This window comes from Streptomyces sporangiiformans (genome assembly GCF_005768555.2).
Lineage (GTDB): Bacteria > Actinomycetota > Actinomycetes > Streptomycetales > Streptomycetaceae > Streptomyces > Streptomyces sporangiiformans.
Genome location: NZ_VCHX02000131.1, coordinates 1 through 55,169 on the forward strand (window position 1 = coordinate 1; position 55,169 = coordinate 55,169).

General features: G+C 70.3%; 56 protein-coding genes and 1 pseudogene (1 of these 57 running past the window's edge). 22 read left to right on the plus strand and 35 right to left on the minus strand.

The genetic code is table 11. The features are described 5' to 3' along the window. Positions 1-92: 92 nt before the first annotated feature. The 4 genes from FGD71_RS18855 to FGD71_RS18870 all read right to left on the minus strand — a co-directional run bounded on the left by FGD71_RS18855 (position 93) and on the right by FGD71_RS18870 (position 2,893). On the minus strand, positions 93-407 hold the full coding sequence (locus tag FGD71_RS18855) for an SCO5918 family protein (protein WP_119101631.1): 315 nt from the start codon (positions 405-407) through the stop codon (positions 93-95). Between the two features lie 50 nt (positions 408-457). Beyond that, positions 458-787 (minus strand): CBS domain-containing protein, encoded by a 330-nt coding sequence (locus tag FGD71_RS18860; protein ID WP_240436663.1) that lies wholly within the window; start codon positions 785-787, stop codon positions 458-460. Between the two features lie 46 nt (positions 788-833). Then, positions 834-2,369 (minus strand): DEAD/DEAH box helicase, encoded by a 1,536-nt coding sequence (locus FGD71_RS18865; protein ID WP_119101633.1) that lies wholly within the window; start codon positions 2,367-2,369, stop codon positions 834-836. A gap of 320 nt (positions 2,370-2,689) precedes the next feature. Continuing rightward, entirely contained in the window at positions 2,690-2,893 is a 204-nt protein-coding gene (locus FGD71_RS18870; RefSeq protein ID WP_119101634.1) for a cold-shock protein, read from the minus strand. A gap of 817 nt (positions 2,894-3,710) precedes the next feature. On the opposite strand from FGD71_RS18870, the pseudogene FGD71_RS18875 reads away from it, so the two are divergent. After that, a pseudogene (locus FGD71_RS18875) lies at positions 3,711-4,394 on the plus strand (LuxR C-terminal-related transcriptional regulator); the annotation flags it as partial. Positions 4,395-4,613: 219 nt separating this feature from the next. Here the strand turns inward: FGD71_RS18875 and FGD71_RS18880 are convergent. The 5 genes from FGD71_RS18880 to FGD71_RS18895 form a co-directional block, all read right to left on the minus strand. Continuing rightward, complete coding sequence (locus tag FGD71_RS18880; protein WP_119101635.1) at positions 4,614-5,852, minus strand: sensor histidine kinase; 1,239 nt, start codon at positions 5,850-5,852, stop codon at positions 4,614-4,616. 175 nt (positions 5,853-6,027) lie between these two features. After that, positions 6,028-7,077 carry a zinc-dependent alcohol dehydrogenase gene (locus FGD71_RS18885; RefSeq protein WP_119101636.1) on the minus strand — a complete coding sequence of 350 codons (1,050 nt, stop codon included), beginning with the start codon at positions 7,075-7,077 and terminating at the stop codon, positions 6,028-6,030. Positions 7,078-7,181: 104 nt separating this feature from the next. Beyond that, on the minus strand, positions 7,182-7,658 hold the full coding sequence (locus tag FGD71_RS18890; protein ID WP_420878320.1) for a GtrA family protein: 477 nt from the start codon (positions 7,656-7,658) through the stop codon (positions 7,182-7,184). Between the two features lie 56 nt (positions 7,659-7,714). Beyond that, positions 7,715-7,885 (minus strand): hypothetical protein, encoded by a 171-nt coding sequence (locus FGD71_RS47435; protein ID WP_162931168.1) that lies wholly within the window; start codon positions 7,883-7,885, stop codon positions 7,715-7,717. 37 nt (positions 7,886-7,922) lie between these two features. After that, entirely contained in the window at positions 7,923-8,279 is a 357-nt protein-coding gene (locus FGD71_RS18895) for a PRC-barrel domain-containing protein (RefSeq protein ID WP_119101637.1), read from the minus strand. Between the two features lie 269 nt (positions 8,280-8,548). On the opposite strand from FGD71_RS18895, the gene FGD71_RS18900 reads away from it, so the two are divergent. The 3 genes from FGD71_RS18900 (at position 8,549) to FGD71_RS18910 (ending at position 10,971) form a co-directional block, all read left to right on the plus strand. Beyond that, on the plus strand, positions 8,549-8,815 hold the full coding sequence (locus FGD71_RS18900; RefSeq protein ID WP_119101638.1) for a ribbon-helix-helix domain-containing protein: 267 nt from the start codon (positions 8,549-8,551) through the stop codon (positions 8,813-8,815). Continuing rightward, a complete protein-coding gene (locus FGD71_RS18905) occupies positions 8,812-9,255 on the plus strand; it encodes a PIN domain-containing protein (protein WP_119101639.1) in 444 nt (147 codons plus the stop codon). Before FGD71_RS18900 ends, FGD71_RS18905 begins: the two co-directional genes overlap by 4 nt. Before the next feature lie 222 nt (positions 9,256-9,477). After that, complete coding sequence (locus tag FGD71_RS18910; protein WP_119101640.1) at positions 9,478-10,971, plus strand: FG-GAP and VCBS repeat-containing protein; 1,494 nt, start codon at positions 9,478-9,480, stop codon at positions 10,969-10,971. Between the two features lie 79 nt (positions 10,972-11,050). On the opposite strand, the gene tgmB is transcribed toward FGD71_RS18910, so the two are convergent. Continuing rightward, a complete protein-coding gene (gene tgmB, locus FGD71_RS18915) occupies positions 11,051-12,007 on the minus strand; it encodes an ATP-grasp ribosomal peptide maturase (RefSeq protein ID WP_162931169.1) in 957 nt (318 codons plus the stop codon). A 14-nt stretch (positions 12,008-12,021) separates the two neighbouring features. Beyond that, positions 12,022-12,213, minus strand: a complete 192-nt coding sequence (tgmA, locus tag FGD71_RS18920) for a putative ATP-grasp-modified RiPP (protein WP_119101641.1) — start codon at positions 12,211-12,213, stop codon at positions 12,022-12,024. Between the two features lie 495 nt (positions 12,214-12,708). Here tgmA and FGD71_RS18925 point away from each other — a divergent pair, with 495 nt between their 5' ends. Both FGD71_RS18925 and FGD71_RS18930 read left to right on the plus strand, forming a co-directional pair. Further along, the gene (locus tag FGD71_RS18925) at positions 12,709-14,241 is read left to right on the plus strand and encodes a glycosyl hydrolase family 28 protein (protein ID WP_119101642.1); all 1,533 of its coding nucleotides are present in this window, start codon (positions 12,709-12,711) and stop codon (positions 14,239-14,241) included. A 45-nt stretch (positions 14,242-14,286) separates the two neighbouring features. Next, a complete protein-coding gene (locus FGD71_RS18930) occupies positions 14,287-14,688 on the plus strand; it encodes a DUF952 domain-containing protein (protein ID WP_119101643.1) in 402 nt (133 codons plus the stop codon). A 119-nt stretch (positions 14,689-14,807) separates the two neighbouring features. On the opposite strand, the gene FGD71_RS18935 is transcribed toward FGD71_RS18930, so the two are convergent. From FGD71_RS18935 to FGD71_RS18945, 3 genes are all read right to left on the minus strand, one after another. Further along, a complete protein-coding gene (locus FGD71_RS18935) occupies positions 14,808-15,242 on the minus strand; it encodes a DUF7144 family membrane protein (RefSeq protein ID WP_119101644.1) in 435 nt (144 codons plus the stop codon). Positions 15,243-15,282: 40 nt separating this feature from the next. Next, positions 15,283-15,753 (minus strand): SHOCT domain-containing protein, encoded by a 471-nt coding sequence (locus FGD71_RS18940; RefSeq protein ID WP_119101645.1) that lies wholly within the window; start codon positions 15,751-15,753, stop codon positions 15,283-15,285. Between the two features lie 132 nt (positions 15,754-15,885). Further along, a complete protein-coding gene (locus FGD71_RS18945; RefSeq protein WP_119101646.1) occupies positions 15,886-16,518 on the minus strand; it encodes an HdeD family acid-resistance protein in 633 nt (210 codons plus the stop codon). A gap of 315 nt (positions 16,519-16,833) precedes the next feature. Here FGD71_RS18945 and FGD71_RS18950 point away from each other — a divergent pair, with 315 nt between their 5' ends. Then, complete coding sequence (locus FGD71_RS18950; RefSeq protein WP_119101706.1) at positions 16,834-17,451, plus strand: GAP family protein; 618 nt, start codon at positions 16,834-16,836, stop codon at positions 17,449-17,451. A gap of 108 nt (positions 17,452-17,559) precedes the next feature. Beyond that, positions 17,560-18,954, plus strand: coding sequence for a hypothetical protein (locus tag FGD71_RS18955; protein WP_181359232.1), 1,395 nt, complete (start codon positions 17,560-17,562; stop codon positions 18,952-18,954). 88 nt (positions 18,955-19,042) lie between these two features. On the opposite strand, the gene FGD71_RS18960 is transcribed toward FGD71_RS18955, so the two are convergent. Together FGD71_RS18960 and FGD71_RS18965 are read right to left on the minus strand one after the other, a co-directional pair. Further along, entirely contained in the window at positions 19,043-19,240 is a 198-nt protein-coding gene (locus FGD71_RS18960) for a hypothetical protein (protein ID WP_119101647.1), read from the minus strand. Positions 19,241-19,398: 158 nt separating this feature from the next. Next, on the minus strand, positions 19,399-22,068 hold the full coding sequence (locus tag FGD71_RS18965; protein WP_240436671.1) for a winged helix-turn-helix domain-containing protein: 2,670 nt from the start codon (positions 22,066-22,068) through the stop codon (positions 19,399-19,401). 349 nt (positions 22,069-22,417) lie between these two features. On the opposite strand from FGD71_RS18965, the gene FGD71_RS18970 reads away from it, so the two are divergent. The 3 genes from FGD71_RS18970 to FGD71_RS18980 all read left to right on the plus strand — a co-directional run bounded on the left by FGD71_RS18970 (position 22,418) and on the right by FGD71_RS18980 (position 25,020). After that, entirely contained in the window at positions 22,418-23,260 is an 843-nt protein-coding gene (locus FGD71_RS18970; protein ID WP_119101648.1) for a PP2C family protein-serine/threonine phosphatase, read from the plus strand. 70 nt (positions 23,261-23,330) lie between these two features. Further along, positions 23,331-24,335 (plus strand): MASE1 domain-containing protein, encoded by a 1,005-nt coding sequence (locus FGD71_RS18975; protein ID WP_119101649.1) that lies wholly within the window; start codon positions 23,331-23,333, stop codon positions 24,333-24,335. Between the two features lie 124 nt (positions 24,336-24,459). Beyond that, on the plus strand, positions 24,460-25,020 hold the full coding sequence (locus FGD71_RS18980) for an NAD(P)H-dependent oxidoreductase (RefSeq protein WP_119101650.1): 561 nt from the start codon (positions 24,460-24,462) through the stop codon (positions 25,018-25,020). A 38-nt stretch (positions 25,021-25,058) separates the two neighbouring features. Here FGD71_RS18980 and FGD71_RS18985 read toward each other — a convergent pair whose 3' ends face one another. Then, positions 25,059-25,670, minus strand: coding sequence for a hypothetical protein (locus tag FGD71_RS18985; RefSeq protein ID WP_119101651.1), 612 nt, complete (start codon positions 25,668-25,670; stop codon positions 25,059-25,061). A gap of 508 nt (positions 25,671-26,178) precedes the next feature. On the opposite strand from FGD71_RS18985, the gene FGD71_RS18990 reads away from it, so the two are divergent. From FGD71_RS18990 to FGD71_RS19005, 4 genes are all read left to right on the plus strand, one after another. Further along, positions 26,179-26,559 (plus strand): STAS domain-containing protein, encoded by a 381-nt coding sequence (locus FGD71_RS18990; RefSeq protein ID WP_119101652.1) that lies wholly within the window; start codon positions 26,179-26,181, stop codon positions 26,557-26,559. Positions 26,560-26,615: 56 nt separating this feature from the next. Continuing rightward, positions 26,616-27,215 carry a hypothetical protein gene (locus FGD71_RS18995; RefSeq protein ID WP_240436665.1) on the plus strand — a complete coding sequence of 200 codons (600 nt, stop codon included), beginning with the start codon at positions 26,616-26,618 and terminating at the stop codon, positions 27,213-27,215. Continuing rightward, complete coding sequence (locus FGD71_RS19000) at positions 27,215-28,003, plus strand: ANTAR domain-containing protein (protein ID WP_119101653.1); 789 nt, start codon at positions 27,215-27,217, stop codon at positions 28,001-28,003. Before FGD71_RS18995 ends, FGD71_RS19000 begins: the two co-directional genes overlap by 1 nt. A 103-nt stretch (positions 28,004-28,106) precedes the next feature. Next, positions 28,107-28,823 carry a GAF and ANTAR domain-containing protein gene (locus FGD71_RS19005; RefSeq protein WP_119101654.1) on the plus strand — a complete coding sequence of 239 codons (717 nt, stop codon included), beginning with the start codon at positions 28,107-28,109 and terminating at the stop codon, positions 28,821-28,823. Positions 28,824-29,020: 197 nt separating this feature from the next. Here the strand turns inward: FGD71_RS19005 and FGD71_RS19010 are convergent, their stop codons facing one another. Continuing rightward, positions 29,021-29,599: an AMIN-like domain-containing (lipo)protein gene (locus FGD71_RS19010; protein WP_119101709.1), complete on the minus strand. Its 579-nt coding sequence runs from the start codon at positions 29,597-29,599 to the stop codon at positions 29,021-29,023. Between the two features lie 225 nt (positions 29,600-29,824). On the opposite strand from FGD71_RS19010, the gene FGD71_RS19015 reads away from it, so the two are divergent. Together FGD71_RS19015 and FGD71_RS19020 are read left to right on the plus strand one after the other, a co-directional pair. Then, positions 29,825-31,501, plus strand: a complete 1,677-nt coding sequence (locus FGD71_RS19015) for a serine/threonine-protein kinase (RefSeq protein WP_119101655.1) — start codon at positions 29,825-29,827, stop codon at positions 31,499-31,501. Then, the gene (locus FGD71_RS19020; RefSeq protein ID WP_119101656.1) at positions 31,498-32,199 is read left to right on the plus strand and encodes a hypothetical protein; all 702 of its coding nucleotides are present in this window, start codon (positions 31,498-31,500) and stop codon (positions 32,197-32,199) included. The genes FGD71_RS19015 and FGD71_RS19020 overlap by 4 nt, the downstream gene beginning before the upstream one ends. Before the next feature lie 51 nt (positions 32,200-32,250). Here FGD71_RS19020 and FGD71_RS19025 read toward each other — a convergent pair whose 3' ends face one another. From FGD71_RS19025 to FGD71_RS19040, 5 genes are all read right to left on the minus strand, one after another. Further along, a complete protein-coding gene (locus FGD71_RS19025) occupies positions 32,251-33,828 on the minus strand; it encodes an alpha/beta hydrolase (RefSeq protein ID WP_240436672.1) in 1,578 nt (525 codons plus the stop codon). 302 nt (positions 33,829-34,130) lie between these two features. Continuing rightward, positions 34,131-34,358 carry a hypothetical protein gene (locus FGD71_RS19030; protein WP_140935914.1) on the minus strand — a complete coding sequence of 76 codons (228 nt, stop codon included), beginning with the start codon at positions 34,356-34,358 and terminating at the stop codon, positions 34,131-34,133. Between the two features lie 103 nt (positions 34,359-34,461). Beyond that, positions 34,462-34,587, minus strand: a complete 126-nt coding sequence (locus FGD71_RS49695; protein WP_276147148.1) for a hypothetical protein — start codon at positions 34,585-34,587, stop codon at positions 34,462-34,464. Beyond that, entirely contained in the window at positions 34,584-35,705 is a 1,122-nt protein-coding gene (locus FGD71_RS19035; RefSeq protein ID WP_119101659.1) for a DUF1152 domain-containing protein, read from the minus strand. Before FGD71_RS19035 ends, FGD71_RS49695 begins: the two co-directional genes overlap by 4 nt. 80 nt (positions 35,706-35,785) lie before the next feature. Continuing rightward, the gene (locus tag FGD71_RS19040) at positions 35,786-37,237 is read right to left on the minus strand and encodes a hypothetical protein (RefSeq protein ID WP_420878321.1); all 1,452 of its coding nucleotides are present in this window, start codon (positions 37,235-37,237) and stop codon (positions 35,786-35,788) included. A 113-nt stretch (positions 37,238-37,350) separates the two neighbouring features. On the opposite strand from FGD71_RS19040, the gene FGD71_RS19045 reads away from it, so the two are divergent. Continuing rightward, on the plus strand, positions 37,351-38,679 hold the full coding sequence (locus FGD71_RS19045) for a molybdopterin-dependent oxidoreductase (protein WP_119101711.1): 1,329 nt from the start codon (positions 37,351-37,353) through the stop codon (positions 38,677-38,679). Positions 38,680-39,007: 328 nt separating this feature from the next. Here the strand turns inward: FGD71_RS19045 and FGD71_RS19055 are convergent, their stop codons facing one another. Genes FGD71_RS19055 through FGD71_RS19065 form a run of 3 tightly spaced genes read right to left on the minus strand, consistent with a single transcriptional unit; the run spans position 39,008 to position 41,096 of the window. Beyond that, the gene (locus tag FGD71_RS19055; protein ID WP_119101660.1) at positions 39,008-39,784 is read right to left on the minus strand and encodes a methyltransferase domain-containing protein; all 777 of its coding nucleotides are present in this window, start codon (positions 39,782-39,784) and stop codon (positions 39,008-39,010) included. Then, entirely contained in the window at positions 39,781-40,398 is a 618-nt protein-coding gene (locus tag FGD71_RS48970) for a TIGR04282 family arsenosugar biosynthesis glycosyltransferase (RefSeq protein WP_119101661.1), read from the minus strand. Before FGD71_RS48970 ends, FGD71_RS19055 begins: the two co-directional genes overlap by 4 nt. Further along, the gene (locus FGD71_RS19065; protein ID WP_119101662.1) at positions 40,395-41,096 is read right to left on the minus strand and encodes a glycosyltransferase family 2 protein; all 702 of its coding nucleotides are present in this window, start codon (positions 41,094-41,096) and stop codon (positions 40,395-40,397) included. Before FGD71_RS19065 ends, FGD71_RS48970 begins: the two co-directional genes overlap by 4 nt. Before the next feature lie 124 nt (positions 41,097-41,220). On the opposite strand from FGD71_RS19065, the gene FGD71_RS19070 reads away from it, so the two are divergent. After that, entirely contained in the window at positions 41,221-41,997 is a 777-nt protein-coding gene (locus tag FGD71_RS19070) for a response regulator transcription factor (protein ID WP_240436666.1), read from the plus strand. A 2-nt stretch (positions 41,998-41,999) separates the two neighbouring features. Continuing rightward, a complete protein-coding gene (locus tag FGD71_RS19075; RefSeq protein WP_119101664.1) occupies positions 42,000-43,112 on the plus strand; it encodes a sensor histidine kinase in 1,113 nt (370 codons plus the stop codon). A gap of 49 nt (positions 43,113-43,161) precedes the next feature. Here the strand turns inward: FGD71_RS19075 and FGD71_RS19080 are convergent, their stop codons facing one another. Continuing rightward, the gene (locus tag FGD71_RS19080) at positions 43,162-44,163 is read right to left on the minus strand and encodes an NAD-dependent epimerase/dehydratase family protein (RefSeq protein ID WP_119101665.1); all 1,002 of its coding nucleotides are present in this window, start codon (positions 44,161-44,163) and stop codon (positions 43,162-43,164) included. 176 nt (positions 44,164-44,339) lie between these two features. Between FGD71_RS19080 and FGD71_RS19085 the strand changes: the two genes are divergently transcribed. Beyond that, positions 44,340-45,077, plus strand: coding sequence for a flavodoxin family protein (locus tag FGD71_RS19085; RefSeq protein WP_119101666.1), 738 nt, complete (start codon positions 44,340-44,342; stop codon positions 45,075-45,077). 112 nt (positions 45,078-45,189) lie between these two features. On the opposite strand, the gene FGD71_RS19090 is transcribed toward FGD71_RS19085, so the two are convergent. The 8 genes from FGD71_RS19090 to FGD71_RS19125 all read right to left on the minus strand — a co-directional run bounded on the left by FGD71_RS19090 (position 45,190) and on the right by FGD71_RS19125 (position 55,051). Beyond that, positions 45,190-47,571, minus strand: a complete 2,382-nt coding sequence (locus tag FGD71_RS19090; RefSeq protein WP_140935915.1) for a discoidin domain-containing protein — start codon at positions 47,569-47,571, stop codon at positions 45,190-45,192. Continuing rightward, positions 47,568-48,716 carry a peptidyl-prolyl cis-trans isomerase gene (locus FGD71_RS19095; protein WP_162931171.1) on the minus strand — a complete coding sequence of 383 codons (1,149 nt, stop codon included), beginning with the start codon at positions 48,714-48,716 and terminating at the stop codon, positions 47,568-47,570. The genes FGD71_RS19090 and FGD71_RS19095 overlap by 4 nt, the downstream gene beginning before the upstream one ends. A 62-nt stretch (positions 48,717-48,778) precedes the next feature. Then, positions 48,779-50,206: an alpha-L-fucosidase gene (locus FGD71_RS19100; protein WP_205571135.1), complete on the minus strand. Its 1,428-nt coding sequence runs from the start codon at positions 50,204-50,206 to the stop codon at positions 48,779-48,781. Beyond that, complete coding sequence (locus FGD71_RS19105; RefSeq protein WP_119101669.1) at positions 50,203-50,382, minus strand: DUF6903 family protein; 180 nt, start codon at positions 50,380-50,382, stop codon at positions 50,203-50,205. The genes FGD71_RS19100 and FGD71_RS19105 overlap by 4 nt, the downstream gene beginning before the upstream one ends. A 14-nt stretch (positions 50,383-50,396) precedes the next feature. Then, positions 50,397-51,320, minus strand: coding sequence for a carbohydrate ABC transporter permease (locus FGD71_RS19110; RefSeq protein ID WP_205571136.1), 924 nt, complete (start codon positions 51,318-51,320; stop codon positions 50,397-50,399). Between the two features lie 11 nt (positions 51,321-51,331). Beyond that, the gene (locus FGD71_RS19115) at positions 51,332-52,315 is read right to left on the minus strand and encodes a carbohydrate ABC transporter permease (RefSeq protein ID WP_205571137.1); all 984 of its coding nucleotides are present in this window, start codon (positions 52,313-52,315) and stop codon (positions 51,332-51,334) included. 105 nt (positions 52,316-52,420) lie between these two features. Beyond that, on the minus strand, positions 52,421-53,743 hold the full coding sequence (locus tag FGD71_RS19120) for a carbohydrate ABC transporter substrate-binding protein (protein ID WP_119101670.1): 1,323 nt from the start codon (positions 53,741-53,743) through the stop codon (positions 52,421-52,423). Positions 53,744-54,031: 288 nt separating this feature from the next. Further along, a complete protein-coding gene (locus tag FGD71_RS19125; protein ID WP_119101671.1) occupies positions 54,032-55,051 on the minus strand; it encodes a LacI family DNA-binding transcriptional regulator in 1,020 nt (339 codons plus the stop codon). Between the two features lie 117 nt (positions 55,052-55,168). Here FGD71_RS19125 and FGD71_RS19130 point away from each other — a divergent pair, with 117 nt between their 5' ends. Then, position 55,169 carries a 1-nt sliver of a glycoside hydrolase family 35 protein gene (locus tag FGD71_RS19130; protein WP_119101672.1) on the plus strand. Its footprint extends 1,817 nt past the window's final position, so only 1 of the gene's 1,818 nt is visible here; only part of the start codon is in view: it crosses the right edge, with 1 base visible at position 55,169; its stop codon lies off the right edge, out of view.

Below are 55,169 nucleotides of genomic sequence, written 5' to 3' on the forward strand. Positions count from 1 at the left end.
GGGTGTAAGTATTCTGTGGAGTACATACGAAGGGCCCTGCCGACGCGCGTCGGCAGGGCCCTTCGTATGTACGTGTCGGCTTTCGCCGGACCTCATGTCTCCGAGGAGTCCGGGCTGCCGAGCAGTGCGGACGCGGTCTGCAGCGGGGTAAGGGCGCGCACGGGTGCGGCCTCGTGGCCGCCTCGGCAGGTGAAGCCGAGGCTGGCCATGGCCCGGGTGACTTCCCTGCTGGTGAAGTCGCGGCGGTCCTGTCGGGTGATGACTTCGCCCACTTGCTTGACGGGGTAGTGACGGCGGCCGATGATCACGGACTCACCCGTGATGATCTCGGGCTTGACACCCTTCATCGAGGCCACCACTCCGCTCTTGGAGAGGTCGAACGGAAACCGGGCGATGACGCAGCGCATGATGCCTCGCAGTGAGAAGGAGGAGAACGGGCCGACCAGGGCGATGCGGATCAGCTGGAGAGAGCGAGAACGCCCAGGGCGTGGCCGTACTCTTCGACGGCGACGGGCAGAACCACGCTCAGGACGTCCCGTACACGCATCTGATCCGTGTATGCCGAGCTGTCGCGGGCGACGACGAGTTGGGCCCGGGTGATCGAGCCCGTGCACTGATCGTCCCCGTCGCAGATGAGCAGGTACCCGACACGCGCACTGGCCATGACGGACAAGGCCACCTCGACGGTCATGTCGTCACAGACCCTCGGACCCGAAGCGTCCATGGCGCGGACCGCGGTCGTGGGAGCGGGGTCCGCCCGGCGCTGCCGTGTCTGAACGAGTGTCAAAGGATGCCTCCTGCGGGGATGGGTGAGCATTCCGGTCACGCAGGCTCTAGGCCTGTCGGGCCGCAGGATTGGAGGAGGACTGCCGCCGCGTCGTGCGGCGCGCCGCCTCACCGGTGGGCCGGCCCCGGTCGGTGCGGCCGCGGCTGCCCCTGGACGAAGAAGAGGTGCCACGACGGGGGCGTTCCACGACCGGCACGGTGATGGTCACCGGGACACCCGAGGGGGCCTGGGCGCCGGTGATGCGACTCAACTCCGCCTCGCCCGAACGCACTTGGGTCGTCTGCGCTATGACGCCGGCCGAAGCCATCAGTCGGGTCATGCCCCGCCGCTGGTCGGGTGTCACCAGGGTGACGACGCTTCCGGACTCGCCGGCACGGGCCGTGCGCCCGCCACGGTGCAGGTAGTCCTTGGGGTCACTGGGCGGATCCACATTGACGACCAGGTCGAGGTTGTCGATGTGGATACCGCGCGCCGCGACATTGGTCGCCACCAGCACTGTCACATGCCCGGTCTTGAACTGGGCCAGGGTTCGCGTGCGCTGCGGCTGGGACCTGCCGCCGTGCAGGGCCGCGGCACGCACGCCGCTGTCCAGCAGGTGCTTGGTCAGCCGGTCCACCGCGTGCTTGGTGTCCAGGAACATGAGCACCCGGCCGTCCCGCGCAGCGATTTCGGTGGTCGTCCGGTGCTTGTCCGCCCCGTGCACGTGGAGTACGTGGTGCTCCATCGTGGTGACCGCACCGGCGGACGGGTCGACGGAGTGGACCACCGGGTCGGTCAGGTAGCGGCGGACCAGCAGGTCGACGTTGCGGTCCAGGGTGGCGGAGAAGAGCATCCGCTGCCCCTCGGGCCGCACTTGGTCGAGCAGCGCGGTGACCTGGGGCATGAAGCCCATGTCGGTCATTTGATCGGCCTCGTCGAGGACGGTGATGCCGACCTGGTTCAGCCGGCAGTCGCCACGGTCGATGAGGTCCTTGAGCCGGCCCGGCGTGGCGACGACGACCTCCGCCCCGCCACGCAGCGCGCCGGCCTGCCTGCCGATGGACATCCCACCGACCACGGTGGCCAGCCGCAGCTTCACGGCGCGGGCATACGGAGTGAGCGCGTCGGTGACCTGCTGGGCGAGCTCGCGGGTGGGGACGAGGACGAGAGCAAGCGGCTGCCGCGGCTCGGCGCGCTGACCGGCCGTACGGGCCAGCAGCGCAAGGCCGAAGGCGAGGGTCTTGCCCGAACCGGTGCGGCCACGGCCGAGTACGTCGCGGCCCGCGAGAGAGTTCGGCAGGGTCGCCGCCTGGATCGGGAAAGGTACGGCGACGCCCTCACGGCCGAGAGCGTCCAGCATCGGCGCAGGCATGGCGAGATCGGCGAACGCCTCGACGGCGGGCAATGCCGGAGTGATCGTCTTCGGCAGCGCGAACTCGCCTTGTGAACCGGTCTGTCGACGTCCATAACGCTCCGGACGGCTCGGACCGCCCGAACGATTTGAGCGGCCGGTGGCGGGAGCCCCGAAACGGCTGTCACGCCTTCCGCCGGAACCTCCGGTGCGAGAGCGGGCGAAGCGATCGTTTGTTCGTGTGCGGTTCATGCGGAACCTTCCTTGATAGGGCACGTACCAAGGAATTCCCGCTGTGAATTGGCTGCGCGGAGAATCGCAAGAACGAGCCGATGTGATGAGGGGCCGAATGGGATCGGCGAAAATTCCCACGGGATGCGCCGCCGAGGGGAATGACTCGATCCTGGCAGTAAGGTGAGTATTCCGTTCGCGAGGCTCTGGAGAGTTTCATCCGGAGCGCGGGGCGGGGCATTTCCCGAAGAACCCTGGGGGCGAACCCTCTGAGTCCTGAAATGAAGCGAGCTGGGGCCCGCACCCAAGGTGCGGGCCCCAGCTGCGAAGTAAACGCTGTATCAGGCGGGGACGATGTTCTCGGCCGTCGGGCCCTTCTGGCCCTGGGCGATGTCGAAGTTCACCTTCTGGCCCTCCTGCAGCTCGCGGAATCCCTGGGCGGCGATGTTCGAGTAGTGCGCGAAGACGTCAGCGCCGCCGCCGTCCTGCTCGATGAAGCCGAATCCCTTTTCCGCGTTGAACCACTTCACTGTGCCAGTAGCCATTTTGAATCTCCTTCGGGGCGTGTTCGGAGTTCGCCCTGTGCGGACTCCGCGTCGCCGTGATGATCACCCCGCCGGAAAATAAGATCCGGAGATACAAAAAGAGCTCCACCGTTACATGGAACCGGTGGGGGCACTTGCAAGTTTTCGGGAACCACAACTGCAACTGGGATCAACAGTAGCACGGCACGACCGTGCAGCTGCAATAAATGAATCTGCTCAGCCTGTCAAGCAAGGAACCTTCACTGCGCGCTGCGTCGATATTTCATTTCGCCACCACAGATATTGATTCGCCCGGACCGCAACGTCTCTGCCAGGGCCCTCCTGGCGGCGGGCCCACCACCGCGACGGTGGCGCCCGGTTGGTCGGAGCGTGGAGGTCCGGCGTTCGGTGCTCTCATGTGACCCAGGCCATAAAGAAAACGGTGTCGTTTCGATAGCGGGAGGGCTACGCTGACGCTGTCCAAGGTGAACGAAACCGTTTCGTTCAGAAAGGGGGCCCCGATGACCGGGCACCCGATCCTGTGCACCCCCCAGCTCCATGACGCGATGGTCTTACCCCTGGCAACCGTTGCGGCCGGCCCGGCCCTCTGACTCTGTTGCCGGGTCTTCGCCCCGGGCCTCACCGCAGGTGTCGCAGCTCCGTTGCGCACCCAACACCTCCACCAGAGCCCGGTCGACGCGCGAGCGCGCGCCGCCCGGCACCCGCGGTCGCTCCGCCGTCGGTTCCGTACGGAGCCATGTACGGAGCCCGGCGCGGCGTCCTCGGTGAGGACGCCGGTACCGCGCCCCCCACACCCACCCACAGGAAGAACTCCGGCATGACCACCGTCCTCGTCGTCAACGACCAGCCCCTGCAACGCCGTGGACTCCGCATGCTCCTGGCCGCTCAGCCCGACCTGACCGTTGTCGGGGAAGCGGCCACCGGGGCCGAAGCGGTCCGCATGAGCGCCGAACTCCTCCCCGACGTCGTCCTGATGGACGGCCGCACACCCGACCAGGACGGCATCGAGATCATCCGCCGCGTCACACGGTCCGACGCCCTGCCCCGAGTTCCCGACCCCGCTCGATCAGGAGGACACGCCCCGCGCGTCCTGGTCCTGACCACCACCAGCAACGACGAGTACGCCTGCACCGCCCTGCGCGCCGGAGCCGGTGGCTTCCTCCCCCAGGACGCCACCCCCGACGAACTGACCGCGGCCATCCACACAGTGGCCGTCGGCGACGCCGTCCTCACCCCCGGCCTGACCCGCAGGCTCATCGACGTGGTCCGAGCGCGCCCCACCCGGCCTCCCACGGCGCAACACCGGCTCGACGCCCTCACCGAGCGCGAACGCGACGTGCTCACCGGCGTCGCCTCAGGCTGGTCCAACGCCGAGATCGCCGAGAAGCTGTCCATCGCCCCGACCACCGTCAAGTCCCACATCACCAGGATCCTCACCAAGATCGGTGCGCGGGCCCGCGTCCAGGCCGTTGTCTTCGCCTACGAGTCCGGCCTGGTGCGGCGGCACGACGCCGATCCGCCGCCGTCCCGCGCGGTGACCATCGCGGCTGTGCCGACGCCGACGACGGGGACGACGCGGACGACGCGGACGACGAAGGTGGCCCGCCTGCATGCGCCCGGACCCGGCGGTTACCAGGCGGCCATCGTCAGTTCGCGCCCGCCGACAGCTGCCTGAGCCAGACGTCAGCACAGCCTGAACGAGACGTCAGCACAGGGACGGTCACGCCACGGGGCAGGGCAACGGGATGTGGAGATCCGTGGCGCCGTGGGGCTCCTCGCGTGGAACGGGACGCAGTGGCAGTTCCGCGACGACTTCGAATCCGCCTCGAGGGCGAGGGCCGGCGTGGAGGAGCCCGCCGACCGAGACGGCGCGCTCACGCATGCCGACGAGGCCGTAACCGCCGCTGACGCGACGGGAGTCGGCCGGAGCCGGGGTTCCGCCGTTGGCGACGGTGAGGATCAGCCGGTCGGGGGAGTAGGTGAGCCGCACCTCGGCCGTTCCGGTGGAGGCGTGCTTGGTGACGTTGGTGAGCGCCTCCTGCACGATGCGGTACGCCGTGAGATCCGCGCCGGCGGAGAGCGGGCTCGGTGCACCCACGGTCGTGACGGTGACTCTGAGTCCGGCGCCGTGGAAGGAGGCGGCCAGATCGGGGAGTGAAGCGATGCCCGGAGCGGGGCACGCGGGCTGCTCCGTATTGCCCGCCTGACGCAACAGCCCGACGGTCGCCTTGAGTTCGCGCAGGGCCGATGCGGTGGTCTCGGTGAGGCAGGCGGCGGTCGCCTCCGCCTGCTCGGGCCGGGCGGGCAGGTACCGGGTGACGGCACTGGCCTGGAGGTTGGCCAGGACGAGGTGGTGCGCGACGACATCGTGCAGGTCCCGGGCGATGCGCATGCGCTCCTCGGCGACCCGGCGCCGCGCCTCTTCCTCCCGGGTCCGCTCGGCGTGCTCGGCGCGAGCCCGCACGGCCTCCAGGCAGGCCCGCTGCAGTCGGCTCGCGGTGCCGAGTGAGGTGGCCAGCAACAGCCAGGCGGGACTGAACAGTTGGAGGACGAGTGGTTCGTCGCCGGGGCCGGCGGCCAACTCCGTCGTCACCAGAAGGGCGATGGCGGCGCAGGCGAAGGAGTTCGCCGTTCTGCGACGGGTGCGCGAGGCCAGGGAGTGGAGCGCGACCATGAGTGGTGCCGGCAGCAGAACGGGGACGAAGTACCCGAGCGCGGCCATGCCCGCGCCGCAGACGGCCGTCATCACCACCGTCGTACGGGGCCGGTCGCGGCGCCACACCAACGCGACGCACGAGGCGCCCGCCAGCAGGACACCGGGCCACCACGGGACGTCCGGATCACGGCCCGGGAGGACGAACACGCTGCCCGGGACGGAACACACGAAGACCGCGGCGGCCACGACGGAGTCGACGGCACACGAGTGGTTGCGCAGCAGTTGCTGCGGGCTGCTGGTCATGGCATGGGGATTCCTGTGCGGGGGGGGGGAGGGATGAGGCGGTCGGGGCAAGGGGCGGTCGAGGGGACGGACGGTGACGGTAGGGGGTGTTGAGCCGCCGCGGGTTTTTCTGCCGCCGACGGGGCGTCCGCCTGCGGCAGAAGAACCCGCGTGTTCAGTCCTCGGTGTCGAAGCTTCAGTCCTCGGCGTCGAAGCTGACGACGACCTTCTCCGCCGCGCCCGGGGTGAGCGTCAGCTCGAAGGCCCGGTGGATGTCGGAGAACGGGACACGGTGGCTGATGAGCTTGGCGAAGCGCTCGTGGTGCTCGACGAGTTCGGGCGTGACCTCGAAGATCTCCGTGGGGTAGCCCTGGGAGGCGATGAGGGTCAGCTCGCTGCGGAGCATGCCGCCGAGGTCGATGTCGTCGGACTTCTTCTGCACGGCGACCATGACCAGCTTCGCGCCCCACTTCGCGGAGTTGACGGTGGTGTTGATGACGGCCGGGACGCCGGCGGCGTCGATGTAGATGTCGGTGCCGGGGCGCGGCTGGCCGAGCGCGTTGGCGGCCTGGCCGTGCAACTCGGTCAGCCGGGTGGTGACGTCCTCGGTGGCGGAGTCGATGACGGCGTCCGCACCGACAGCCAGCGCCTTCTCCAGGCGCGAGGGAATGACGTCGGCGACGACGACGTGCTCGACGCCGCGCAGCTTGAGCCAGATCGCGGCGCCGAGACCGATGGGCCCGGCACCGAAGACGACGACCTTGTCGCCCGGCCCCGCCTCGGAGCGGTTGACGCAGTGCCGGGCGACCGCCATCGGCTCGTTGAGCGAGGCGACCTCGAAGGGCACGGTGTCGGGGAAGACGGCGACGCTCTTGCCGGCCTCGGCGTTCTCGATGAGCAGGTACTCGCTCATGCCGCCGTACTTGCCGCCGCAGCCGATGATGCCGGTCGGGGCGTCCTGCGGGTTGATCACCACACGGTCGCCGGCCTTCAGGCCCGTGACCTCGGCGCCGGTCTCGACGATCTCGCCGGCGGGTTCGTGGCCGAGCGGTACGGGGACGATGTCGCCGCCCGCGTGCGCCCGGGCCGGCATGCCGCCCATGTGCAGGAAGGTGACGTCGGTGCCGCAGATGCCGCACGCTCGGATTCTGACCAGGGCGTCCTTCGGACCGGGTACGGGCCGCTCGACGTCGACGACCTCCACCTTGTGCACGGCAGCGGTCTGGACGGACTTCATCGTGGCCATGAGGGCTCGCTCTCTCTGTCGGTACTCGTTGCGTGCTCGTTGCTTGACTTAGGCAAGCAGAATTGTGTTACTTAAGTCAAGCAATCTTTTGGGGAATCGGCCGGCTATGCCGGTACGGGCGCCAGGATGGGCAAGGGGGCCGGCCCACTCGCCTGCGGCCGGAATCGGGCCGGGGTCTTCGTCCGTATCGGCTTCGTCCGTATCGGCACGGTGGTGCGGTTGCCGTCGGTGGCGAAGACGAACAGGCGCAGGACAAGGAAGCGGCCGATGCCCGCGAGGCCGGAGGCGCTGAGGTAGACGATCTGCTCGGTAAGCATCCCGGGCGACGGCTGCACCATGTGCAGGATGAGCATCGCGGCGGTGGTCACGGCATAGGCGGCTGTCGCCGAGCCCGCGGACTGCCAGTGCCGGCGCCATCCGGCGCGCTGCCCAGTTCCGAAGGTGAAGCGGGAGTGCAGTTCCGTGCAGAGGAGGGTGGAGCCGACGGTGATCAGGGCGTTGGCCGCCGTCCAGGGCATCAGCCCGGCGAGCAGCGCTACGGCACCGCTGGAGAGCAGTCCGATACCGCCGCCGCACAGCACGAACCTGGCGAAGGAGGCGAGCGGGCCCGGAGCGGGGGGCGCCGGGTTTGTCGGCGTCAGCGGAGGGGGCGACGCTTGGCGCGCCGGAATCCCCGCGCCCCCGCGAAGGCCACATCGACCGCGAAGACCGCGATGCCGATGGCCAGCAGATAACCCAGACCGTCCGATGCCACGCCGATGATTCCCAGCGCGACGGCCACGAGGACGAGCAGGAGGAAGAGCGTCATCACCCGAATCCTCCCTGTGCCGCGTGCGTGGGGACGGTCAGCGCCGCGCGAGTTGGCGTTCGCCCTTGGCGCCCGGCTGGTATGCCATGTCGTAGTACCGGAAGATCGCTTCTTCCTGCTCGGCGGGCAGTACGTCGTCCGTCCCGATCGACGGGGCGCTCTGTACGTGTCCCTTGGTGTAGGAGACCTTGACGTAGTCCGGACCGAGGACTGCCTCGTCGAGGGGGACGAAGACCAGTCGGTGGCGGGTGGGAAGCCCGGTCCGGACGGTGGCCACGGCCGGTTCGTCGGTGGTCGTGTCCACATAGACGGCTTCGAGCATGCCGATCTTGTGCTGCTTCGGGTCCACCACGTCACGGTTGCGCCACTCGCGAATGTCGGCTGAATGGATCACGTCCTGCTCCTGTCTGCGCGCAGGTGGTGCACCGGCTCGACGCACCCGCGCCGGGCCGCCCCTCCGGGCCATGGCTCGTGAGAGCGCACTCACCCACTTGTCATCGTATGACCGAAATGCGGTACCGGCATCGGGCGTTCTTCCGGCGAGACGGTCCTTGGTCCGGGTGTCCAGAAGCGGCCCGGTGGCGGCGCTCCTCATCGGCCAGGTCGTCCCGGAACGGTGCGGTTCGACATACATCACTCCGGTACATGGGTTAGCCTTGGTACATGTCCATGAAGCGCACCAACGTCTATGCCGACCCCGAAGACCTGGCGATCATCAAGGAGGCGGCCAGGCGCAGAGGGATAAGTGAGGCGGAGATCATCCGGCAGGGGATCCATCTCGCGGCCATGGCGAACCGGGTCTGGGACGAGCCGTTGTTCTCGCGCACCTTCGAAGGGCCGGGGCGTACGGCGTCCCAGGCCGAGGTCCGCGACGCGGTGGCTGACGCGGTCCGCCGCGAGGCCGACGCCGGTTCCGGGACCGCAGCGTGATCATCGTCATCGCCGACACCTCCGGCCTCCTGGCCGCCCTGGACTCCACCCACCCGGAACACGAAGCCGCGAACGAGGCGATTCTGGCCGCGGGACTCCTGGTCATGTCTCCTCTCCTGCTCGCCGAACTCGACCACGTCGCCACCCGTGAACTGGGCCGCGAGGCCGCCGTCAGCGCGGTCGACGACATACGGCACTGGATGCGCCGAGGCCGTATCTCCGTACCGGAAATCACGGAAGACCACCTGGGCGCCGCACAGTCCGTTCGGGCGCGTTACGGTGCGCTGGAACTCGATCTCGCCGACGCGGTGAACGTGGCCCTCGCCTCCGACTACGACACGGATGCGATCCTCACGCTCGACCGCCGCGACTTTCGTGCCGTATGTCCGTTGGGCCGTCACAAGGCGTTTCGGGTGTTGCCCGACGACCTTCCGCTCTGAGCGAGCTTCGTGGTTTTCGTTGCCGAAGTGCCTGTCCATGCAAAGGACTTGGCCGGCTGCCGATCCGCGAGGGGAGGCAGGCACTCGCCGAGTGGCCATGTACCCGACACCTCCTCTTCAGCCCAGCACAACCCTTCGTCCACCACGCGCGTCGTACGTCACCGAAGCCTCGAACCCGGGAGCTGAAACCCGGAGTCGGCTTCTGGAGACGGGAGCCCCGCCTTGCGCGCACGTACCCTGGCCGTCGCCACGACGGCCGCCCTCACTGCCGTCCTTGCCGCCGCCGGCATCGGCGCCCCCGCCGCTGTCGCGGCCCCCTTGGGCCTGCCGGGCGACTTCAACGGCGACGGCTACCCGGACCTGGCGGTGGGCGTGCCCTCCGCACAGGTCGGCGACCAGGCCAAGGCCGGTTATGTGAACGTCGTGTGGGGCGGCCCGGACGGCCCGGGCACGTACGGCTCCGTGCGGATCAGCCAGGCCACGAGCGGGGTGCCGGGCACCCCCGAGGCGGGTGACTTCTTCGGGTCCGCGGTCGCCGCCGCGGACGTCGACGGCGACCGCTACGCCGACCTGGTCGTGGGCGCCTCCAGCGAGTCCCTCTCCTCCGACACGTACGCGGAACAAGGGACGGTCACCGTGCTGCGTGGCTCCGCCTCCGGCCTCGCCGACGGCGGCTACACGGTCGCGCGGGGCGACACCGAGCTCTCCCGGGTCGGCCGGGTGATCGCCGCCGGGGACGTGAACGGCGACGGCCGCACCGACCTGGCACTCACCCGCGACGCTGATGAGCACGGTGGCGCGGTGCTGCGTCCCGGCCCGCTCACCGCCGACTCCCCGGACACCCTGACCGGGGAGATCGCCGGGGCGGACCTCGGCCGCGTGAACGCCCTGGCCACCGGTGACTTCGACGGAGACGGTGACGACGACCTCGCGCTCTCCGCCAGCGCGACGGAGACCAGGTTCACCCGGGTCTACCGCTGGCAGGACGGCGCCCCGGCGCAACTGTGGAGCGCCACGGCCTCCGCCGCCTCCCTCGCCTCCGCCGACTTCGACGCGGACGGCACGGACGACCTGGCCCTCGGCTCCTGCAACCCCAACTACGAGGCCGACACCCCGGACTGCGCGGACTACTCCACGGGCCGCGCCGAAGCATTCAAGGGCGGGCTGGTGAGGGTGGCGTACGGCTCGAAGGCCGATGGTTTCGGCGCCCGTACCCAGGACATCCACCAGGACACCCAGGGCATCGCCGGCACCGCCGAGTCCGAGGACCGCCTCGGCGCCGCGGTCGCCGCGGGCGACATCGACGGCGACGGACACGCCGACCTCGCCATCGGCGACTCGTACGAGGCGGTCGGCTCGCAGCAGAACGCCGGCATGGTGGTCGCCGTACGCGGCACCGCCACCGGCCTGCTGTCCTCCAGCGGTACGGCGATGAGCCTCGGCTTCACGCAGAACACCGCCGGCGTCCCGGGCACCGCGGAGTGGGGCGACCGGTTCGGCGCCTCGGTCCGTCTGCAGGACTACGACGCGGACGGCCACGCGGACCTCGCGGCAGGCGCTCCCGGTGAGAACTCCGCCAAGGGCGGTGTCTGGCTCCTCCCGGGCGCGGCGCAGGGCCCGACGGCGACGGGCTCCCCGGCCCTGACGCCGAGGAGTCTGGGGCTGCCGTCGTCGACGAGCGCGTTGGAGTACGGGCTGGTGATCGGGCGCGGTTAGGTTCCCGGTCCCGAACCCGGTCCCTGTCCCCGTCGCTGTCCCTGCCCCCGTCGCTGTCCGGACAGGTCGGTGACGCGGCTCACCAGTGGCTCCCGGTAACACGGCGGTCCGTCTTGCGTGGTGACAGCCACCGGGCGACCGCCTCCGAGATCGGCTGCCCGGTCTCCAGTTCGACGAAGCCGAACTGGCCGCCCTGGTTGCACTCCAGGAACCACCAGATGCCGTCCTCGTCCTCGGCGAAGTCGAAGGCGGCGTACGCCAGTCCGGCAAGGGCGACGTACTCGTGCACCGACTTGCCGATGCGTTCGGGTGCCGGGACCGCCTCCCAGGTGTGCTCGGTGTCGCCGTAGCGCCCGTCGACCTGGCCGGGCTCGGCCGTCTTCCGCGCGGCGAACAGGCGGTCGCCGACACAGGTCAGACGAATGTCGGCACGCTTGGGTATGTACCGCTGCAGCAGCGCGGGACCGGCCGCTACGGCGGAGAAGTCCGTGTCGGGCCCGATCAGGGTGGTGGGCAGGGCCAGCGCGGGGTCATCGCGCGGCGGCCCCGAGGCGGACTTCACCACCACGCTCCGGTGCTCCTCGGTGAACTGCTGAGCCACGCGTGGGGCGGTGGTGAAGACGGTGGGCGGTACCGCGAAGCCGCTGAGGTGAGCGACCCTCAACTGCCATGGTTTCAGGCGGGCCTGTTCGGCGTTGCGTGGATGGTTCATCCATCGTGTGGAGGCCGAGTGGAGCGTTCCGAACAGAGCCTGCCCCGTCTCGGCGGTCAGCCACGGTGAGGGGTGTGCCGCGTGCGCGGCCGGTTCGCCGGGCCTGCGCACCCAGACGGAGCGCAGGCCTCGCATGCTGAGCACATGCCCGTTCACCGACAGGTGGCCGTCGAAGTCGCCGTGCGCGTATTCGGCGGACAGCACGGCCTTGCCGGGCAGGTCGGCGGGGTCCAGCCGCATCACCGGGATCCCCGTCTCGTGCAGCCTGGACACCACCATGTCGGCGGTCACGTCCTCCTCGGACGTGAGGATCAGTACGGTCATGCGCGTGCCGGTCGTCAGTCGTCGAAGTGCGTCTGGGAGCCGGCGGTGGACGTCGTCGTGCCGGCCGCCAGGAGGAGGTCTCGGTCGCTGACGGCCGGGCGGCCGTTGGGAAGCACGTTCAGTTGACGCGACGTGTCGAAGCGGTACGGCATCACCACGGTCGGAAGCCCTTTGGGAAGTGTGTAGTTGAGGGTGAACGGTCGCACTCGAAACCTCCAGGGTCGCGCGTTGACGGCATACAGCCCCTTACGCGTCCTTCGCGTAAGGAAGTCATCAGTTCTCGCCACATGGGTGCCGAAGTCATCACACTCACAGACGCGTTCTTCGCATCGTTCGCATCATCTGCATCACCGTCCTCACAAAAAACACATCGGATGGGGCGTCAAAGACGTCACAGTGGGTACTGGCGGTGACTGTTGCCTCACTTCCGGGTCGCATGCGCGGCCCCTTTCGCGGCGGCAGTGGCGGCGATCCCAGGCAAGTCCGGCTTGTGGCGCCTTACGCCCGGCGTCGAGCCGCGGGCGGCCGGCGACGAGCGCGCCGCGCCGCGCCCAGCCCCCTGAAGTTTCGAAAACCAGACTTGCCCTTGACGTGGATTTCCGCGGGACCACAAGATCAGGCCGCCTTCATACGCGCCGCAGCGCGGGCTCTTCACCTCCGGCCGCAGATGGCGCCCGCCCACGTCCCGTCAAGGAGTCACCATGAGCTCGTCCCTGTCCCGGCGAAACACCCTCCAGGCCGCGGGAGCCCTCGCTGTCGTCGGCTTGGCCGGCGCCGTCGCGGGCTCCACGCAGGCCGCCGCCGCCACAGCGGAGGACGGCACCACTGAAGACATCGTTGTCAGACACCCGACTCTTCCGCAGGTGCCCCTCAACAACGCCTTCACCGTCAAGGTCCGGCCGCTCGGCGGCACCTGGCAGAGACTCGACGTCTACCTGGCCAAGCTCGCGCTGATCGACCCCACCACCGGCAGCAACAAGGCCCAGAGCTCCTCCTGGGCCGCCTTCGACTTCTCCGGCACCGTCGAGGTCGAGGTCACCTACAACCCGGGCGGCGTCGAGAAGGTCCGCATCCGCCCGGACTCGTACGGCATCACCCCCGAGGTGCTGGGCAGCACCGCGCGCTTCACGCTGGACCGGCCCCGCAACCTCGTCATCCAGGTCAACGACAAGGTCTTCGACTGTCTGCACCTGCTGGCGAACCCGGTCGAGCAGGCCCCGCCCGCCGAGGGCGACAAGAACGTCATGTACTTCGGGCCCGGTCTGCACACCCACGCCGACCGGACGCTGAAGGTGCCCAGCGGCACCACCGTCTACCTGGCCGCCGGCGCCGTCCTGACCTCCAACGTGATCTTCGAGGGGGTGGAGAACTGCCGGCTGATCGGCCGCGGCGTGATCTACGACGCGACCGGCGGCGCCGTCTTCATCCGCAAGTGCGACAACGTCACGATCGACGGCATCACGATCCTCAATCCCCGGTACGAGAACATCAGGGTCGCCGAATCCCAGAACCTCAAGATCAGGAACCTGCGCGCCTTCAGCCACCAGGGCTGGGGCGACGGCATCCAGCTCTACTGCTCCGAGAACGTCACGATCGACGGCTGCTTCCTGCGCACGTCCGACGACTCCATCGCCCTCTACACCCACCGGTGGGACTTCTACGGCGACACCCGCAACATCACCGTCAAGAACTGCACCCTCTGGGCCGACGTCGCCCACCCGATCAACATCGGCGTGCACGGCAACCCGGACCCCGACGCCCCCGAGATGCTGGAGAACCTGCGCTACGAGAACATCGACATCCTCGACCACCGCGAGCCGCAGGTGCTCTACCAGGGCGCCATCGCCTTCATGGTCGGCGACGGCAACCTCGTCCGGGACGTCACGTTCGACAACATCCGCGTGGAGGACTTCCGCTGGGGCCAGCTCATCCACATGCGGCTCACCAACAATCCGAAGTGGAACACCGCGGCCGGCCGCGGCATCGAGTCCGTCTACATCAAGGACCTCAGCTACAACGGCAAGAACGCCGACCTCTCGATGATCGCCGGCCTCGGGGAGGACCGCCTCGTCAAGGACGTCACCTTCGAGAACCTCCGGGTCAACGGCAAGGTGATCGCCGACAGCACGGGCAAGCCGAGGTGGTACCTGGCCTCGGATGGTGTGCCCATGTTCGTCAACGAGTACGTGAAGAACCTGCGTTTCCTCACCGCCGCGGAGGCCGCGGCCCTGTGACCGCACGAGGACCGCGCGGCGGCACGGCTGCTGTATAACCGGCGCATGCTCTATCACGTCGTGCCGCTCGGTGAGTGGAACGCCAGTCCCGAACGGCCGTACGCACCCGCTTCCCTCGCGGAGGACGGCTTCGTCCACTGCTCCCCGGACGAGGCGACCACGCTGGCCGTCGTCAACGCGTTCTACCGCACCGCTCCCAGGCCACTGCTGGCGCTGCTCCTCGACGAGGACCGGCTCACCGCGACGTGCGCCTGGGAGGCGGCGGCGCCCGCTCCGCCTCCCGGGGTCGACGGGAGCATCTTGTTCCCGCACATATTCGGACCCATAAACCGTGACGCGGTCGAGCGCGTCACGGAGGTCCGGTGGGACGACGAAGGCCGGGCGACGGGACTTGTGGACGTCGAGGACGGCGAGGACGCCGAGGACGGCGAGGAGTCTGCCGACTGAGGCGTGGACGCCGAGGGGGTCAAGGCGGGCATGTCTGTGCCGACGGCAGCGAGCGCCGGTCCGACGGTGTCGGCCGGCGTCTCGCGTTCCCGCCGTGTCATCCCACTCGCTGGCTTCTCTCAGCGGCGCTCGAACGAGGCGATGGAGTTGTCGCGCTTGACCACGCACAGGGCCCAGATGATGAACCCCGAGATCGCGATCATCACGACCGACCAGATCGGGTAGTACGGCAGGGAGAGGAAGTTGGCGATGAGGATGAATCCGGCGATGATCACGCCGGCGACGCGCGCCCACAATGAGGTCGACATCAGTCCGAAGCTGACGAGGACGGCGACGATGCCCAGGGCCAGGTGGAGCCAGCCCCAGCCGGTCAGGTCGAACTCGAAGACGTAATTGCGCGTCGCCACGAAGACGTCGTCCTCGGCGATTCCCATGATGCCCCGGAAGATGGCGAGAACGCCGCTGACCATGAGCATCACGGCCGCGAAGGCCGTCAGGCCGCCGGCCCATTCCTGCCTCGCCGCGTGTGCTTGCCGTGGGTGTGTCGCGGTCATCTTGCTGCCTCGTTTCGTGTTGTCCGGAACTTCGACGTGCTCAGTGACCGGAGGTGGAAGAGGGGTCGGCACCCGAGCGCCCCGCCGGACCGTGGCCGGTCAGGACGAGTTCCTTTGCCCTGCGGAACTCCTCGTCCGTGATGTCGCCACGGGCGCGGATCTCGGACAGCCTGGTGAGTTCGTCGACGCTGCTGGGCCGGCTCTCACCGGCCGCGGCCTCCCTGACGTAGGCGTTGAACGCCTCCTGCTGTGCGCGCGCCTGTGCCGCTTCCCGGCGGCCCATGTTCTTGCCACGGGCGATCACGTAGATGAAGGCGCCCAGGAAGGGCAGGACGAGGACGAACACCAGCCAGCCGGCTTTCGCCCAACCGCTCAGATCATCGTCACGGAAGATGTCGAGGATGATGCGGAAGAGCAGGATGAACCACATGATCCCCAGGAAGAACCAGAGCAGGGTCCAGAAGGCGCTCAGCAGCGGATAGTCGTACGCGAGGTACATCTGCTCGCTCATATCGTCCTCCGTCCCGGGCTCTGGCCCGGCAGCCGTTTCGTGCCGCCTTCAGCGTGCCCACGGCAAGGACCGGGCGGCCTCACCCGACGAGGGTGAGTGTGCGGGCCGCCGGATCCCCCCGGTCGACGCAGGTCAGCTGTGTGTCCTTCGGAGCGCGGCCCGCCATGCGAGGGCGACCGCCGCCTCGGCCAGGCCGAGCAGTACGAGCCACAGGCCCAGCAGCCGGGTCAGTGCGCGGGCCGACTCGGCCGGCAGGGCGAGCACCACGATCCCCGCGACGATGCCGAGCACCGCGACGCTCAGCACGACGCCACGGTGCGGTAGGTCCTTGGCGGCGAGTGCCGTGTAGAGGGTGAGGACGCCGGACACGAGCCAGACGACCCCGACGATCAGCGAGAGCGCGGCGATGGTCTGCAGCGGGTTCCGCAGGCACAGCACCCCGGCCAGGATGTGGAGCACGGCCAGGAGCAGGCCCGGGAGCCGTTCGCCGTGGCCCTCCCTGGCGAAGACGGCCACGAACCGGAACGCCCCGGTCACCAGCAGATACAGGCCGACGAGGACCGCCAGGACGTGCAGGGTCCCGTCCGGCCAGACCAGTACGAGGACGCCCGGCACCAACGTCACGACCGCCGAGCCCAGGATCCAGGTCCATGAACGGCCGAGTCGTGCCAGCACTTCCGCGGGGTCGGCCACCGGACCGGGGGCAGCCCCGTCCGGCACGTGTTCCGGTCCGCCACCCGATGCCGGACCACGCGACATGGTCATGGCTCCTCCTCGCGTGATCGAGCAAACCGAGTCTCTGCCGGGCCGCCGACCGCCGAACGCCGAACGCTCGACCGCCGACAGGCGTGTTTGCGGGAGTCGGGCGGGAGTACGGGACCCGACCGCTCCAGAGTCCTGCGCGTCGCCGGCCGCCGGGTCACCCGCGACGGGTGATCCCTGCGCACCACCGTGACCGTGGGACGGGGCGGACCGCGTCCGGTGCGGGGCGGACGTACACCGGCGGGGCCGACGAGCCGGCCACCTGTTCACCCGTTGCGGAGGATGCCTGCCCTCATCGGCCGCCGGATGGTGGAGCCCATGGATGGTCTGCAGATTCTTCCGCTCGCCGTCACCATGATGCTGGGGCCCCAGATCATGTCGGCCATCATCTTCGTGACCACGCCGCGGGCGGTGCGCGTCTCCCTGGGATTCCTGGCCGGGGTGGCACTCGCCACCACAGCGGGTACGGCGATCATGCTGGGGCTCGCCGCACTGCTCGACCTGGGCGACTCCTCCGACAACGGCTCGAGCGGAAAGATCATCCAGTACGTGCTGGTCGGCCTGCTGGCGGCCGCCGCCCTCAAGAACTGGCTGGGCCGAGCGACGGCCGAGCCGCCGAAGTGGCTGACCACGCTGATGGCGGCGGACCCGGGAAAGGCGTTCAAGGTCGGTCTGCTCGTCATCCTGGTGATGCCGTCGGACATCATGATCATGATGACCGTCGGTGTGAACCTGGCACAGAACGACGCGTCCTTCGCCGAGGCTCTGCCTTTCATCGCGCTCACCGTTCTCGTGGCCGCGCTGCCGCTGCTGATCACCCTCCTGTTCCACAAGCGGGCCGAAGCCGCGATGCCCCGGATCCGGGACTGGATGAACTCCCACAGCTGGCTGGTCAACATCATCGTCTGCGTGATCTTCATCGTGCTCATCCTCTGAACGGCAGAGCCCGCCCCTGTGCGACGAGCCGGGACCGACGACATGACCGAAGAGTCGCCGTCCGCCGCCCCCGCCCTCCGGTGACGGTGAGAGTGAAGGGAGCTATTCATGGAGCCATCCGGCACGACCGGCCCCGAAGGCCCCCGGCGCTCCGAGGACGACCGCCCCTTGAACGCGGAGGAGCGGGCGGAGTACGAGCGTCTGCGCCGCCATGCGCACACCCGCCATCGCCGTCTGCGCTATGCCGCCGCATCCGTCCTTCTCCTGCTCGCCTTCATCCTCGCGCCCCTCGCCGTAGTCGCCGCCTGGATCGACTCCGAGATCACCGACACCGACCGATACGTCGAAACCGTCGCGCCCCTCGCCAAGAAGCCGGCGGTACAGAACCTGGTGACCGACCGGGTGACGGACCGTGTGGTCGACAACATCGACACCAGGAAAGTCACCGACGCTCTCGCCGACGCCCTGGCTCGCAACGGCGCTCCCTCCGCCATCGTGGACCAGGCGGAAGCGCTGGACGGCGTCCTGAAGACCGGGGTGACCACCGTCGTGCACGACGTGGTGAACAGGGTCGTCACCAGCGACGAGTTCGCCCAGGCATGGGAGATCGCCAACCGCCGCGCACACGCAGCCGTGCTGAACGTCCTCACCGGCGAGGGAGGCAGCGCCGTCGAGGCCAAGGGCGACGCCATCACCCTGAACATCGGGACCGTGATCGATGAGGTGGGGCATCGGCTGGTCGACGCCGGTTTCGACAAAGCCGCGGACATCCCCGACGTCGACAAGTCCGTCGTACTGGTGCACGTCGACAAGCTGAACGAGGCCCAGGACGCGGCGCGACTGCTGGACATTCTCGGAGTCTGGCTGCCCGTGCTGGTGGTGGTCCTCGCCGCCCTGGCCGTGGGGGCGGCACCGTCGCACCGGAGAGCGCTGATGACCGCTGGTGTCGGAGTCGGCGTGATGATGGTGGTGCTGCTCGTCGGCCTGGCTGTCATGCGCCGCGTCTATCTGGACTCCGTGCCCTCCTCCGTCCAGCCGCACGGCGCGGCCGCCGTCGTCTACGACGAGTTGGTGCGGTTCTTGAAGGACAGCACCGTCACGATGCTCGTCATCGCGGTGTTCGTGGTGATCGCCGCCTATCTGTACGGTCCGGGACGCGTCGCCCGCGCCCTGCGCTCCGTCACCGTGCGCGGCACCGAGGCCTCCGGACACCTCCTGGCCCGGGCGGGTCTGCGGACGGGAGGCATGGGCCGGTGGCTGGACCGCCACCGCGGCTGGACGACGGGCATCGTCATGGGGCTGGCGGTTCTGACCCTGTTCCTGTGGAACTACCCCACCGCGGGCTCGGTGGCCCTGGTCGTCGGGCTTGCCGTCGTCGTCCTGCTCATCCTGGGTGTCCTCGCCGCCGCAAGGACGGCGCCCGAACCGGCCACGGCCGACGCCGCGCCCCCTCCTGACGCCGGGCCCTCTCCTGACGCCGGGCCCTCTCCTGACAAGGGCTGACCGACTCGGCTCCCGCACCCTCGGCACGACAGAGGCGCTCCGCCGGATGACGGCGGAGCGCCTCTGAGCGGTCCTTTCACGTTCACGGTCACTCCGGCAGCTGTCGCATCTCCACGACGCGCAGTCCCAGCGACTGGCAGCGCTCCAGCAGCCCGTACAGATGCGCCTCGTCCACGACAGGGCCGAACAGGATCGTCTGGCCGGATATCACCACGTGGCCCAGCTCGGGGAAGGCCTTGGCCAGCGTGTCCGACAGATGTCCGTCGACGCGGATCTCGTAGCGCATGAGCTGCTCTCCCACGGGCGGCCTCGGGGCAGGCGGACGGCGCCCTACCCTGCGATCGTCCGCCCTCGGTGCCTCTGCGGGCCTCACCCGGTACAGGTGACCCGTCTCCCGGCACCGGTTCCGTGCCCCGGACCACCTGGGGCGATGCCGCCGCGCGTTCACAGCAGCCGGAGGTCGCGCGCGCGGCGCACCGCGTCGCTGCGCCGGTTCACCGCCAGCTTCCGGTAGACGCTCTTGAGGTGGGTCTTCACCGTGTTCACCGACACGTAGAGGTCCGCGGCGATCTCCTCCGTGGACATCATCCGGGCCAGCCGCTCCAGAACGTCGCGCTCGCGCCCGCTCAGCTCCGCCGCGACGAGCGGCGAGGGCTGCGCTTCGGGCCGGGATGACTCACCGCCTCGCGACTCACCGCCTCGCGACTCACCGCGTCGCGACTCACCGGGCGTGAGCCAGCCCGCGGCCAGCTCGTGGAGCGGTGCCGTGGCCAGGAGAGGCCGGAGCCACGTCCGGGCATCGAGGAACGGACGCCGCAACCGCTCGCGCCGGGCGTCGAGGAGCGCCTGCGCGACGAGCTTGCGTGCGGTGTCGGTGTCTCCCGCCCCGTCCGCGGCCTGAGCCCTCACCAGCGCCGCCCGGACCGTCACGGCCGGACCGGTCCGGCCGTCGGTGGGGATGCTGTCGAGCAGGTCGTTCGCCGCCGCGGGACGGCCTGCGGCGAGCTGGATCCGCGCGGCCTCCACGGCGCAGCCCGGCTGGTGGTCGCACACACCCTGGAGCACCTCGGCGGCCCTCTCCGGCCGTCCTTCGGCCAGGTGGGCGGCGGAGGCGACCAGCGCTTCATGGCTCGCCGCCCAGGGTGAGGTCACGGCGGCGGAGACGGCGGGGTCCACGGCCTCGACGGCAGCTCGTGTGCGGCCCCTGACCAACAGGAGGCGGGCCGTGGTGATGGCCCGTCCGGCCGCCGTCACCGGATCGTGCGTACCCGAGGGGAGGCCGGCCGTCTCGTCGAGGAGGGCTTGGGCCCGGCCCAGTTCGTCGCGGTCCACGGCCACGGCGGCCAGGACCAGCCGCCCGATGGCGGAGCCGGACGGCTGGGGCAGGCCGAGCCGCTCCGCCTCGGACACCGCCGCCAAGGCCTTGCGCTCCGCCCTGCCGAGCCAGCCGTTCAGGTAGTCGATCAGCGCCAGGTGCCCCATCGACTCCTCCCGTGGGAGCACGCTGGAGGCTCCACCGGGAGTGCCGGCCGCTGCGGACAGGGCAGCGCGCGCGTCGTCGAAACGCCCGGCCCACAGGCGCGTGGAGCCCAGATGGGTCAGCAGGAGTGCGGTGAGTTCGGGGTGCTTCTCCAGGAGGTGCGCGGGGACCTCCTGCCGCAGTTCATCGGCTGCCTCGGCGGCCTTTTCGGCCCGTACGGGAGAACCGGTCAGCCGGGCGGCCAGTGCCTCCAGCAGCGCACAGCTCAGCCGGGCGGCCGCCGGGCCGGGCGCCTGGTCGTGCGCCGGGCCGGGGGCGTAGTCGGCCAGCTGCTCCTCGGCGTGGTGCAGGTGGGCCAGGCCGCGGTCGAGGTCGCCCTGGGACAGGTCGCGGGCCGCTCGTACGAGGTCCGTCGCCAGGCCCGTGGCCTCGGGCCCCATGCGGGAGAACAACTGGGCCAGGTCGTCGGAGCGCAGTCCGGTGAAGAGCTGTCCGATCGCCAGGTCGTCGACGAGGGCACCGGCGGTGAAAGCCCAGTCGCCCGCGGCGGCGCCGTGGTCGAGTGTCTCCGGCAGGGATCCGTGACGCCGAAGCCACCGCGCGGCCCGCAGGTGGAGTTCCGGCTCCAGCCCGGGCAGGCGCACCCGCAGATGGGCCCGGAGTATCTCGCCGAACAGCGGATGGAGCCGGTACCACTGGTGCCCGAGGTGCTCGACGAACGCGTTCTCGCGGTGCAGCCCGACGAGAAGGGCCTCGGCATCGGTCCGGTGGGTGAGCTGGTTCGCCAGATCGGGACAGAAGCGCTCCAGGACGCTGACGCGCAGCAGGAGGTCCTGGGTCTCGTCCGTCTGCCGCTTGAGCACCTCGGCCAGCAGGAAGTCCGCGACCGTACTCCGGTCCGCCTCGAACTCCTTCAGGTAGAGCTCCGGGTCTGCGCTCTCCTGCGCGGCCAGGGCGCACAGACGCAGGCCGGCGGCCCAGCCCCGGGTACGGTCCACCAGGGCGCCCGCGGCATGGACCGGAAGGCTCAGACCGTGCAGCCCCAGCAGCGCGACGGCCTCCTCGGGGGTGAAGGCCAGTTCCGCGGCGCGGATCTCCGTCAGCTCACCGGCCGCCCGGTAACGGTGCAACGGCAGCAGCGGTTCGGTACGGGTGACGAGGACCAGGCGCAGGCCCCGACCGGCGTGGTGCAGGACGAACTCCAGCTGCTCCGCGATCTCCGGGGCACTCACGCGGTCGTACTCGTCGAGCACGACGACCACGGGCTCGTCACGGTCGTTCAGCGCTGCGGCGAGCGCCGACAGCAGCTTGCGGTCCACCCGGGTCGCGTCCGCCGGAAACCCGACCGCGCCGGGTGCCTGCGCACCGCAGGCGCGCAAGGACTGCAGGACGTATGCCCAGAACACACTGGGACGCCGGTCCCCCACCTCGACGGTGAGCCAGGCGACCGACTGCCTCAGGCCGGCGGCCCAGTCCGCGGCCAGCAGGGTCTTGCCCGCGCCGGCCGCTCCGTTGACCAGTGTCAACGGCGTCCGCAGAGCCTGGTCGAGGTGGTCCACCAGCCGCTGCCGCCGCAGGAAGGTGGCGGGCCTCGTCGGCAGGACGATCCGTGTACGCAGAAACGGGTCCCCCAGGGGATCGGCGCACGGATCGGCTGGATCAGCTGGATCAGCTGGATCAGCTGGATCAGCTGGATCGGCCGGATGGGCTGGATCGGCCGGAATGATCGGCCCTTGAGCGTTCTCGTCGGTCTCGTCGGTCTCGGCCACGGCGCTCACCGCCACAGTCCGTAAGGGTCAGGTCATGGGCAGCGCTTCCTCACTCAGCATCCCAGCCTTCCCGCTCATGCGCGCGGCGCCCGGGTGCCACCCCAGGAGACCCGCTCCCAGGCGGCCCTGGCGATCAGGAGGAGCTTCCCGTAACTGGCGTACCGTGAATTCATGACATATGGCGCATCTCCGAAAATTCCCGGAGTGTAATGCCATGACTCGCCGCCGCACCGTGTCGTCCGCGGACCCCGGAGATCTCCTGCACACCCTGGGGGATCTGACCGGCCGGATACTGGACCGGATCGAGTTCCAGCAGGCCCGCGTGGAACTCGCCGCTGCGTTGCAGCGCCAGGTCCTCGCCGCCGAGCTGCCGGTCCTGCCGCGCCTGCAGGTGGCGGGACGGTACGCGCCCGCGCGGGCCGGGCTGGACATCGGGGGCGACTGGTACGACGGCTTCCTCATGCCGGACGGCTCGGTGGGATTCACGATCGGAGATGTGCAGGGCCACGATGTCGAGGCCGCGGCCCTCATGGGACAGGTACGCACCTGTCTGCGCGCCGTCGCGATCGCCACCACGGACCCGGGGGAGGTGCTCCGGCGCACCAACGACCTGCTCGTCGCCATGGACTCCGGGCTGTTCGTGACCTGTTCCTTCCTGCGCTTCGACCCGGTCACGAGCGAGCTTGCCGACGCCCGCGCCGGGCACGTCCCCGCCGTCTGGGCCACGGCCGACGGTCGCTGCGACATCATCCTGAACGACGGCGGTCTGCCGCTGGGCATCAACGCCGGCGAGAGCTACCCGTCGACCCGCCGACTGCTGACCGACGTGTGCGCGTTCGTGCTGCTCACCGATGGCGTGGTGGAAGGACCCAGCTACCCGATCGAGGAAGGACTCGGGCGGGTGGTCGCACTGGTCGGCGGCGCCTGTCGCACCGAGCCGGACGAGCTGGCCGCGCGGATAATCAAGGTGGCGGATTTCACCGGCCACAGCGATGACGCCGCGGTCCTCGTCCTACGTTACGGAGGGCTCCCGGAGCAGCGGCAGGGCGGAGGGTGAGCGGCATGCGCGGCCTGTACGACACCGATGCGGCACGCCTCGCCCGGCATGACCGCCGGGGCAGGCGGGGATGACCGATGCCCCGCGCGGTGAGCGGCTCCAGCTGTACGCCGTCGAGGGCCTGCGCATGGCGGCCGTGGCGGCCGTCTACTACGTCACCGCCAAGATCGGGCTGGAACAGCAACTGGTGCGAGGGCAGGTCACGCCGTTCTGGCCGCCCACCGGCATCGCTCTCGTCGTCCTGATGCTGTGGGGCCTTCGTACGTGGCCGGGCATCGCTCTCGGGGCGTTCCTGGTGAACGTGACGCTCGGGCCGTCGATCCTCCCCGTGCTCGCCATCACGGTCGGCAACACGCTCGCCCCGGTCTTCGCCTGCCTGCTCCTGCGGCGTGTGGGATTCCGTATCACGCTCGACCGGCTGCAGGACGCTCTGGCGCTGGTCTTCCTCGGGGCCCTGGGCGGGATGGTGATCAGCGCGACGGTCGGCACGGGAGTCCTGGTGGCCTCGGGCGCGCTGACGGTCCAGGACTTCTGGCCGACCTGGTCGGTGTGGTGGACGGGCGACGCGATGGGGGTCCTGGTCATCGCCCCGTTCCTGCTCGCCGTGCGCACAGCCCGATGGCCGCGCGGCGCGCCTGTCCTGCGCTGGGCCGAGGCGGTGGCCCTGCTGGGCGGCACGGTGGCGGTCTCCGCGGTGGCCACCCGCAGCTCGCTCGACCTTCTCTTTCTCGTCGTCCCCTTCGTGATCTGGGCGGCCTTCCGCTTCCAGCTGGCCGGCGCGGCCCCGTGTGTGCTGATCGCCTCCGTGATCGCCATCGACGCGGGTGCTGACGGGACGGGTCCGTTCTCCGGTCACGATCTCCTCGCCAAGATGGTCATCCTGCAGGCCTTCAACGGCACGGTGTCCCTGACGGCCCTGCTGCTCTCGGCGATCATCACCGAGCGGAACCGCACCGTCCGGGAGATCGAAGAGGTCGTCGAGCGCCTGACGGAAGCGCTGTCCCGGCTCGCACCGGACGAGGCGCTGAAGCAGTGGCCCTCCTTCCCGCCGGAAGGACGAGGGCACCGGGAATAGCAGGCAGGGCGACAGTCGCACGCTCATGCTAACGATGGCGCATTGATTGCAAAGCATGCGCACTTGTGCCTTGATGGTGAGTGCTATCGTTAGCACAGCCAGCTTCCACCCTCAGGAGTTCCTCATGTCTGTGCGCATCCTGGCGCTCGTCGGCAGCCTTCGTACCGGATCGACCAACCGTCAGCTCGCCGAGGCGGCGGTCAAGCACGCTCCCGACGGGGTGGACATCGAGCTGTACGAAGGGCTGGCCGACGTGCCCTTCTACAACGAGGACATCGACACCGAGGCGAGTCTTCCGGCCGGGGCCGTGAGTCTGCGCGCGGCGGCCGACCGGGCTGGTGCCTTTCTGCTCTTCTCGCCCGAGTACAACGGCACCATTCCGGCCACGCTGAAGAACGCGATCGACTGGCTGTCCCGCCCGTACGGCGGCGGCGCCCTCTCCGGCAAGCCGGTCGCCGTCGTCGGCACCGCGTTCGGCCGGTACGGCGGCGTGTGGGCGCAGGACGACGCGCGCAAGGCAGCCGGTATAGCCGGCGGCGCCGTCCTCGAGGACGTCAAACTGTCCATCCCCGGCTCCCTGACCCGCTTCGCCGACACCCACCCCGCCGACGACGCCGAGGTCGTCACCGAACTCACCGAGGTCATCCGGCGGTTGACCGCCCACGCCGTCGCTCCCACGGCCTGACCGCTTCGCGTGCCGTCGCCTTCCGGGGCGCCGCGGGATCATCGCAGCGGCCTGCGGATCCACACCTCCCGGGCAGCCGTGTCCTGGTCGTCACCGTCACCGGCACCGGAATTCCAACCGGAACCGACGTCTGAAGCGACTCGAGGGCCGAGTCCGCCGAGTTTCGACCATCCCCAGGCGGTCAAGGTCTCCTCCGCCGCGGTCTTCCGGCCGCCTTCGCCGGGCCGGTCCACGGCCGCGACGACCAGATCGGCGTCGAGGCGGGCCAGCAACCGCTCGCCGAGGCGGGTCGCGATGCCGCGGCGCTGTTGGGACGGCAGCACCATCAGTTCAGCCAGCAGGAAGGTCCGGCCCGAGGCCGTGAGTTCCTCGATCTCCGCCGGCAGCTCGTCCCGGAAGCCCGACCACCACGCGCCGGTACGAGCCACGCGGAACCCGTAGGCGCAGCCGACCAACCCCGCCGCGTCGGCGACCACCATGTCGAAGTCGGTGCGCTGCACATGCTGCTCGAACCGGTTCAGAAAGCTTTGGCGGTCACGGTATTCGGCACCTGCGGCACCGCGGTACGCCGTGACATGGACGTCCGCGACGACGCCCCGCTGCTGCTCGGCCTGCCAACGGGACAGTCTGCGCAAGTACACGTCTGTCATACGAGCCTCCCCCGGCCGTGGGACGAACCCCCCGGATTCGGCATGGTGACAGCACGGGCCGACGAGGTAAACCGGGCGTCCGGACAGAGGGCCGACCGAGACAGTCCCGCGGGGCATCAATGTGCGGGTGCGGCTGAGGGCATTGCGGCGGGTGCTGCTGTCGGCGTCTCGTCGTCGTGCGCGCGTCGCGCCCGGTGTTCAAACGCAGGACAGGAAAGGCCCGTCTCCCGCCACTCTGCGGACCGATTCGGCGACTATGCTGCTGGTGTGGGCGTCCCAGACCTCGGCGGCACACCAGCAGTCGAACACGATGCCTGCGGAGAGCGGACCTGCCGTCCGGTCGCCGGACGCATTCCCCGGGAAGAACGGCTCGGACGCCACTGACGGGAACTCAGTCGGTCGGGTCGTCCCCCATCACCTTGTGTATCCGCTTCGGTCATGCGTCACGTCAGGTCGGCAGTCCGCCGACGCGTGAAGCTGTCCGGCGGGTTTCGTGAACCGAGGCGTCATGGCCCTTCCACAGCTGAGCATCTACCGGCACGACCGGAACACCCGTGCTCTGATCGCCCTGGCGGGAGAGATCGACGTGGACACCGCGCCGCTGGTGCGCGCATCGCTGGCGGAGTGCCTGCGCGACGGCATCCGCGCCATCGATGTCGACCTCACCGCGGTCACCTTCTGCGACGCGAGCGGACTCAACGCCTTCCTTACGGCATCCCGGCTCGCCGGCGAGTCCGGAACGACCCTGCAACTGCGCTATCCGTCACAGATGATGGCTCGCATCATCGAGATGACCGGATCCGGCTTCCTGCTCTTCCCGTTCCACGAGCCGCAGGCCGATGGGGGACCATCGCATCCGATTCCCGCCGTCACGGATGGTGCGCTGTGACGGCATCGCCCCGGCGGGGGCAGCCGCCGCAGGGTGAGGGAGACGCGCCTTCCGGCATGGAGACGGTGCGCCTGCGCCGACTGAACCGCTGGCAGGCCGAGGGACTGCGGGAGGACCTGGCCGATCTGTACGTGGAGTCCTCCCAAGCGGAGTCCGGTGAGGAGTACCGGGGCAGGGAGGCATTTCTGCGGCGGCTCACCGGCGACATTCGGCGGCCCGGGTTCGCCCTGCTGATCGCGGAGGACACGGCGTTCGCGGGATGTGCCTTCGGATTCCCCGTTCGGCGCGAGGGGACGTGGTGGCGGGGGTTCGACGGAACCCTGCCACAGAGCATCGAACAGCTCACAGTGTCGGGACATGTCTTCGCGATCACCGAGATCGTGGTGCACCCGCATGCGCAGAACCAGGACCTCGCCCGGCGGCTGCAGCAACGGCTGCTCGCCGACCAGCACGCCTCGCTCGGCGCCACGCTGGTGGATCAGGCCGACTCCGCAAGTCTCGCCGCCTTCCTGTTCTGGGGGTGGCAGGACATCGGTGAGGTCCGCAGGCCGTCGGGCCCCGCGGTGCTGCGGGCCCTGGTCCTTCCCCTCGGACCGCGCACGGCGGCCCGTCCGGACGGGCTCGGCCACGACAACCGCACCCAACGGCACGACTGATGAACGCCGGGCGGTCGGCCCGGATCACGCTGCTGGTGGCCGAGCAGGCGGCCAGGCGGGGCGCGCGGGTCGGCGTGGTGGACGTGTGCACCGCGGCGGTGGCCGCGCTGCCGGTCGGCGGGGCCGGCGTGTCGGCGATGTCGGACACCACGGCCTGTCATCCCTTGTGCAGCACCGACGTCGTCAGCGAACAGATGGAAGAGCTGCAGCTCACGCTCGGCGAGGGGCCGTGCATCGATGCCTTCGCGTTCCGCCTCGCGGTGCTGACGCCCGATCTGCGCACCGATGAAGTGCGAGCCCGCTGGCCCGTGTTCGCGATATCCGCCATCGAGGCCGGAGCCGCCGCGGTCTTCGCCCTGCCCCTGCAGATCGGGGCGATCAGCCCCGGAGTCCTCGCCCTGTACGCGGATGCCCCCGTCGAACTGGACGCCGAAGAGCTGGCGGACGCACTGGCCTTCGCGGATGCCGCCACTCTGGTACTGCTCGACAGCCGGCTCGAGGAACCGGACGCCTTCCCCGCCGAAGGGCCGCCGCGGGACGGGCATGTCGAGGACCTGGGCGGCTACCGCGCCGAGATCGACCAGGCCACCGGCATGCTCACCGTCCAACTCGGCGTCGGTATCGAGGAAGCCCTGGTACGGCTGCGTGCCTACGCCTACGCGTACGGACGCCGTCTCGCCGATGTCGCGGCCGACGTGGTGGCCCACCGGCTCCGCCTTCCCCCGGACCCGGACCCGGACCCGGACCCGGACCCGGGGCCGGGGGAAGGTGGAGCCGAAGAGGGCTGACGAGTGGCCTTCCGCGGCGAGCAGTTGCCAACCCTCAACCCTCAACCGCCCTGTACTTAGCGCTCCTTCCCGGCGAGACTGGTCCCGACAGAGGGTGTGCACCATGGATGAGCAGCTCCTCGCCAGAACATTCGTCGAGTTGGCCGACAACCTGGTCGCTGACTTCGACCTGATCGACTTCCTGCGCCTGCTGACCGACCGCTGCGTGAGCATGCTCGACGCGAGCGCGGCCGGGGTACTCCTTGCCGACCGGAACGGCGAGCTCCGTGTCATGGCCGCCTCCGACGAACAGGTGCGTCTCCTGGAGCTCTTCCAGTTGCAGAGCGACGAAGGCCCCTGTCTGGAGTGCTTCCGCACGGGCGCACCGGTGACGGTGCCCGATCTGCGCACGCAGGCCGACCGGTGGCCGCACTTCGCCGAGGCAGCCCGCCTCTGTGGCTTCGGAGCGGTCCAGGCGCTGCCGATGCGTCTGCGGAACGAGGTCGTCGGCGCACTGAACCTCTTCCGCGCCGCCCCGGGCCCCTTCGACCCGGCCGCCACGCCCCTCGCCCAGGCCCTGGCCGACGTCGCCACCATCAGCCTGCTGCAACAGCGCTCAGCGCACCGCAGCACCGTCCTCAACGAACAGCTCCAGACGGCCCTGAACAGCCGCGTACTGATCGAACAGGCCAAGGGAAAGCTCGCCGAACGCCAGGGGGTCGACATGGAACAGGCCTTCACCGCCCTGCGCGATTACGCACGCGCCCACAACCGCCGCCTCGCCGACCTGGCCCACGCCTTCATCGAGGGCGCCGAACCGCTCCCGGGCCTGAATACCTGACACAGAACCGCTGGTACAACGGCCCCGGCGCAGACACACCGGGGCCGCCCTTCCGGGCCATTGCACATGAGAGTGCACTGACCCACTTGTCATAATATGACCGAAATGCTCCTCCGTCACGAGGGATTCTCAGGGCCGAAGGTGTCCGGCGGACCACCACCGGCACGGCAGGGAAGCCGGGGTGCGAGGCGGTCCGGTCAGCGGGCGCTCGTCCAGCTGTGGGCCACGTCCACCACCAGGCGGTCGGGCAGCTGGATCACCCGGAACGGCAGGCGGGCGCGGACACCGAGACCGACCTGTGTCTCGCCCTCGAAGCTGCCGGCGAACCGGGTGTCCCTGAAGGTGCGGTATCCGCCGATGTCCACACCGGGCAGGGGGCGGGCCACCCGTCCCGGGTACGCGGGTGCGCCGCTGTCCGGCTCGTAACTCGGCGCGGCGACACGGATCTCGAGTACGGCCCCGCCGGCGACCGGGATGTAGCGACCCGAACCGTCCTGGTAAAGCCGGTCGACGTACCTGACGTAGTAGCCGATGTCACCGCCGCCGCCGGGGACGTCGAACACCATCCGGTCGAAGCAGTCGTGCCGGCCGGTCCTGATGTCCTTCAGCGGAACGGCGCCGGCGGCGACACCGCCCTTGGCGCCGCTGCCCCAGCCCGTCGGGCAGGTCGTGGCGCGTGAGGTGGTCGCCGGGGCCGCGCCCGCTGTGGTCGCCCCCGCTCCCAGTACGGTGCCCGCCAGGACGAGTGCCGCCGCTGCCGCTCCGATTCGTCGCATCATGTCCCCCTTGGTTGCGTAACGCTTCTGTTGGGTGAGATGGGCGGGTATGGCGGAAGGTTGTACCCGTTCCGGTTACGAGTTGGCTTCGGGGCATGCGGAAAAACACGGTTCGCCCCACCAGTGGCGCACCGCAACCGATGTGGCCGAAAATGTGTCCCCCAAAGCGTGGTCCGAAGCTCCGGAGCCGGTGAGGTTCCGGCGGCTCGGCGGCCTGGGGGGCAAATGAGCACATGGACAGTGCCCGGATACACCGAGTCGCTGGAGCTCGGATCAGGGGCAAGCGGGCGGGTCGTACTCGCCGTGCACGAGGAGACCGGCGTCGCGGTCGCGGTGAAGTACCTCAGCGAGTCACTGCGCACTCGACCGGGCTTCGTGCACGACTTCAGGGCGGAGGCGCGGCTGCTCGGCGGACTGGAGAGTCCGTACGTCGCCCTGCTGTACGAGTACGTCGAGAGCCCGGACGGCGCCGCCATCGTGATGGAGCTGGTGGACGGTGTCTCGTTGCGGGCCCTGCTGGCCAGACAGGGCCCGCTCGATCCCGAGGCCGCGCTCGTGGTCCTCAAGGGATCGTTGCTCGGTCTGGCCGACGCGCACCGCATCGGCGTCGTCCACCGCGACTACAAGCCGGAGAACGTCCTGGTCGTGCCGGACGGATCGTCCAAGCTCGTCGACTTCGGGATCGCGGTGGACGCCGGCACCAGCGTCGGCATCGCGGGAACCCCCTCGTACATGGCCCCGGAGCAGTGGACCGGCGCGCCCGCCTCCCCCGCCGCCGACGTGTACGCGGCCACGGCCACGTTCTTCGAGTGCCTGACGGGCCACAAGCCGTACTCGGGTGACCATCTCGCCGAACTCGCGCTGCGGCACGTCGATGCGCCCATCCCCGTCGAAGAGATCCCCGAGGAGGTTCCCGAGGCGGTGCGGGAGCTGGTGCGGCGCGGTCTGGCCAAGAATCCGGACGAACGGCCCACCCACGCCGAGGCGTTCGTCACGGAGCTGGAGGCGGCCGCGGGCGTCTCGTACGGGCCCGACTGGGAGGAACGCGGCCGCGGGCGGCTCGCCGCCCTGGTGGCACTGCTGCCGCTGCTGTTGCCCTCGGCCCGCGGCGCCCCGCGGACCACGACGGACACCGCACGCACGGTCCTGAGCCGGCAACCGGAACCCGAACCGGACCCCGGCTGGGCGTCGTGGCGGCCCGGCCGCCTGGGGATGCTCGTGTCCGGTGCGGCCGTGCTCCTGGGCGTCCTGCTGTCCTACGGCATCCAGCACACCCCGGGAGCGGCTCCGCAGCAGGCGGGGCAGGCCCTGGCCACCACGAGCGCCCAGCCCGGCGTGGAGCCGGACGGGCTCACCGCTCCGGCCGATCCGTCCGATCCGTCCGCGTCGGCCGGCTCGTCCCCGCCCCCGACGTCCACCGTGTCAGCCGGCCCGTCGGACTCGGGCTCGGCGACCGCCGGTACGGGCGAGCCCTCGGCGTCCGCCACCACGGCTCCGGCCGAGGAGACGACGACGCCCGGCGGGGCGACCGCAGAGCCGACGCCGACGACCGCTTCCCCCACCTCGCCGGCCGCTCCCGCGGTCAAGGACATCGCGGTGTCGGGCTTCCGGCAGACGGGTCCCACGACCGCCACGGCAACCCTTGCCATCACCACGGACGGCACCGGGCCGTTCTCCCTCACCGTCTCGTGGTTCACGGGCGACACCAAGGGACAGCTCGGCACCCCGGACGGTGCGTCCCAGACCTTCGAGCGCAGCGGCGCCACCCAGTACACGCTCACCGTCGACCACACCTTCCAGGGCAACGGCTGCTACTGGGCGGTGCGGGCCACGACCACTCCGGCATCCGCCGACGGCGGCGCCTCGCAGCAGCTTCTGACCAGGCAGTGTGAGCTCAGATGACCGATCGGAACGACCGCCGCGCCCCGGATGACGAACCCGGCTCCGCCGACGCCGAGTACAGCGCCACCGTGCTGGCCAGCCACTGGATCCAGAGGCCCGAGCCGAACGACACCACCACCGTCGTAGGGACGCCTCTCCTGGGGGCGCCTTTCGTAGGGCCGACGACGCCGACGACGCCGACGACGCCGACGCGGCCGGATCGCGTCGAAGGCACCGTGCTGCGCTTCGGCCCGGGCGTGACCGCCGCCGTCGTGCACCGTACCCACGGGACGCTGCCCGCCGTGCCACCGCCCGTCGCGCCCCCGCGCCGGCGTCTGCGCAGACACGCTCTGCCGGCGCTGGTGCTGATCTGTGTCATCGCGTTCCTCGCCTGGCAGCGCCTGGGGCCGTCCGTCGCGCTGCGCACGGTGGAGGTCACGGCTCGGCCGGCGGTTCTGGGGTGCGACGACACCGCGGACATCGTCGGCGTCGTCGCCACGAACGGCCGGCCGGGCACGTTCTCCTACCGCTGGATCCGAAGCGACGGAACCGCCTCGGGAGTCCTGCGCGAAGTGGTGGTCCGGGACCAGGGACAGGCACGTCTGCACCTTCGGTGGACCTTCCAGGGCAAAGGCCACTACACGGCGCGGGCCGAGCTGCGCCTCCTTTCCCCCACCCACCGCACGGTCACCACACAGCTCACGTACCACTGCCCCTGACCGCCGCGGTCAGGCCGAACCGGCGGTCACGGGCAGTCGGCCCGCACAGGGTCAGCGCAGGGCGCCGATGCGGTCGAGGCGCTCGTTGACGCCGTTACGGAGTTCACCGAGCGTCGTGCCGGGCGGCGCCACCGTGGGCGTGGAGGAGGGCGGCTGGCTCTCGTCCGCGCAGGTCGTGCCCGACGCCGGGACCTTCAGGTCCACCAGATAGCCCGTGACCGCGTCCGTCGCGCAGACACTCCTGCCGAAGGCGGTGTGCCCCTCGGCCCTGAACGTGAGCAGCGAGGCGTTGTCGAGCCGCCGGGACAGGGCCACCGCGTCCCGATACGGAGTGTCCGGGTCGCCGGTGGTGCCGACGACGAGGATCGGCGCGGAGCCCTTCGCGCGGTAGGAGCCGTCGTAGCGGCTGACGCGTTCGCCGGGCCACTGGGTGCAGGCCGTGGCGTGCTGGTGGTCGTAGGTCGGCGGGCCGTACGCCATCGCCGGGCCGAGCAGCGGCGCCGCCATGGCATTGGCGGTGACGTTCCGCTCCAGACGGCCCGGGTCACGCGGGTAGTCCCGGTCGACGCATTCGACCACCACGTTCGGGCCCAGGAAGTCGAAGCTGGCCGGGGACGGCGGCCGGAGCAGGAAGGAGGTGTTGTCGCGCTGCTGGGCCTTGCGCAGGGCCTCGCCGAGCGAGGGCCAGATGACCTTGCCCTCGTTGATGTTGAACATCAGTCGGTAGACGAGGGTGTACCCGTTTGCTCGCCCGCCGTTCGCGGTCGGCACCGGATTGGCGTCCAGCTCGGCCTTGAGCTTTTCGAACGCCGCCCGGGGGGCGCCGTCGCCGAACCCGCAGGTGGCCCGGTCGGCGGCGCACCAGTCGAGGAAGCGGCTCATCGCGCCGTCCAGAGCCAGGTATTGGGGCCGGTCATAGGCGTACGGCTGGTTCGCGTAGTGCACCGGGTCGTACGCTCCGTCGAGGGCCAGGGCGCGCACCCGCTCCGGGAAGAGGGCGGCGTAGACGGTGCCGATGTAGGTGCCGAACGACCGCCCGTAGTAAGTGAGTTTGTCTTCCCCCAGCGCCTGGCGCAGCAGGTCGATGTCGCGGGCGACGTACTCGGTGCCGACGTACGGCAGGAGATCGCCCGAGTTGTCCACGCAGGCCTGGTTGAACTCGGCGGCCTCGCGCAGGGCCGGACCGAAGGCGTCCGGGCCGGGGACGCCCTTGGCCTGGGTGACGGCCTGGGTGTACCGCTGGTCGTCCCAGCACTGGAGCGCCGAACTGCGCCCGACGCCGCGTACGTCGTATCCGAAGACGTCGAACGAATCGCGGAGGGCGGCCGGCAGGTCCGCGTAGTTGTTGCGGACGAAGTCCACACCGGAGTTGCCCGGCCCTCCGGGCTGCAGGAAGAGGGTGCCCTTCCGCTTCGCCTGGTCCACGGCCTTCTTGCGGATCACCGCCAGGGAGATCGTGCGGCCCTGCGGTGCACGGTAGTCCAGCGGGACCTCGGCGCTCGCGCACTCGAAGCCGCCCTGACAGTCGGACCAGACGAGGGACGGAACCGACGGCGCCTCCTGCGAGGCCGTCCGGCTCGTCTGGGCCGCCTGGGCCGTCTGCGTCGTGCCGGTCGTCTGAGCGGCCATCGCCTGGGCCCCCGTCCCGGCGACGACGAGGGCGATTGCTGCGGCTCCGGCGATCCTCAGACGCGGGAAGGCTCTCCGCGCCCGGGAACCGGAGACGTGATCTGGCGTAGTCACTGCGCGTTTCCCCCTGGGGCTGATGTGTCGTCAATAACCCACTGGTGAAGGTGAGATGAGGGAATGTCTAGCTCACCCGAGAGGGAAAAGCCACAGAGGTCTCCGTGAACTCGCCGCAAGCTTCGCCTACGTACTGGCCCGCAAGCCGGAAGAGTTCGTCAGTGTCCTGTGCATGAACGGCGGGTACGTCAACGCCGGCTGTGGCTACTGGTCGCGTCGCGCTCGGCGAACCACTCGGCCAGGGCGTCGGTGCAGCCGTGATACCACTCCTCGGGAGCCGAGTAGAAACCCGTGGGAGCCTTACCGCCCGCCATGATGCGGTGGACGACGACCTTGCAGTTCTTGAGCAGCGTGTCCTGCACGGTCCCCGGCCCGGCGCCTGGGATCTCCAGCCAGATCTGGTTGCGGGCCAGCACGGTCTTGGTGGTCGAATAGCGGCCAACCAACCCTGCTGCCCGAGCACATGGCCCCCTGTGGAAGGCGGCCGCTCAGTTGAGCCTGAGTTGCGCATGCCGCGCTCTAATGTCGTGTGTCCGCTGCGATCCTGCGCCCCTGTTGCGCGGCCCGTTGAAGAGCTTGGGCCACCTGCTCGGCGTCATCGGGAGACAGCACGCTCAGACCGAGGTCGCTGCTGAACGCGCTCATGGTGTCGGTTCCTCACAAGCCGTCGTACCACTGGCAGGGATGCTCCACAGTGGTGCGGCGTACCGCTCCGGGCGGCTGCGGAGGAGCAGTTGGTGCAGGTCCTCGCGCAGGGAGCCGTCGAGGTTCAGCGCCTCGATGATGCGGCGGAACGTCGCGTGGGTGACTCCCCGGCTGCGGGCTTTGGCCTCGAACCGGTCGAGTTGGAGCAGCACGGTCTCGGGGTCGAGCCTGACCGGTGGCTGTTCCTTGAGCGAGGCGGCCTTGTCGCGTTCGTAGTCGATCTCCGAGGAGCCGCAGATCTCGCGGCTGTGTGCCTCCACCTCGGCCAGCGTTTCCGTTGCCATGACGGCGCGGGCCAACTGATTGCGGCTGACCGCCTCGTCCAAGTCGACTTCGTGGACCGTGGGGCCTTCGTCGGTGAGGGGTACGGGGCGCTCGGCGTCTCGCATCTCGCAGGTGCCGCGTACGCCTCGGGCCGTCGCCGCGAGCATCCCGGCGGCCTCCGACGGGTGCCACTCCAGGACCGAGCTGACCGGCTCCACGTCCTGCGCGGTGAAGGTGTGGACGAGCGGGCCGAGCATGCCGCGCAGGGCGTCCGACGGGATGTCGCCGTCCAGGCCGGGGCCTGCGACCAGGAGGCGGACGGGTGCGTTCACCTGGCAGCACGCGGCGAGCGTGACGGCGTCGGCGAGTGGGCTCTTGAGGGTTGGTTCGTCGCCCCGCGCGAGGATGTCGCCGCCCACGTCCAGAAGATCGATCGACTCCGGTGCCAAGTGGCCCACCAGCTCTTCGAGTTGGCGGGTGATGCCCTCGGCGCCGTGGTGCGGATCGATCAGGGCGAAGGTGTGGGGGAGTTCCGCTGCGAGGCGGGGGAGGGTGGACCTTGCCGGGGCGATAGGGCGGGCCTCGGCCGACACTGCCCGGACGGCTGGGGTGAGCTGTTCGAGGCCGGTGAAGTCGGCCGGTCCGCGCGGGCCCGGTACCGGGTCGATGAGGAGGCGGTCCCACGCGTAGGTGAGGATCATCGCCTGGTCGTCGTCGCCGTAGAGGGCGGCGTGAAGCATTGCGGCGGCGACCGCGTCGCCCCCTCCTCCTGCCGCGACGATCAACCTCGTCATGCGATCAGCCTACGGTCCCATGCCGGTGGCTGCCGCGACCGACTTCCTCCACGCACTGTCCGCCCACATTTCGCTCGAACTCACCAGCCGGTCAGCAGCAGGTGGTTGACGAGGAGGGCGAGAAGGGCCTGTGCGGCCAGCCAGGCTCGGGGCCGGGGCAGGAACGCGCAGGCCGGCAGCAGCCAGGCCGCGAACGGCAGCCAGATGCGCTCCGTCTCCGCCTTGCTCATACCGGAGAGATCCGCCACGAGCAGAGCCAACAGGGCGGACAGGACGAGCAGGGCGAGACCTGTGCGGACACCAGTGCGTCGGCGGACCAGTGTGACCCCCGCTCGTCGCAGTCCCGCCACCGTGGCGGGGCCGACGACGAGCACCGTGCACGCGAGGTTCGCCCACACCCAGTAGCCGTACGGACGGAAGCCGCCGGCGCCCTGGTGGTAGCGCCGGACCAGCAGGTGGTACGCCTCCCACCAGTCGAATCCGGCGAGGGTGAACAGCAGCGGGACGACGGCGAGTCCGGCGAGCAGGGCGAGAAGGACGGGGAGTCCCTGGGCGAGGTTCCGGATCCGGTCCCGGCCCAGCAGCAGCACGCCCGCCCCGATCAGTGCGCACAGCGTGAGCCCGTACGAGAGGTAGCAGGTCAGGCCGAACAGCAGCCCCGAGCCGAACGCCGCCGTCCGCCGCCGGAGTTCCGTTCGCCCTGTCAGCGCGAGGGCGAGCAGTGCCACGGACCAGGCGGCGACCGCCGTGAAGTACGCGTCGGCGGAGGTGCCCATCCACACCGCGGCCGGAGCGAGGACCAGGAACGGCGCTGCCCGGCGCGCGAGGCCCTCCCCGGCCAGGGCCCGCACCGTGACGAGCACGGCCGCGCACCCCGCGGCGCCGACGGCGATGCACCAGACACCGGCCCACGCCCCGCCACCCAGGCCGATCCGGTCGAGGAGGACGAAGGTGAGGGTGGCCGCCGGGGGATGCCCCGCGACATGGGGAGGCCAGTGGTCCGGGGAGCCCAGCAGAATGTGGTCGGTGAAGGTCCGCAGGGTGCCGGGGATGTTCTCGAAGCGATCGATGACCTGCAGGTACTCGTACTTGGTCGTCAGCCGCCGGGCGATCCCGCGGTGCCAGCCGTCGATGAGGGCGAGGGACCACGTCCAGGTCATGGCGGTGACCCAGGAGGTCCACAGCAGCGGACGCCAGGGCAGGCGGGCGGCCACGCCGGGGCCGTACGCCACGACGGCGATCGCGACGACGAGCGCGGCCGGGGTGCCGGGGCCCGTGTGCGGCGCCCAGTTGGCGTACAGGGGCGGCCAGCCGACGTGGAGGACGTCGTCGGCGCGCTTGATGGCGATGCCGGCCAACGCGGCGGCCGCGACGAGCAGTGCGGCGGCCGCGACCGCACACAGGTCGCGGCGGGGATGGCCGTTGGCCGGGTCGCGGTTGTCCTCGCCGGGGTTGTCCTCGTCGCGGTTGTCCTCGTCGGGGTTGTCCCGGCCAGGTCTGTCCAGGTCGGGGTTGTGGAGATCGCGGGTCACGCGGGAACGCTAGGCCGGTCGGCGCCGATCACGGCCCCGACAGGCGTGGATGTCAGCGTTTCGTCATGGGTCGCGAGCCCGCTCGCCCGGTGCGCCGGGCCTACGGTCTGGGCATGGCACGGTCTCCGCGGCGCTGGCCGCCCCCTTCGTCCCCGGCGTTCTGGCGCAGCCCGCTGCGCGGCCCCTGGTTCACCTCGGTGCTCGGGGTGGTGCTGCTCGCCGGGATCACGGTGCTGTTCGTGACGGGGCTGCTGTCGTACGCGGCGTACAACCCGGACCTGTCGCCGGTGAACGACAAGACCCCCGACAAGGGGATCCTCGGCTTCTACCTCTTCTCCTGGCCGACCGACCCGTACTGGCTGTACCGGCTCAACCAGGGCGTCCACGTCACGCTCGGGATCACGCTCGTCCCCGTCCTGCTGGCCAAGCTGTGGTCGGTCGTGCCCCGGCTGTTCCAGATGCCGCCGGCACGGTCGCTCGCTCACGCGCTGGAGCGGCTCTCGCTGCTTCTGCTGGTCGGCGGCGCTCTGTTCGAGTTCGTCACCGGTGTGCTCAACATCCAGCTCGACTACGTCTTCCCCGGCTCCTTCTACCCCCTGCACTTCTACGGCGCCTGGGTGTTCTTCGCCGCGTTCGTCGCGCACGTCGTACTGAGGGCGCCGACGGCCGTGCGCAACCTGCGCCGACTCCGGGGGAGCGAAGGGGCATCGGCTCCTCCGCCGGGTGCGACGGGTTCGCCGCCGAGCCCGCCGCCCGTTTCCCCGCCGGTGTCCGCGGCGGAACCCTCGCTGGTGTCCCCGAACCCCGCGGAGCCCACCGTCTCGCGGCGCGGTGCGCTGGGTCTGGTCGGGGGCGGCTCGCTGCTCCTGTTCGCCACGACGGTGGGGCAGAACTTCGACGGGCCGCTGCGGGCCACCGCGCTCCTCGCCCCGCACGGCGGTGCCGAGCCGGGCAGCGGCCCCGCCGGGTTCCAGATCAACAAGACGGCCGCGTCCAGGGGGATCAGCGCGGCGGAGACGAGCGAGGAGGCGTGGCGGCTGGCAGTGACCGGCCCCGGCGGAACCGTACGTCTCAGTCGGGCCGACCTGCTCCGACTCCCCTTGAACAGCTCGGCGTTGCCCATCGCCTGCGTGGAGGGGTGGTCGACCTCCGACCAGTGGTGGCGGGGCGTACGGCTGCGGGATCTCGCCGCCCTCGTCGGATACGAGGCGGACGCGGCGCCCGACGTGCTCGTGGAGTCCCTCCAGCGCCGCGGCGCCTTCCGCCGGGCCGCCCTGCGGGCCAACCAGGTGCGTGACCCACGCTCCCTGCTGGCCCTGGACGTGAACGGAGAGCCGCTGACCCCCGACCATGGCTACCCCGCGCGGGTCATCGCGCCCGCCGTGCCCGGTGTGCTCAACACGAAGTGGGTGGCCCGGATGACGTTCGGAGAGCTGCGATGAGGCCGACGGGGCCGGCGAGGCTGCGGGCGGCAGTGGGCAGCCCGTTCCAACTACTGCTCCTCGCCTGCACGTTCGCGCTCGCCGGGTACGCCGGGGTGCGGTTGCTGGCGGAGGACTGGTTCGGGGTGGCGCTGTGGTTCGTGGGCGCGGCGGTGCTGCACGACCTCGTCCTGCTGCCGCTGTACGCGGTGCTGGACCGTACGGTCGTGCGGGCGGCCGGTGCGGTCGGCCGCCAGGAGCTGACCCTGTACGTGCGCGTGCCGGCGGCCTTCTCCGGGCTGCTCCTGCTCGTGTGGTTCCCGCTGATCAGTGGCCGGGTGGCGGACCGCTACCGGTCGTTCACCGGGCTCTCGCCCGACGGCTTCCTCGCGCGCTGGCTGCTGATCACGGCCCTGCTGTTCGGCGGCTCGGCGCTGCTGATGGTGCTGCGGCTGCGGCTGCAGCGGCGGCGGCTGCGCAGGGCGACGAAGGACCGGCCGCCGGCCGTCCACTGATCGGCCGCGCGCCAGGCCGGTGTGTCGGCGTACCGCAGCAGCGCCCGGGTGCCGAGCCGGGCCCAGGGGAACGTGGCGTCGGCGGGACCTTGGTTGTCGGCGGCCCGGACGAGGCGCACGTCCACGCGCTCGTCCACGTCCGCCGGGACCGTCTCGGCGATCAACAGGCCGCCGGGCAGCAGCAGTTCGGCCAGTCGGCGGAGCAGGGCGCGCGGGTCGCCGCCAATGCCGAGGTTTCCGTCGAGGAGCAGGGCGGTGTCCCAACGGCCCTCACCGGGCAGCGGTTCGAAGACCGAGCGTCGCAGGGCCTGCCCCCCGAGCCGTACGGTGTGGGCGACGGCGGCCTCGCTGACGTCGATGCCGAGCGCGAGCCGGCTCCGGGCGGCGAGCTCCGTGACCAGCCGGCCCGGCCCGCACCCCACGTCGAGGACGGCTCCCTCGCAGCGCCCCAGGACTTCCAGGTCCACGGCGTCGGCCCGGGCGCACCACCGCTCCACCTCCAGGGGCAGCAGCCAGCCGTCGCCGCGGCGCAGGAAGAGCGGTCCGCGACCGGTGCGCAGGGCGTCGGCGTAGGGGTCGGTGGACCAGGGACGTTCCGACACCGTGCTCATCGGCCCGCCACCGCCCGCAGCCGGGCCAGCTCCTCGGCGAAGCGTCCGCGGGGCGAGGACGCCGCGACCGCCTCCGCGTCGGCGGCGGTGTCGACGTCCCGCAGGACCGCCGCATCGCGCACGCGCAGTCCGGCCGCGACGAGCCGGTCGCGCTGCGCGGCGCCGGTGGCGGGGGTCGACATGGGGATCCCGCGCACCAGTTCCGGGTCCGGCTCGGCCAGCCCCAGGGCCCAGAAGCCGCCGTCCTCGGCCGGACCGAAGTACGCGTCGCACCCGGCGAAGTCCACGGTCAGGAGGTCCGGCGTCACCTGCGGTGTGTCCATGCCGATGAGCAGGGCCGGGCCGTCGCATCCGGCGAAGGCGGCGGCAAGCCGCTCGTCCAGTCCGCCCGCGCATTGCGGTACGACGTCGAAGCCGGGCGGCAGCCAAGGCCCGGCCCGCCCGTCGAGCACGAGGACGCGCCGGGAGGCGGGGGCCGCCGCCACGGCGCGCAGGGTGTCCGCGAGGGCCGCCTCGGCGAGCGCCGCCGCCTCCCGCGGGGTGAACGGCGGTGTCAGCCTGGTCTTCACCCGCCCCGGGCGCGGCTCTTTGGCGATGACGAGCAGGGTGGTCAATGCGGGACTCCTTCTCGACCGGGGGCTTCGGCCAGGACGCGGCTCATGTCCCGCACCGCCTGCCAGGTGCCGCGCCAGGTGCCGGTCACCTTGGAGGTGCCGTTGCGCGGCAGGTAGGGCACGTCGTGCTCGGTGATGCGCCAGCCCGCGTCGGCGGCCCGCACGACCATCTGCAGGGGATAGCCGCTGCGCCGGTCGGTGAGGCCGAGTCCGAGCAGCGGCTCGCGCCGGGCGGCACGCAGCGGGCCGAGGTCGTGCAGGCGCAGTCCGGTGCGGCGGCGCAGCATCCGGGCGAGCGCGAGATTGCCCGCCCTGGCATGTGCCGGCCAGGCGCCCCTGCCCCGCGGCCGGCGCCGTCCGAGCACCAGGTCGGCCTCGCCGGCGCGCACCGCGCGCACGAACGGCATCAGCAGCGACGGGTCGAGCGAGGCGTCGCAGTCGCAGAAGCACACGACGTCGGAGGTGGCGGCGACCAGGCCCGCGTGGCAGGCGGCGCCGAAACCGCGGCGCGGCTCGTGGACGACGGTCGCGCCGAGTGCGCGGGCGAGGTCCGCCGAGCCGTCGGTCGAGCCGTTGTCCACGACCAGCGCGCGCCAGCCGGGCGGGATGCGGGCGAGCACCCAGGGAAGGGCGCCGGCCTCGTTCAGGCAGGGGAGGACCACGTCGACCTGCGGTCGTTCGGATGATGGGGGCGTCACGGGTCTCACCCTACGAGCGCGAAAGGTGCATTTCGGACGTCAGATCCTTACGAAACACGGACGTTGGGCCAGACCGAGGCGCTGGACGGGGGCCGGGACGCGGGCGCGGTGCCAGGCTGGGGGCATGCAGCAGCCGTACGAATGCCCAGGTGCCGGACCGGGTCCACAGGTGACGCGCGAGCCCGGTCGCGACGGCGGCGACGGGGCCCGCGTTCTCGTCGTGGACGACGACCCCACCGTCGCCGAGGTCGTCTCCGGCTATCTCGACCGGGCCGGATACGTCGTGGACCGCGCGGAGGACGGGCCGGCCGCACTCGCCCGCGCCGCCGCGCACTGGCCGGATCTGGTGGTGCTGGACCTGATGCTGCCGGGCATGGACGGGCTCGAGGTGTGCCGCCGGATGCGGGGCCGCGGGCAGGTGCCGGTCATCATGCTCACCGCGCGCGGCGACGAGGACGACCGGATCCTCGGGCTCGAGGTGGGCGCGGACGACTACGTCACCAAGCCGTTCAGCCCCCGGGAACTGGTCCTGCGCGTCGAGTCGGTCCTGCGCCGCACCAGGCCCGCCGCCACCGCACGGCCCCTGCACGAGGCGGGACTCTCCGTCGACCCGGCCGCCCGTCGCGCCACCAAGAACGGCACCGGACTCGCCCTCACCGTCCGGGAGTTCGACCTGCTCGCGTTCTTCCTGCGCAACCCCGGCCGGGCGTACGGCCGGGAGGAGCTGATGCGCGAGGTCTGGGGCTGGGACTTCGGCGACCTCTCCACGGTCACCGTCCACGTCCGGCGGCTGCGCGGCAAGGTCGAGGACGACCCGGCCAGGCCCCGCCTGATCCAGACGGTGTGGGGGGTCGGCTACCGCTTCGACCCCGCCGGCACGCCCGGCAACGAGGAGGGTTGACCGTGAACGACACCCTGCTCATCGTCCTGTACGCCTTCCTCGGCGCCGCCGCGGCCGGGCTGCTCGGCGCAGGTGCGTTGTGGCTGCTGCGCCGTCGCTCGCTCACCGCCTCCCTCGCGGTGGTGGCCGCCGTGGCGGTGACCGCGATGCTCGCCGGCACCCTTGTCGTCGCCTGGGCGATGTTCCTGTCCGCCCATGACCTCACCGTCGTGACCACCGTGGTCGCCATGGCCGCCGTGGTTTCGCTGGCCACCGCGCTGCTGCTGGGCCGCTGGGTGGTGGCCCGCAGCCGCGCACTCCAGCTGGCCGCCCGCTCCTTCGGCGACGGCGGCGACTTCGCGGCTCCCGACGGCCCGGCGACGGCCGAACTGGCCGCGCTCAGCCGGGAGCTGGCGGCGACCAGCGCCCGGCTCTCCGAATCGCGCGAGCGCGAGCGGGCCCTGGAGACGTCCCGGCGCGAACTCGTCGCCTGGATCTCGCACGACCTGCGCACCCCGCTCGCGGGCCTGCGCGCGATGTCCGAGGCGCTGGAGGACGGGGTCGCCGCCGACCCGGGCCGCTACCTCAAGCAGATCCGCACCGAGGTCGAGCGTCTCAACGACATGGTGGGCGACCTGTTCGAGCTCTCCCGCATCCATGCGGGGGCGCTGGCGCTGAGCCCTAGCCGGATCTCCCTGTACGACCTCGTCGGCGACGCCCTGGCGGGCGCGGACCCGCTCGCCCGCGAGCTCGGCGTACGACTGGTCGGCGACCGCGTCGAGCCCGTGCCGGTGGAGGTGGACGGCAAGGAAATGAGCCGGGTGCTGGGCAATCTGCTGGTGAACGCGATCCGGCGCACGCCGGCCGACGGTACGGTCGCGATCGCCGCCGAGCGCTGCATGGACGGCATCGTCCTGTCCGTCACGGACGGCTGCGGCGGCATCCCCGAGGAGGATCTGCCCCGGGTCTTCGACACCGGCTGGCGCGGCACCCACGCGCGTACGCCTCCGGCGGGCGCGGGTCTGGGCCTGGCCATCGTCCGCGGCATAGTCGAGGCCCATCAGGGGCGGGCCGCCGTACGCAACGTCATCGGCGGCTGCCGCTTCGAGGTGACGCTTCCGGCGGCCGAGGTGTGAGAAGGGAGATGTGAGGAGGGGGGGCGGCCGGGGCGGAAACAACCGGGGGTCACCCCTCGCGCAGCTCCGCCCCCGCGAACTCCCGCATCCCGTCCGCGAACCCGACCTCCGGTTTCCACCCCAGGTCGGTCCGCAGCCGCGACGAGTCCGCCGTGATGTGCCGTACGTCCCCCAGACGGTACTCCCCGGTGATCAAGGGCTCAGGGCCGCCGTACGCCGCGGCCAGCGCCCGCGCCATCTCGCCGACCGTGTGCGGCTCGCCGCTGCCGGTGTTGAACGCGGCGAGCGCGCCCCCGGCCGTATCCGCCTCCAGTGCCACGACGTTGGCTGCCGCGACGTCCCGTACGTGCACGAAGTCCCGCCGCTGCCGCCCGTCCTCGAAGACGCGCGGGGCCTCGCCGCGCGCGAGCGCGGACCTGAAGAAGGAGGCGACCCCGGCGTACGGGGTGTCGCGCGGCATGCCCGGCCCGTACACGTTGTGGTAGCGCAACGACACGGCCGACCCACTGGTGGACCGTGCCCACGCGGCCGCCAGGTGTTCCTGGGCGAGCTTGGTCGTCGCGTACACGTTCCGCGGATCGACCGGGGCGTCCTCGCCCACCAGCCCGGGGAACAACTCCTCCCCGCACACCGGGCACCCGGGCTCGAACCGCCCCGCGGCCAGGTCGTCGGCGGCCCGCGGCCCGGGCCGCACCACCCTGTGGCGCGGACACTCGTACCGCCCCTCTCCGTACACGACCATCGACCCGGCGAGCACGAGCCGCCGCACCCCCGCGTCGGCCATGGCAGTGAGCAGCACGGCGGTGCCGAGGTCGTTGCACGACACGTAGTCGGCGGCGTCCGCGAAGCCCGTCCCCAGCCCGACCATCGCCGCCTGGTGGGACACGGCGTCCACTCCGGTGAGGGCGCGCGCGACCGCCTCCCGGTCCCGGACGTCCGCGCCCGTGTCCTCGCGCACGTCGAATACGACGGGCTCGTGACCGCGCGCCCTCAGCGCCTCGACCACATGGGACCCGATGAACCCGGCACCGCCGGTGACCAGTACACGCATGCGCCGACCCTAGGTCCGCGGCCGCGCCGCATCGCAGGACCGCGCCCGTCACGTCATGGGTTCGTAAGACGGCGTGCCGGTGCGTCGAACGAGGGCAAACGGCCGGCGGCGCGAGACCCTGCCGTTGACTCCGGCCGGCCGCGCACCCCGCGGCCTGACGTGTGAAGGAGCCTGCCATGGCGACCCCGCCCACCACGCCCACCGACGACACGTACCGCTTCGACGACCTGCGCGCCCTCTTCATCAACTGCACGCTCAAGCCGTCACCGCAGCTCAGCCATACCCAGGGGCTGTTGGACAAGAGCCGCGCCATCATGGACGCGCGCGGCGTCGCCACGGACGTGGTGCGGGCCGTGGACCATGACATCGCGCCGGGCGTCTACCCGGACATGACCGAGCACGGTTTCGCCACCGACGCCTGGCCGGCGCTGTACGAGCAGGTGATGGCCGCGGACATCCTCGTACTCGTCGGGCCGATCTGGCTGGGTGACAACAGTTCGGTCATGAAGCAGGTCGTCGAACGGCTCTACGGCTGCTCGGGCATTCTCAACTCCCAAGGGCAGTACGCCTATTACGGAAAGGCCGGCGGCTGTCTCATCACCGGCAACGAGGACGGCGTGAAGCACTGCGCCATGAACATCCTCTACAGCCTCCAGCACCTGGGCTACACGATCCCGCCGCAGGCGGACGCGGGCTGGATCGGCCCGGCGGGACCCGGTCCCTCGTATCTCGACCCGGGCTCGGGCGGCCCCGAGAACGACTTCACCAACCGCAACACCAGCTTCATGACCTGGAACCTGATGCACCTGGCGGCCATGCTCAAGCGCGCGGGCGGCATCCCTGCCCACGGCAACCAACGCTCCGAATGGGAAGCCGGCTGCAGCCCCGACGCGGCGAACCCGGACCACCGCTGAGAGACCGCCGAGAGGTGGCCGTCCGACGGATCCTGATGCGTGCTGTCGGGCAGATCGTGCGTAGGCACTGTCCACCATGGACGGGTGGACAGTGCCTACGCACGCGGTGTCCCTATGCGGTGGTGTGGTAAACGGCGATCTCCGTCATCGTCGGCGTGTACTGCTCCGTCGCGATCTGTCCGGTCAGCGCCACCCGGAGCCGGGAGGTCGTGACGTTTCCGAAGCCGGTCACGGTGAGGTCGTGCCCGATGCCGGTGTCGCGGCTCGCGAAGGTCACCCATCGGCCGGTTCCGGTGTCCCATCGCTGCAGTTCGAACGACTGCACCCGCGGGCTGGTGCCCGAGTCGGTGTACTCGTCCAGGTAGACCTCGTCGAAGGTGGTGTCCGCGCCGAAGTCGATGTCGAGCGTGATCGGGTAGGTCGCGTCATCGGCCGCGGCCCAGCGGGTCGTGAGGTCGCCGTCGGTCAACTTGTCCGCGGTGAGCGTTCCGTTCGCCCCCGGGTGGGTCGAGCTCGCGGTGACCGGTTTGCCGAGCGCGAGGTCGACCCGGTTGTCCGCCTCCTCCTCGATGGGGTCGTCGTCGACCGGGTTGGTGACCTGCGTACCGACCCGCTTCTCGGCGATGCCCATTTCCGGTGCGTCGCCGTAGTAGATGTGTGTGCCGAGGAAGTCCTTGGTGCCCAGGTGCGGGTTGTACCGGCCGGCGTCGATGAGCGGTGAGTCGTCTCGCAGCGCGAAGTGCGCCGCGGCCTTCCGGATCCGGTCCACGCCCGCCCCGGTGACGTACTTCGCCGGGTCACCGACGAACCGCGGGTCGGCCCGCAGCCCCTTCGGGTCGGCCGGTTCCTGGCTGGAGTGGGTGCCGCCGGCCTCGTAGTAGTCGTTGTTCGAGAACACGGCCTGCCGCAGGGCGCCGGTCCGGCGGTACCACGGCGTCTCAGTCGTCTTCGAGGTGTTGTAGAAGATGTTGTTCAGGAAGTAGACGCGGCTCAGGAACGTCTCGTCGTGGACGTAGTCGAGATCCGCGCCGTCGTAGACGAACGTGTTGTTCGTGAAATACGTCGGCGAGTAGTTCGTCGACAGCATGTTCTTCACGAGCACACCGTTGTCGTTGACGCTCAGGTTGTAGCGGGCCACCGAGTTGGCGCTGTTGCCCATATAGGCCATCCAGCCCGCCGCGTTGTCGTGCGAGTAGTTGAACTGGTACGTGACATTGAAGTTCGTGTACTCGAGGTCCCACGGGGTGCCGTCGTACTCGTTGTTCGGGCCGCCGTAGACCTCGTTGAACTGCATGACCGAGTCGGCGCCGGCCCACAGATAGAGCCCGCAGGACACCGCGTCGTAGCGCTTCAGATACCCGTTGACCTCGTTGTACTCGACCTTCATGTTCTTGGTGTTGGCGAGCTGGATCGCACCCTGGCCGATGTTCTCGGCGTAGTTGTGGCCGATGTAGACGTCGCGGCTGTACAGGTCGCGGGTGCGCACCCACAACTGTTCCCAGCCCTCGTGCCACTTCCCGTTCTCGTCGTACTGGCCGGAGGCCGCGTCGCGGTCGTAGAACCAGTTGAACGCGAACTGGATGGCGTGCAGTTCAACGTTCTCGAAGGTGTTGTTCTCGATCCGGACGTCCTTGAAGTAGTAGCCGCCGGTGCCGTAGTCCTTGTAGCCCTTGCTGCCGAAGACCTGGAAGTCGACGGCGCCGTAGTGGATCTTCTGCCAGTAGCTCGGGCCGTCGATGTTGTGGACGAACACGTCGGAGATGCGGAAGTGGTCCATGATGCTGTCCTCGCCGGCCTTCAGGAGGTCGGCGTTGATCGACACCATGATTCCGTCGCGGACATAGGTCCCCGCGGTGATGTTGGTCGCGAAGTCGTCGTCGTTGGACAGCTCGACGTTGTTGATGTCCCAGTACTGCTGATTGCGCAGCACGATGGCGCCGGTCATGCCGACGGTTTCGGGATTCTTCGTGCCGTCGGCGTTGAACGGGTTCGGCACTTTGCCGTTCGTCGCGATGTACGGCCGGCCGGCGCTCGGGTCGCCGTACACCGAGATGGTGATCGGCTTGCCCGCGCTGCCCGAGCCCTTCGGCCACAGCTGCTCGTCCTGCCACTCCTCACCGGCCTTGAGCAGGATGCGGTCGCCGGGCGCGAACGTCGTCGAGTTGGCCTTGGCGAGGGTGCGCCAGGCGGTCTTCGGTGAGGTCCCGGCCGCGTTGTCGCGACCCCTCGTGGCGTCGATGAAGTAGTCCGTGCCGCCGGTCATGTTCGGCGCGTTGCCCGGCCAGGACGGCGTGGTGGCGGCGGCGGTGGCGGGAGCGGGGTCCGGGGCCGCGGCGGCGTGCGCGGCGGGAACGAACGATCCGACGAGCACCGCGGCGAGCAGGGCGGTGAGGACCGCGCGGAGCGCCCGCGCAGGGGGCCACCGGAGCGTCGGCGCCGCCTCGTTGACGGGGGATGGTTCGGTATCGGCAGGTCTTGGGGGGACAGGTCTCACTGCTGCACATCCTCTGCGTTGATGGCGTCCACCGCCGAGGCGTTGATATCGATGTCGCTCGTGTCGACCCGGCGCTGGAGGTACTGGTTGAACTTCTCCTCGACGAGCGACTGCCGGATCCGCTGGGAGTAGTCGGCGAACGCCTTGTCCTCGTCGACGTTCTTGCCGTCGAGCTCGTAGTAGGTGATCTGGCCGGTGCCTGTGACGGGGGCGGAGATCCGGCCCGGTTTGAGCTTGCCGAGCACCGCCATGAGGTCCTGGTCGTGGGCGTTCAGCCCGGTGGAGCCACTGCCGTCGTACGTGCCGGTCGTGAGCTTGGCACCGGGTTCCCCCGCGGCGACGGCCTCGAGGTGCCCGGCGGCGGTCACCCGCCGCTGCAGGCGGGCGGCGTAGTCCGCGGAAGCGCCGGCGGGCACCGGCACGACGAGCTGCGAGTACCTGTACGTGGTCGCGTTGGCGCTCCAGTCGTCACGGTCGGCGTCGAACGCGCGCCGGACATCGGCGTCGGTGACCCGGAGCGGGTCGCCGGCGTCCGCGCTGAGCCGCTTCTTCAGGCTCGTGGTGAGCTCGGTGAGCCGGTGCGTGTAGTACTCCTCGGGGGAGAACCGCGCGACGCCGTAGACGGTCCGGCCCGCGGCGATGGCCTTGGCACGGGACTCGTTCTCCTCGGCCAGCTCGGCGAGGAAGTCCGCGTGGTCCACGGAGTCGATGAGCCCGTGCTCCTTCGCGAGGACGAGCGTGGTCTTGTCCCGCCAGATCTCGTCGAGCGCACGGGTCTTGAGCCGCTGCAGCGCGGTCTTGTCGCCGGCCTTCGCGTTCCAGTCGGTCGCGCCCCGCAGGTGGTACTTGTTGCGCAGCTCGTTCTGCACGGTCGGCGCGAGCCGCCGCATGTGGAAGAGCAGTTCGTCGCGGGTCACGGGGTGTCCGTCGAGGGAGGCCACCTCGGCCTCGCTGGTGCGATGGCTGACCATCGTCACTCCGGTGACCACCAGCGCGGCGAGGGCGACGCACACACCGGTGAACCAGACGACTGCCCGGCGCGACGGCCTGCGGGAGGTGCCCGGCCCGCCAGAGGTGTTCGGCCCGCGCGAGCTGCTTGCCTTGCGCGGAGTTCCCGGCTTGCGTGAGGTCCCCGGCTTACGCATGGTGCCCGGCTTACGCGTGGTGCCTTGCTTGCGTGAGGTGCCCGGCCTGGGCAGGGTGCCCTTCATGAGGCCGCCCCTATCGCGGCCACCTGGGCGACGACGGGCGTGTCCCGGGCCTGCGTCACCTCGGCCAGTACGGTGTCGACCTCGGCCGGCGGGAACGTCAGGATGCGCTGGTAGCCCACCGCGTTCGCCTCGGCGAGCGTCGTCCAGCGGCCGTCCCGACGGCCCCGGACGATGACGTGCTCGATGCGCTGACCCTGCGTGATGTCCTCGCCCAGGACGACCGCCTCGACCGGGCGGGGCCCGGCGAAGGCGAGGGTCACGGCGGGCAGCGGGTCCGTGTCGTCCGGCCGCCACGGCGTGCGCCCTCTGCCGGGCCACGCGGTCGCGACGTCGCCCGGTGTACCGGACGAGACCGTCGCGGTCGCCTCGATCCGCCGCGCCCGGAAGTCCTCGATGCGCCGCCCGAGTTGATCGAGGACCGCCACATCGGTGTCCCGTATACGCCCGTCCCGGGCCGGCGGGACGTTGAGCAGGAAGCAGGAGTTGCCGCCGACGGCACGCAGGTAGATGGTGAACAGCTCGTCCACGGAGCGGACTTCGGCGTCCTCGGCCGCGTGGTGGAACCAGCCAGGGCGGATCGAGGTGTTGACCTCGGCCGGGTACCAGACCAGGTCGTCCTCGTGTCCGGCCAGCGCGGCGCGGCTGCCGAGGTCGCGGTCGTCGCTGCGTACGAGCCGGGCGAAGTCGCCGTCGTCCGCCTTCTGCGAGCGGTCCGCGGTCCGCTCGGCGTCCTGCAGGGCGCGCGGGACCACGCTCCACTCGTCGGGGCGGGTGTCGCCGGCCTCGTTGCCGCACCAGCGGACGTCGGGCCCGCACACACTGATCACCGCGTCCGGCTGCAACTCGCGGACCACCGCGTAGTACCGCTCCCAGTCGTACACCTGGACCTTGCCGTTCGGACCCTCGCCGTTGGCGCCGTCCAGCCACACGGAGAACACCGGTCCGTACCGGGTGAGCAGCTCGGTGAGCTGGGCGACGTAGAAGTCGTCGTACGCGGTCCCCGATCCGTACGACGCCTCGGTGCGGTCCCAGGGGGACAGGTAGATCCCGAACCGCAGGCCGTGCCGCCGGGCCGCGTCGGCGACCTCCGCGACCACGTCGCCCCGGCCGCCTCGCCACGGCGACGAGGCGACCGAGTAGGCCGTGACGTCGCTCGGCCACAGACAGAACCCGTCGTGGTGCTTGCAGGTGAGGATCACACCGGTCATCCCGGCGCTCTTGAGTGCCGCGACCCACTGGTCGGCGTCGAGCCCGGCCGGGTCGAAGGCGGCCGGGTCGTCGTGTCCCTCGCCCCACTCCCGGTCCGTCATCGTGTTCATGCCGAAGTGGATGAACCCGTAGAACTCCATTGCCTGCCAGGCGAGTTGGCGCTCGCTGGGCCGGACCGCGGCCAGCGCCCGCGCGGACCCCGCGGCCGCGGTCACCGGAACCGCCGGTTGTACGAGGCGAGCAGGGCCAGCAGCCCGGCCAGCGCGGCGAGCATGACCAGCAGGTTTCCCCACCCGACCGTCGTTCGCGCGGTGACGACGAGCGTGAGGCAGGCCGCCGCGACGAGCGTACGGGCGGTGACGAGCAGCGCCGTACGCGTCGATTCCTTCATGGGATTTCCTTCCGTCAGCCCTTCACTCCGCCGGATGCGATGCCCTCGATGAGCCGGCGCTGGATGAACGCGTAGAGGAGGAGGACGGGAACGATGACGATGACCATGCCGGCGTAGAGACGCCCGTAGTCGGCCGCCGCCTTCTGTGCGGTGAACAGGTTGAGCAGCCCGACCTGCAGCGTCTTGCCCTCGCCGGGGAGCAGGGTGAGCGCGATGATGAAGTCGTTCCAGTAGGCCAGGAAGTCGAACAGGATCACGGTGGTGACCGCCGGCCGCGCCATCGGCAGCATGACCTGGACCATGATCCGGAAGCGGGACGCCCCGTCGAGCGCGGCGGCCTCCTCGTACTCCACCGGTATCGACCGGAAGTACGCGGTGAGCAGGTAGATGGTGAACGGGATCGACGTGGCCGCGTAGACGAGTGACAGGACCGCGGGGTTGTCGATGAAGAACCCGCCGGGGAAGACGTCGATGAGCGCGCGGTCCCAGTCGACGAGCATGAGGAAGATCGGTACGACGATGTAGTTGACGTTGACGAAGAGCCCGGCCAGGAGCGCGATCTCCACGAGGCGGCGGCCGCGGAACTCGTACCGGGCGATGACGTAGGCCGCCGGCACGGAGACGGCCAGCACGAGCACCAGCCCGAGCACCGTGACGAACACCGAGGTCAGGAAGTACTGACCCATGTGCGCGGTGACGAACGCGTCGGCGTAGTTCTGGAGGTGCAGGCCCTTCGGCAGTGTCCAGGGGCTGCCGAAGAACTCGCTCTTCCCTTTGAGGGAGGCGAGCAGCACCCAGGCGACCGGCACCGCGATGGCGAGCGCGAGGGCGATGACAAGGGCGTAGGTGAGCGCACGGCCGGTCCGCGGCCGGTCGGCGCCGGGGCGGTCGGTGCCCGGGCGATCGGCGCGCGGGCGGGATGAGCTGATCATGGTCATGGTGTCCGTCCTCAGAACTGGAGGGGCTCGCGCCGCGTCGCCCGGCTCACCAGGAGCGACACGAGGAACGAGAACGCGAAGATGACGACACCGATGGCCATGCCGTAGCCGTACGACGAGTTCGTGTACGCCTGCTTGTACATGTAGTTCAGCAGGACGTCGGAGGAGCCGTCGGGCCCGCCGCCGGTCATCGCGCGGACAAGGACGAAGCTGAGGTTCACGGCGCTCATGACGAAGAACGTCAGCGTGGTGCGCAGGCTCTGCCAGATGAGCGGCAGCGTGATGGCGAAGAACTGCCGGGTGGCACAGGCCCCGTCGAGCGCGCTCGCCTCGTAGAGCTCCTCCGGGATGCTCGACATGCCCGCCATGTAGAGGACCATGTAGTAGCCCAGCGACTGCCAGACCATCGCGATGGCGACGGAGTAGAGCACGAGCTTCTGGTTGCCGAGCCAGACCTGTTGCAGGCCGTCGAGGGAGAGCAGCCGGAGCGTGCCGTTGAGCAGACCGTTCTTCTGGTCGTACACGGCGGAGAAGATGGCCGCGATCACGACCACCGAGAGCACGTTGGGGATGTAGAGGACGAACCGGTAGAGGTTCCGCCCGCGCAGCCGTTGCCGGGTCATGATCGCGGCGAGGAACAGGCCCAGGCCCATCGTCACCACGGTCACCACGACCAGGAGCGCGACCGTGTTCTGGAACGCGCGCACGAACTGCTCGTCGTCGAGGAGATGGCGGAAGTTGTCGAGCCCCACGAAGCGCTTGTCGGGGGAGAACCCGCCCCAGGTGTAGAGGGACGTCCGGAACACGTTCACGGTCGGGATCACCATGAACACCGCGAAGAGGACCAGCGCGGGCAGCAGGCAGGCGAGCACGAAGCCGGTGTTGCCGCGCCGGTGGGCCGGGGACCGGGCGCCGCGCCGGGAACTCCCGTCGGGCGGCGCCTGTTCGGAGGTGCGGTTCGTCGAGCCTGGGGGTGGGGTGGAGAGCGTCGTCACCGTGCCGGTCCTTGGGTCGCTCGAGGAAGTCGAGGGTGCGCGTGAGGGGTTCCGGGGTGCAGGCGCCGGCGGCGGTCCGGGCACGCCGGGCCGCCGCCGGGCACGTCAGTCGCCCGCCTGGCGCAGCTTCTCGCTGGCACCGTTCAGCGCGGCCTGCCACTTGTCCTCAGTGGTGTCGCCGCTGATGATGCTGTTGGCGGTGTCGAAGAGGGTGGCCTTGATGTCGACGCCCTGGACGGGCGCGGTGCTCGCGAACCCGCCGACGACCGGGGCGACCGACGGGTCCTCGTACACCTTGTAGAACTCGGCGTTCTCCCCGGACAGGCTGCTCGCGATGCCCTCGATCGGCTGGATCGCGTTCGACTTGGCGAAGATCTTCGCCGCCTTGTCGGAGTACAGGTAGGCGATGAAGTCCTTTGCCGCGTCCTTGTGTTCGGCGGCGCTGGGTATCCAGACCGACTCGACCGACGTCGTGATGTAGCGCTTGCTGCCCGCGGTGACCGCCGGCAGCGGTGTCAGACCCCACTTGAAGCCCTTTGCGCGGGGAGCGTCCGCCATCTCTCCGACGATCCAGGTGCCGTTCGGCATGAACAGCGCCTTGTTGTCGAGGATCAGCTGCTGGTTCTTGGTGAAGTCCTGCTCGTTGGCGTATCCGACGGTGGCCGGCGCGGCGTAGCCCAGCAGCTTGGTGGTGATGTCGAGCGCCTTGCGGGCGTCCGCCGTCTTCCAGACGTCCTTCTTGTACGTCATGACGTCTTTGTAGAACTGCTCCCCGCCGACGTCGGCGAGGAGCGCGAAGAAGAACGAGTCGAGGTACCCGGCGGTCGGGTAGGTGAACAGCGGTATGCCCTGCTTCTTGGCCGTGTCGCCGAGCGCGAACATCTCGTCCCAGGTGCCCGGGACCTTCCAGCCCTTCTGCTCCAACAGGCCCTGGTTGTAGAAGAGTCCGGTCGGCGCGTAGTACATCGGCATGAGGTACGTCTTGTCCGTGCGGTACGGGTTCGTGTTGAGGTTGCCGACGATGCCCTCGGTGAGCTTGTCCCCCACGGTCTTGTCCTCGCCGGGGACCTTCTCCTTCAGCACCGGAGTGAGGTCCTCCAGGGCCTTGTCCTTGATGAGGGTCTCGGTGAGGGCGGCCTTACGGCCCTGGCCGAGCACCACGACGTCCGGGTACTTTCCCGCCTTCATGTTCGGGGTGATCTCGTCTTCGATGCTCTTCGAGATCTGCAACTGCACGTCGATGTCGGGGTGCGAGGCCTCGTACTGCTTGACGACCTGCGTGTACATGTCCCGGCCGTAGCCGCCTTCGAGGGCGGCGACCTTGAGGGTCGTCTTGCCGGAGTCCGAGCCACCCCCGCCGGCCGAGCAGCCGGCGAGCAGTCCGAGCACCGTGACCGCGGCGCCCGTGAGGACGAGCGATCTCCTCATTTGGGGTCCTTCCCGTGGACAGTTGCCCACCTGACTGCGAGCGGAGGAACAAGTCCCGGGGGGCGGCCCCATCGTCAGGCCACGCCGCCGTGACGCCGCGCCAACGCACCGAGATCTGGATCACGCGGTGATCCGGACTTGTTACGATGGCACCGATAACATGAAGGCTTACGGTGGCACTGATCACATGAAGGCGCAAGAGGCCCACGAGCGCATTTCAGCGTGATCTTGCGAGGAACCCTTCGGCGGAGCGGGGCGCACCCCGCCACCGAAGGGCTGACACGAGGTTCAGCGAGAGCGCGGCGGCGCAGTGGAGGCGCGTACCGACAGTGACGCGGTGGCGACGGATTCGTCGACGTCCGCCTCGTCGCCCTGCAGCAGCAGGGCGACGGCCGCCTGGCCGTAGCGGTAGAAGTCCTGCCGGACGGTCGTCAGCGGCGGAGAGCAGTAGGCCGCCAGGGCGATGTCGTCGACGCTCACGATGGACACGTCGTCGGGCACCGACCGGCCGCGCTCGTGCAGGGCGCGGATCACTCCGAAGGCCATCTCGTCGCTGGCGGCGAAGACCGCGGTCACCTCCGGGATCATCGCGATGATCTGCCCTTGCCGCTTTCCCGAGTCGGGCGACCAGTCGCCCTCGAGGGGCGGCGGCGCCTCGATGCCGGCCGCGGCCAGGCACTCCTGCCAGCCCTGCCGCCGCTGGCGCGCCTCGATCCACTCGTCAGGGCCGGAGATGTGCCAGACCTGCCTGTGGCCCAGGTCAAGCAGGTGCTGCGTGGCGACACGGCCCGCCTCCTGCTGGTCGATCCCGAGCACCCGGGCGCCCGCCGTCCGTGAGCCGTCGAGGGTGACGGTCGGGATGTCGCGGGTGATGTCCTCCATCTTCCGCGTCACCGAGATGAGCGGCACGGCGATGACGAAGCCGTCGACGCCCTGGTCGGCGAGCTTGGACAGGGACCGCTCCATCAGGCCCGTGTCGAGCGCGGCGATGGTCGCGATGCTCACCGCGTACCCGGCCTCACCGGCGGCCGCCTCGACACCGGCGGTCACCGCCGAGCGCGAGTAGTACCCCCCGGACGCCAGCAGTACGAGGCCGATGGTGTGGCTGCGCCCGGAGGACAGCGCCCTTGCTGCGCTGTTGAACCGGTAGCCGACCTGTTCCACGGCGGCGAGCACACGCCTCCTGGTCTCGGGGTTGACGTTCGGCGAGCCGCGCAGCGCGCGCGAGACGGTCTGCGCCGACACCCCGGCGGTCCGGGCCACGTCAGCCATGCTCGGCTGCCTCAGCCTCGCGGTGCCCTCGGTCATGGCGCTCCTCTCCCGCGGCCGGCCGCGACATCGTCATCCACCCGATCATATCGAACTTGTTACGCATGGCATCGATAACATAGGCTCCGCACCGTGACTGAGCCCCCCGCGACACACA

What these genes read in the sequence shown, in the direction of transcription:
- FGD71_RS18855 (WP_119101631.1), bottom strand. Translation starts at nt 407, where the DNA reads ATGCGCTGCGTCATCGCCCGGTTTCCGTTCGACCTCTCCAAGAGCGGA.
- FGD71_RS18865 (WP_119101633.1), bottom strand. Translation starts at nt 2,369, where the DNA reads ATGAACCGCACACGAACAAACGATCGCTTCGCCCGCTCTCGCACCGGA.
- FGD71_RS18870 (WP_119101634.1), bottom strand. Translation starts at nt 2,893, where the DNA reads ATGGCTACTGGCACAGTGAAGTGGTTCAACGCGGAAAAGGGATTCGGC.
- FGD71_RS18880 (WP_119101635.1), bottom strand. Translation starts at nt 5,852, where the DNA reads ATGACCAGCAGCCCGCAGCAACTGCTGCGCAACCACTCGTGTGCCGTC.
- FGD71_RS18885 (WP_119101636.1), bottom strand. Translation starts at nt 7,077, where the DNA reads ATGGCCACGATGAAGTCCGTCCAGACCGCTGCCGTGCACAAGGTGGAG.
- FGD71_RS47435 (WP_162931168.1), bottom strand. Translation starts at nt 7,885, where the DNA reads ATGACGCTCTTCCTCCTGCTCGTCCTCGTGGCCGTCGCGCTGGGAATC.
- FGD71_RS18900 (WP_119101638.1), top strand. Translation starts at nt 8,549, where the DNA reads ATGTCCATGAAGCGCACCAACGTCTATGCCGACCCCGAAGACCTGGCG.
- tgmB (WP_162931169.1), bottom strand. Translation starts at nt 12,007, where the DNA reads ATGACCGTACTGATCCTCACGTCCGAGGAGGACGTGACCGCCGACATG.
- FGD71_RS18925 (WP_119101642.1), top strand. Translation starts at nt 12,709, where the DNA reads ATGAGCTCGTCCCTGTCCCGGCGAAACACCCTCCAGGCCGCGGGAGCC.
- FGD71_RS18930 (WP_119101643.1), top strand. Translation starts at nt 14,287, where the DNA reads ATGCTCTATCACGTCGTGCCGCTCGGTGAGTGGAACGCCAGTCCCGAA.
- FGD71_RS18935 (WP_119101644.1), bottom strand. Translation starts at nt 15,242, where the DNA reads ATGACCGCGACACACCCACGGCAAGCACACGCGGCGAGGCAGGAATGG.
- FGD71_RS18940 (WP_119101645.1), bottom strand. Translation starts at nt 15,753, where the DNA reads ATGAGCGAGCAGATGTACCTCGCGTACGACTATCCGCTGCTGAGCGCC.
- FGD71_RS18945 (WP_119101646.1), bottom strand. Translation starts at nt 16,518, where the DNA reads ATGACCATGTCGCGTGGTCCGGCATCGGGTGGCGGACCGGAACACGTG.
- FGD71_RS18950 (WP_119101706.1), top strand. Translation starts at nt 16,834, where the DNA reads ATGGATGGTCTGCAGATTCTTCCGCTCGCCGTCACCATGATGCTGGGG.
- FGD71_RS18955 (WP_181359232.1), top strand. Translation starts at nt 17,560, where the DNA reads ATGGAGCCATCCGGCACGACCGGCCCCGAAGGCCCCCGGCGCTCCGAG.
- FGD71_RS18960 (WP_119101647.1), bottom strand. Translation starts at nt 19,240, where the DNA reads ATGCGCTACGAGATCCGCGTCGACGGACATCTGTCGGACACGCTGGCC.
- FGD71_RS18970 (WP_119101648.1), top strand. Translation starts at nt 22,418, where the DNA reads ATGACTCGCCGCCGCACCGTGTCGTCCGCGGACCCCGGAGATCTCCTG.
- FGD71_RS18975 (WP_119101649.1), top strand. Translation starts at nt 23,331, where the DNA reads ATGACCGATGCCCCGCGCGGTGAGCGGCTCCAGCTGTACGCCGTCGAG.
- FGD71_RS18980 (WP_119101650.1), top strand. Translation starts at nt 24,460, where the DNA reads ATGTCTGTGCGCATCCTGGCGCTCGTCGGCAGCCTTCGTACCGGATCG.
- FGD71_RS18985 (WP_119101651.1), bottom strand. Translation starts at nt 25,670, where the DNA reads ATGACAGACGTGTACTTGCGCAGACTGTCCCGTTGGCAGGCCGAGCAG.
- FGD71_RS18990 (WP_119101652.1), top strand. Translation starts at nt 26,179, where the DNA reads ATGGCCCTTCCACAGCTGAGCATCTACCGGCACGACCGGAACACCCGT.
- FGD71_RS18995 (WP_240436665.1), top strand. Translation starts at nt 26,616, where the DNA reads ATGGAGACGGTGCGCCTGCGCCGACTGAACCGCTGGCAGGCCGAGGGA.
- FGD71_RS19000 (WP_119101653.1), top strand. Translation starts at nt 27,215, where the DNA reads ATGAACGCCGGGCGGTCGGCCCGGATCACGCTGCTGGTGGCCGAGCAG.
- FGD71_RS19005 (WP_119101654.1), top strand. Translation starts at nt 28,107, where the DNA reads ATGGATGAGCAGCTCCTCGCCAGAACATTCGTCGAGTTGGCCGACAAC.
- FGD71_RS19010 (WP_119101709.1), bottom strand. Translation starts at nt 29,599, where the DNA reads ATGCGACGAATCGGAGCGGCAGCGGCGGCACTCGTCCTGGCGGGCACC.
- FGD71_RS19015 (WP_119101655.1), top strand. Translation starts at nt 29,825, where the DNA reads ATGAGCACATGGACAGTGCCCGGATACACCGAGTCGCTGGAGCTCGGA.
- FGD71_RS19020 (WP_119101656.1), top strand. Translation starts at nt 31,498, where the DNA reads ATGACCGATCGGAACGACCGCCGCGCCCCGGATGACGAACCCGGCTCC.
- FGD71_RS19025 (WP_240436672.1), bottom strand. Translation starts at nt 33,828, where the DNA reads ATGGCCGCTCAGACGACCGGCACGACGCAGACGGCCCAGGCGGCCCAG.
- FGD71_RS49695 (WP_276147148.1), bottom strand. Translation starts at nt 34,587, where the DNA reads ATGAGCGCGTTCAGCAGCGACCTCGGTCTGAGCGTGCTGTCTCCCGAT.
- FGD71_RS19035 (WP_119101659.1), bottom strand. Translation starts at nt 35,705, where the DNA reads ATGACGAGGTTGATCGTCGCGGCAGGAGGAGGGGGCGACGCGGTCGCC.
- FGD71_RS19045 (WP_119101711.1), top strand. Translation starts at nt 37,351, where the DNA reads ATGGCACGGTCTCCGCGGCGCTGGCCGCCCCCTTCGTCCCCGGCGTTC.
- FGD71_RS19055 (WP_119101660.1), bottom strand. Translation starts at nt 39,784, where the DNA reads ATGAGCACGGTGTCGGAACGTCCCTGGTCCACCGACCCCTACGCCGAC.
- FGD71_RS19070 (WP_240436666.1), top strand. Translation starts at nt 41,221, where the DNA reads ATGCAGCAGCCGTACGAATGCCCAGGTGCCGGACCGGGTCCACAGGTG.
- FGD71_RS19080 (WP_119101665.1), bottom strand. Translation starts at nt 44,163, where the DNA reads ATGCGTGTACTGGTCACCGGCGGTGCCGGGTTCATCGGGTCCCATGTG.
- FGD71_RS19085 (WP_119101666.1), top strand. Translation starts at nt 44,340, where the DNA reads ATGGCGACCCCGCCCACCACGCCCACCGACGACACGTACCGCTTCGAC.
- FGD71_RS19095 (WP_162931171.1), bottom strand. Translation starts at nt 48,716, where the DNA reads ATGCGTAAGCCGGGGACCTCACGCAAGCCGGGAACTCCGCGCAAGGCA.
- FGD71_RS19105 (WP_119101669.1), bottom strand. Translation starts at nt 50,382, where the DNA reads ATGAAGGAATCGACGCGTACGGCGCTGCTCGTCACCGCCCGTACGCTC.
- FGD71_RS19110 (WP_205571136.1), bottom strand. Translation starts at nt 51,320, where the DNA reads ATGACCATGATCAGCTCATCCCGCCCGCGCGCCGATCGCCCGGGCACC.
- FGD71_RS19120 (WP_119101670.1), bottom strand. Translation starts at nt 53,743, where the DNA reads ATGAGGAGATCGCTCGTCCTCACGGGCGCCGCGGTCACGGTGCTCGGA.
- FGD71_RS19125 (WP_119101671.1), bottom strand. Translation starts at nt 55,051, where the DNA reads ATGACCGAGGGCACCGCGAGGCTGAGGCAGCCGAGCATGGCTGACGTG.